Source organism: Vibrio sp. 10N.247.311.51, from assembly GCF_041467855.1.
GTDB classification, from domain to species: Bacteria; Pseudomonadota; Gammaproteobacteria; order Enterobacterales; family Vibrionaceae; genus Vibrio; species Vibrio coralliirubri.
Genome location: NZ_JBFSVK010000016.1, coordinates 1 through 56,715, shown reverse-complemented (window position 1 = coordinate 56,715; position 56,715 = coordinate 1). Strand labels below are relative to the sequence as shown.

Annotated in this window: 58 protein-coding genes and 1 riboswitch (1 of these 59 only partly in view); of the genes, 25 read left to right on the top strand and 33 right to left on the bottom strand. The window is 45.0% G+C overall.

Translation table 11 applies throughout. From position 1 onward, the window contains the following. From cysN to cysC, 3 genes are all read left to right on the top strand, one after another. Positions 1–701 carry the final stretch of a sulfate adenylyltransferase subunit CysN gene (cysN, locus tag AB6E85_RS15200; RefSeq protein ID WP_017058887.1) on the top strand. 730 nt of this gene lie to the left of the window's left edge, so only the last 701 of its 1,431 coding nucleotides appear in the window; its start codon lies off the left edge, out of view; its stop codon occupies positions 699–701. Between the two features lie 65 nt (positions 702–766). Continuing rightward, positions 767–2,491 (top strand): SLC13 family permease, encoded by a 1,725-nt coding sequence (locus AB6E85_RS15195; RefSeq protein WP_017067554.1) that lies wholly within the window; start codon positions 767–769, stop codon positions 2,489–2,491. 24 nt (positions 2,492–2,515) lie between these two features. Then, positions 2,516–3,136: an adenylyl-sulfate kinase gene (gene cysC, locus AB6E85_RS15190; protein ID WP_017067555.1), complete on the top strand. Its 621-nt coding sequence runs from the start codon at positions 2,516–2,518 to the stop codon at positions 3,134–3,136. Between the two features lie 164 nt (positions 3,137–3,300). Here cysC and AB6E85_RS15185 read toward each other — a convergent pair whose 3' ends face one another. The 7 genes from AB6E85_RS15185 to AB6E85_RS15155 all read right to left on the bottom strand — a co-directional run bounded on the left by AB6E85_RS15185 (position 3,301) and on the right by AB6E85_RS15155 (position 9,025). Further along, positions 3,301–4,209 carry a TIGR03899 family protein gene (locus AB6E85_RS15185; protein WP_372080581.1) on the bottom strand — a complete coding sequence of 303 codons (909 nt, stop codon included), beginning with the start codon at positions 4,207–4,209 and terminating at the stop codon, positions 3,301–3,303. Between the two features lie 514 nt (positions 4,210–4,723). After that, positions 4,724–5,239 (bottom strand): DUF3299 domain-containing protein, encoded by a 516-nt coding sequence (locus tag AB6E85_RS15180; protein WP_017058892.1) that lies wholly within the window; start codon positions 5,237–5,239, stop codon positions 4,724–4,726. 14 nt (positions 5,240–5,253) lie between these two features. Then, positions 5,254–6,513: an ABC transporter permease gene (locus AB6E85_RS15175; protein ID WP_048605937.1), complete on the bottom strand. Its 1,260-nt coding sequence runs from the start codon at positions 6,511–6,513 to the stop codon at positions 5,254–5,256. Continuing rightward, entirely contained in the window at positions 6,510–7,226 is a 717-nt protein-coding gene (locus tag AB6E85_RS15170) for an ABC transporter ATP-binding protein (protein ID WP_017097559.1), read from the bottom strand. The genes AB6E85_RS15175 and AB6E85_RS15170 overlap by 4 nt, the downstream gene beginning before the upstream one ends. Positions 7,227–7,367: 141 nt before the next feature. Continuing rightward, positions 7,368–8,051 (bottom strand): DUF2796 domain-containing protein, encoded by a 684-nt coding sequence (locus AB6E85_RS15165; RefSeq protein WP_372143150.1) that lies wholly within the window; start codon positions 8,049–8,051, stop codon positions 7,368–7,370. 41 nt (positions 8,052–8,092) lie between these two features. Further along, a complete protein-coding gene (locus AB6E85_RS15160; RefSeq protein WP_372143149.1) occupies positions 8,093–8,383 on the bottom strand; it encodes a DUF2607 family protein in 291 nt (96 codons plus the stop codon). Between the two features lie 90 nt (positions 8,384–8,473). Then, a complete protein-coding gene (locus tag AB6E85_RS15155) occupies positions 8,474–9,025 on the bottom strand; it encodes a YtfJ family protein (protein WP_048605931.1) in 552 nt (183 codons plus the stop codon). Positions 9,026–9,278: 253 nt separating this feature from the next. Here AB6E85_RS15155 and AB6E85_RS15150 point away from each other — a divergent pair, with 253 nt between their 5' ends. After that, complete coding sequence (locus tag AB6E85_RS15150) at positions 9,279–9,479, top strand: DUF1107 family protein (RefSeq protein WP_048612597.1); 201 nt, start codon at positions 9,279–9,281, stop codon at positions 9,477–9,479. A 110-nt stretch (positions 9,480–9,589) separates the two neighbouring features. Here AB6E85_RS15150 and msrA read toward each other — a convergent pair whose 3' ends face one another. Continuing rightward, positions 9,590–10,219, bottom strand: coding sequence for a peptide-methionine (S)-S-oxide reductase MsrA (gene msrA, locus AB6E85_RS15145; protein ID WP_372143148.1), 630 nt, complete (start codon positions 10,217–10,219; stop codon positions 9,590–9,592). A gap of 195 nt (positions 10,220–10,414) precedes the next feature. Between msrA and AB6E85_RS15140 the strand changes: the two genes are divergently transcribed. Genes AB6E85_RS15140 through AB6E85_RS15130 form a run of 3 tightly spaced genes read left to right on the top strand, consistent with a single transcriptional unit; the run spans position 10,415 to position 16,253 of the window. Then, complete coding sequence (locus AB6E85_RS15140) at positions 10,415–12,127, top strand: autotransporter assembly complex family protein (RefSeq protein ID WP_372143147.1); 1,713 nt, start codon at positions 10,415–10,417, stop codon at positions 12,125–12,127. Continuing rightward, positions 12,124–15,882 carry a translocation/assembly module TamB domain-containing protein gene (locus tag AB6E85_RS15135; RefSeq protein ID WP_372143146.1) on the top strand — a complete coding sequence of 1,253 codons (3,759 nt, stop codon included), beginning with the start codon at positions 12,124–12,126 and terminating at the stop codon, positions 15,880–15,882. Before AB6E85_RS15140 ends, AB6E85_RS15135 begins: the two co-directional genes overlap by 4 nt. Before the next feature lie 17 nt (positions 15,883–15,899). Beyond that, positions 15,900–16,253, top strand: a complete 354-nt coding sequence (locus AB6E85_RS15130) for a gamma-glutamylcyclotransferase (protein ID WP_048605922.1) — start codon at positions 15,900–15,902, stop codon at positions 16,251–16,253. A gap of 88 nt (positions 16,254–16,341) precedes the next feature. Here AB6E85_RS15130 and fbp read toward each other — a convergent pair whose 3' ends face one another. Further along, positions 16,342–17,352, bottom strand: coding sequence for a class 1 fructose-bisphosphatase (gene fbp / locus AB6E85_RS15125; protein ID WP_017097551.1), 1,011 nt, complete (start codon positions 17,350–17,352; stop codon positions 16,342–16,344). Positions 17,353–17,622: 270 nt separating this feature from the next. On the opposite strand from fbp, the gene mpl reads away from it, so the two are divergent. The 5 genes from mpl to thiQ all read left to right on the top strand — a co-directional run bounded on the left by mpl (position 17,623) and on the right by thiQ (position 23,253). Then, the gene (mpl, locus tag AB6E85_RS15120; RefSeq protein ID WP_372143145.1) at positions 17,623–18,981 is read left to right on the top strand and encodes a UDP-N-acetylmuramate:L-alanyl-gamma-D-glutamyl-meso-diaminopimelate ligase; all 1,359 of its coding nucleotides are present in this window, start codon (positions 17,623–17,625) and stop codon (positions 18,979–18,981) included. Between the two features lie 38 nt (positions 18,982–19,019). Further along, positions 19,020–19,643: a flavin prenyltransferase UbiX gene (locus AB6E85_RS15115; protein ID WP_016787846.1), complete on the top strand. Its 624-nt coding sequence runs from the start codon at positions 19,020–19,022 to the stop codon at positions 19,641–19,643. Positions 19,644–19,686: 43 nt separating this feature from the next. Further along, a riboswitch (TPP riboswitch) is annotated at positions 19,687–19,806 on the top strand. A gap of 53 nt (positions 19,807–19,859) precedes the next feature. After that, the gene (gene thiB / locus AB6E85_RS15110) at positions 19,860–20,852 is read left to right on the top strand and encodes a thiamine ABC transporter substrate binding subunit (protein WP_048618648.1); all 993 of its coding nucleotides are present in this window, start codon (positions 19,860–19,862) and stop codon (positions 20,850–20,852) included. Between the two features lie 83 nt (positions 20,853–20,935). Then, complete coding sequence (gene thiP, locus AB6E85_RS15105) at positions 20,936–22,549, top strand: thiamine/thiamine pyrophosphate ABC transporter permease ThiP (protein WP_372143144.1); 1,614 nt, start codon at positions 20,936–20,938, stop codon at positions 22,547–22,549. After that, complete coding sequence (thiQ, locus tag AB6E85_RS15100) at positions 22,549–23,253, top strand: thiamine ABC transporter ATP-binding protein (RefSeq protein ID WP_372143143.1); 705 nt, start codon at positions 22,549–22,551, stop codon at positions 23,251–23,253. The genes thiP and thiQ overlap by 1 nt, the downstream gene beginning before the upstream one ends. A gap of 108 nt (positions 23,254–23,361) precedes the next feature. Here the strand turns inward: thiQ and yjgA are convergent, their stop codons facing one another. Further along, complete coding sequence (yjgA, locus tag AB6E85_RS15095; protein WP_017058909.1) at positions 23,362–23,886, bottom strand: ribosome biogenesis factor YjgA; 525 nt, start codon at positions 23,884–23,886, stop codon at positions 23,362–23,364. Positions 23,887–24,004: 118 nt separating this feature from the next. Here yjgA and pmbA point away from each other — a divergent pair, with 118 nt between their 5' ends. Beyond that, a complete protein-coding gene (gene pmbA / locus AB6E85_RS15090; protein WP_372143142.1) occupies positions 24,005–25,348 on the top strand; it encodes a metalloprotease PmbA in 1,344 nt (447 codons plus the stop codon). 97 nt (positions 25,349–25,445) lie between these two features. On the opposite strand, the gene mgtE is transcribed toward pmbA, so the two are convergent. From mgtE to AB6E85_RS15030, 12 genes are all read right to left on the bottom strand, one after another. Beyond that, positions 25,446–26,801, bottom strand: a complete 1,356-nt coding sequence (gene mgtE, locus AB6E85_RS15085) for a magnesium transporter (protein ID WP_017632278.1) — start codon at positions 26,799–26,801, stop codon at positions 25,446–25,448. Between the two features lie 148 nt (positions 26,802–26,949). Beyond that, positions 26,950–27,225, bottom strand: coding sequence for an HPr family phosphocarrier protein (locus AB6E85_RS15080; RefSeq protein ID WP_017066670.1), 276 nt, complete (start codon positions 27,223–27,225; stop codon positions 26,950–26,952). A 2-nt stretch (positions 27,226–27,227) separates the two neighbouring features. After that, positions 27,228–28,097 (bottom strand): RNase adapter RapZ, encoded by an 870-nt coding sequence (gene rapZ / locus AB6E85_RS15075; protein WP_048612605.1) that lies wholly within the window; start codon positions 28,095–28,097, stop codon positions 27,228–27,230. 4 nt (positions 28,098–28,101) lie between these two features. Then, entirely contained in the window at positions 28,102–28,560 is a 459-nt protein-coding gene (ptsN, locus tag AB6E85_RS15070; protein WP_048605899.1) for a PTS IIA-like nitrogen regulatory protein PtsN, read from the bottom strand. Between the two features lies 1 nt (position 28,561). After that, positions 28,562–28,849 (bottom strand): ribosome hibernation promoting factor, encoded by a 288-nt coding sequence (gene hpf / locus AB6E85_RS15065; protein ID WP_009847742.1) that lies wholly within the window; start codon positions 28,847–28,849, stop codon positions 28,562–28,564. A gap of 62 nt (positions 28,850–28,911) precedes the next feature. Continuing rightward, positions 28,912–30,372, bottom strand: a complete 1,461-nt coding sequence (locus tag AB6E85_RS15060; protein WP_017058913.1) for an RNA polymerase factor sigma-54 — start codon at positions 30,370–30,372, stop codon at positions 28,912–28,914. 52 nt (positions 30,373–30,424) lie between these two features. Beyond that, positions 30,425–31,150: an LPS export ABC transporter ATP-binding protein gene (gene lptB, locus AB6E85_RS15055; RefSeq protein WP_004735304.1), complete on the bottom strand. Its 726-nt coding sequence runs from the start codon at positions 31,148–31,150 to the stop codon at positions 30,425–30,427. A gap of 2 nt (positions 31,151–31,152) precedes the next feature. Continuing rightward, positions 31,153–31,647 (bottom strand): lipopolysaccharide transport periplasmic protein LptA, encoded by a 495-nt coding sequence (lptA, locus tag AB6E85_RS15050; RefSeq protein ID WP_248639023.1) that lies wholly within the window; start codon positions 31,645–31,647, stop codon positions 31,153–31,155. Continuing rightward, positions 31,628–32,191 (bottom strand): LPS export ABC transporter periplasmic protein LptC, encoded by a 564-nt coding sequence (gene lptC, locus AB6E85_RS15045; RefSeq protein ID WP_248639025.1) that lies wholly within the window; start codon positions 32,189–32,191, stop codon positions 31,628–31,630. The genes lptA and lptC overlap by 20 nt, the downstream gene beginning before the upstream one ends. Next, entirely contained in the window at positions 32,188–32,745 is a 558-nt protein-coding gene (gene kdsC / locus AB6E85_RS15040; protein WP_017058916.1) for a 3-deoxy-manno-octulosonate-8-phosphatase KdsC, read from the bottom strand. The genes lptC and kdsC overlap by 4 nt, the downstream gene beginning before the upstream one ends. Then, positions 32,745–33,716, bottom strand: coding sequence for an arabinose-5-phosphate isomerase KdsD (gene kdsD / locus AB6E85_RS15035; protein ID WP_017632284.1), 972 nt, complete (start codon positions 33,714–33,716; stop codon positions 32,745–32,747). The genes kdsC and kdsD overlap by 1 nt, the downstream gene beginning before the upstream one ends. Positions 33,717–33,750: 34 nt before the next feature. Next, complete coding sequence (locus tag AB6E85_RS15030; protein WP_050622165.1) at positions 33,751–34,716, bottom strand: calcium/sodium antiporter; 966 nt, start codon at positions 34,714–34,716, stop codon at positions 33,751–33,753. A 265-nt stretch (positions 34,717–34,981) separates the two neighbouring features. Here AB6E85_RS15030 and mlaF point away from each other — a divergent pair, with 265 nt between their 5' ends. The 8 genes from mlaF to AB6E85_RS14990 all read left to right on the top strand — a co-directional run bounded on the left by mlaF (position 34,982) and on the right by AB6E85_RS14990 (position 40,461). Then, positions 34,982–35,776, top strand: a complete 795-nt coding sequence (gene mlaF / locus AB6E85_RS15025) for a phospholipid ABC transporter ATP-binding protein MlaF (protein WP_019821464.1) — start codon at positions 34,982–34,984, stop codon at positions 35,774–35,776. 1 nt (position 35,777) lies between these two features. Beyond that, on the top strand, positions 35,778–36,557 hold the full coding sequence (gene mlaE / locus AB6E85_RS15020) for a lipid asymmetry maintenance ABC transporter permease subunit MlaE (RefSeq protein WP_008220420.1): 780 nt from the start codon (positions 35,778–35,780) through the stop codon (positions 36,555–36,557). A 2-nt stretch (positions 36,558–36,559) separates the two neighbouring features. Continuing rightward, positions 36,560–37,051, top strand: coding sequence for an outer membrane lipid asymmetry maintenance protein MlaD (gene mlaD / locus AB6E85_RS15015; RefSeq protein WP_372143141.1), 492 nt, complete (start codon positions 36,560–36,562; stop codon positions 37,049–37,051). Between the two features lie 52 nt (positions 37,052–37,103). Beyond that, positions 37,104–37,733: a phospholipid-binding protein MlaC gene (locus AB6E85_RS15010; RefSeq protein WP_120459707.1), complete on the top strand. Its 630-nt coding sequence runs from the start codon at positions 37,104–37,106 to the stop codon at positions 37,731–37,733. Then, complete coding sequence (locus AB6E85_RS15005) at positions 37,733–38,041, top strand: lipid asymmetry maintenance protein MlaB (protein ID WP_372143140.1); 309 nt, start codon at positions 37,733–37,735, stop codon at positions 38,039–38,041. Before AB6E85_RS15010 ends, AB6E85_RS15005 begins: the two co-directional genes overlap by 1 nt. A gap of 13 nt (positions 38,042–38,054) precedes the next feature. Next, on the top strand, positions 38,055–38,309 hold the full coding sequence (ibaG, locus tag AB6E85_RS15000) for a BolA family iron metabolism protein IbaG (RefSeq protein WP_017058924.1): 255 nt from the start codon (positions 38,055–38,057) through the stop codon (positions 38,307–38,309). An 8-nt stretch (positions 38,310–38,317) separates the two neighbouring features. Further along, positions 38,318–39,583, top strand: a complete 1,266-nt coding sequence (murA, locus tag AB6E85_RS14995) for a UDP-N-acetylglucosamine 1-carboxyvinyltransferase (protein ID WP_048605883.1) — start codon at positions 38,318–38,320, stop codon at positions 39,581–39,583. 152 nt (positions 39,584–39,735) lie between these two features. Next, positions 39,736–40,461 (top strand): 1-acylglycerol-3-phosphate O-acyltransferase, encoded by a 726-nt coding sequence (locus AB6E85_RS14990; protein WP_017058926.1) that lies wholly within the window; start codon positions 39,736–39,738, stop codon positions 40,459–40,461. Between the two features lie 125 nt (positions 40,462–40,586). Here AB6E85_RS14990 and AB6E85_RS14985 read toward each other — a convergent pair whose 3' ends face one another. The 5 genes from AB6E85_RS14985 to arcA form a co-directional block, all read right to left on the bottom strand. After that, a complete protein-coding gene (locus AB6E85_RS14985) occupies positions 40,587–40,976 on the bottom strand; it encodes a RidA family protein (protein WP_004735319.1) in 390 nt (129 codons plus the stop codon). A gap of 136 nt (positions 40,977–41,112) precedes the next feature. After that, positions 41,113–41,574 (bottom strand): aspartate carbamoyltransferase regulatory subunit, encoded by a 462-nt coding sequence (gene pyrI / locus AB6E85_RS14980; RefSeq protein WP_017058927.1) that lies wholly within the window; start codon positions 41,572–41,574, stop codon positions 41,113–41,115. A gap of 12 nt (positions 41,575–41,586) precedes the next feature. Further along, positions 41,587–42,516 (bottom strand): aspartate carbamoyltransferase, encoded by a 930-nt coding sequence (gene pyrB / locus AB6E85_RS14975; protein ID WP_012604860.1) that lies wholly within the window; start codon positions 42,514–42,516, stop codon positions 41,587–41,589. A 266-nt stretch (positions 42,517–42,782) separates the two neighbouring features. Then, positions 42,783–43,787, bottom strand: coding sequence for an ornithine carbamoyltransferase (locus tag AB6E85_RS14970; protein WP_372143139.1), 1,005 nt, complete (start codon positions 43,785–43,787; stop codon positions 42,783–42,785). Between the two features lie 157 nt (positions 43,788–43,944). Further along, complete coding sequence (gene arcA / locus AB6E85_RS14965) at positions 43,945–45,165, bottom strand: arginine deiminase (RefSeq protein ID WP_048605878.1); 1,221 nt, start codon at positions 45,163–45,165, stop codon at positions 43,945–43,947. Positions 45,166–45,741: 576 nt separating this feature from the next. Between arcA and rraB the strand changes: the two genes are divergently transcribed. Both rraB and AB6E85_RS14955 read left to right on the top strand, forming a co-directional pair. Continuing rightward, positions 45,742–46,158, top strand: coding sequence for a ribonuclease E inhibitor RraB (gene rraB, locus AB6E85_RS14960; RefSeq protein ID WP_017058930.1), 417 nt, complete (start codon positions 45,742–45,744; stop codon positions 46,156–46,158). Positions 46,159–46,283: 125 nt separating this feature from the next. After that, positions 46,284–47,078: a glycosyl hydrolase 2 galactose-binding domain-containing protein gene (locus AB6E85_RS14955; protein WP_086971490.1), complete on the top strand. Its 795-nt coding sequence runs from the start codon at positions 46,284–46,286 to the stop codon at positions 47,076–47,078. A 49-nt stretch (positions 47,079–47,127) separates the two neighbouring features. On the opposite strand, the gene AB6E85_RS14950 is transcribed toward AB6E85_RS14955, so the two are convergent. The 5 genes from AB6E85_RS14950 to pepA form a co-directional block, all read right to left on the bottom strand. Next, the gene (locus AB6E85_RS14950; protein ID WP_082242284.1) at positions 47,128–48,033 is read right to left on the bottom strand and encodes a bifunctional helix-turn-helix transcriptional regulator/GNAT family N-acetyltransferase; all 906 of its coding nucleotides are present in this window, start codon (positions 48,031–48,033) and stop codon (positions 47,128–47,130) included. A 133-nt stretch (positions 48,034–48,166) separates the two neighbouring features. Continuing rightward, positions 48,167–48,571, bottom strand: coding sequence for a DUF2061 domain-containing protein (locus AB6E85_RS14945; RefSeq protein ID WP_050634890.1), 405 nt, complete (start codon positions 48,569–48,571; stop codon positions 48,167–48,169). A 228-nt stretch (positions 48,572–48,799) separates the two neighbouring features. Next, on the bottom strand, positions 48,800–51,673 hold the full coding sequence (locus AB6E85_RS14940) for a valine--tRNA ligase (protein ID WP_372143138.1): 2,874 nt from the start codon (positions 51,671–51,673) through the stop codon (positions 48,800–48,802). Positions 51,674–51,775: 102 nt separating this feature from the next. After that, positions 51,776–52,225 (bottom strand): DNA polymerase III subunit chi, encoded by a 450-nt coding sequence (locus AB6E85_RS14935; protein WP_017071288.1) that lies wholly within the window; start codon positions 52,223–52,225, stop codon positions 51,776–51,778. A gap of 99 nt (positions 52,226–52,324) precedes the next feature. Further along, the gene (gene pepA / locus AB6E85_RS14930; protein ID WP_017058936.1) at positions 52,325–53,845 is read right to left on the bottom strand and encodes a leucyl aminopeptidase; all 1,521 of its coding nucleotides are present in this window, start codon (positions 53,843–53,845) and stop codon (positions 52,325–52,327) included. A gap of 192 nt (positions 53,846–54,037) precedes the next feature. Here pepA and lptF point away from each other — a divergent pair, with 192 nt between their 5' ends. Together lptF and lptG are read left to right on the top strand one after the other, a co-directional pair. Further along, complete coding sequence (lptF, locus tag AB6E85_RS14925) at positions 54,038–55,138, top strand: LPS export ABC transporter permease LptF (RefSeq protein ID WP_052880357.1); 1,101 nt, start codon at positions 54,038–54,040, stop codon at positions 55,136–55,138. A 3-nt stretch (positions 55,139–55,141) separates the two neighbouring features. Next, the gene (gene lptG, locus AB6E85_RS14920) at positions 55,142–56,212 is read left to right on the top strand and encodes an LPS export ABC transporter permease LptG (RefSeq protein WP_017058938.1); all 1,071 of its coding nucleotides are present in this window, start codon (positions 55,142–55,144) and stop codon (positions 56,210–56,212) included. Positions 56,213–56,276: 64 nt separating this feature from the next. Here the strand turns inward: lptG and AB6E85_RS14915 are convergent. Then, on the bottom strand, positions 56,277–56,715 hold a 439-nt coding region (locus AB6E85_RS14915; protein WP_372143137.1), incomplete at its 5' end, for an RDD family protein.

Sequence of the window (56,715 nt, the reverse complement as noted above, 5' to 3'; positions counted from 1 at the left end):
AATTCCGTTTCCCAGTGCAGTATGTGAATCGTCCGAACTTAGATTTCCGTGGCTTTGCTGGCACCGTTGCCTCTGGCCGAGTCAGTGTTGGTGATGAAATCAAGGCGCTGCCGTCGGGTAAAACCTCTAAAGTTGCACGTATTGTGACTTTTGATGGTGATTTGGAATCTGCACAAGCGGGCTTGGCGGTAACACTGACCCTTGAAGATGAGATTGATATTAGCCGTGGTGATTTGATTGTGCTAGAGAACGCGCAGATTGAATCCACTAACCACGTATTGGCTGACATCGTGTGGATGACTGAACAACCACTGCAACCGGGCAAAGCTTACGACATCAAGATCGCAGGCAAGAAAACCGTTGGTCAGGTTGAAACAGTTCGTCACCAATACGACATCAACAACCTATCGACTCACGCTGTCGATGAGTTGCCATTGAATGGCATTGGCTTGTGTGAATGGTCACTGAACGAGACTGTCGCGCTAGATAAATACCGTGAGAGTGCCGATACCGGTGGCTTCATCGTTATCGACCGACTAACCAACGTGACGGTTGGCGCGGGTTTGATTCGAGACCGTTTGGACTCAGTTGAGCAGCAAGTCGGTAATTTCTCTGCATTTGAACTTGAGTTCAACGCATTGGTTCGCAAACATTTCCCTCATTGGGATGCCAAAGATCTAAGCCAACTACTGAAGTCATAAACGACCAAGTAACAGCTTATTGAATCAGGCGGAAACCGATCGTTTCCGCCATAAAGGACGGGTATATGTGGCAACAAGGATTTGTATTAGCGATTTTGCTCGGCATCATTACTTGCCTGCTCGTTACCCGTATTAAGCCAAGCTTTATCTTTGCTGGCGCGGCGTTTATTGCTTTTATGGCTGGCATGATCGACTTGTCGAGCCTAGCCAATAATTTCACTAACTCCTCGTTACTGACTTTAATTCTTCTGATCCTCGCATCAAGTGCGTTGGAGAAAACTCGCTTAATCAGCTGGGTTAGCCGCAATATCTCTGAAGGTAGGTTAGGTACCGTGGTTGCGAAGTTGGGTATTTCCACAGCGTTACTTTCTTCTTTTACTAATAACACGGCGGTAGTTGTTTCTTTGATCGGGGCGATCAAACGTAATCAACAGCACGCGCCGTCTAAGTTACTTATCCCTTTGTCATACGCTGCCATCTTAGGTGGCACCCTGACACTGATCGGCACCTCAACCAATTTGATCATTAATAGCTTTGTTGAAGACGCAGGATTGCCGAGCTTAAACTTTTTCACACCAACCTTGATCGGTTTAGCGGTCTTGGTCGGTGGTGTGTTGATCCTTATCCCTCTGAGTTACTTCTTACCAAGCTACGATGATGGCTCCCAAGATGATTTGCCTTACTTTCTAGAAGCAAGAGTGGAACCTGGCTCACCGTTGGTTGGTCGTAGCGTCAGTGAAAACAACCTCAGAGCATTGAGAAAACTGTTCTTAGCGGAAGTGATTCGCGACGGTAAAACCACGGCTTCGATAGACCCTGACTTCATACTTCAAGCTCGTGACCGATTGCTGTTTTGTGGCGATGTCGAGAGCGTGGCGACACTGCAAGAAATCCAAGGCCTGACTCTGTTTGGTCAGCACCACTTGAACGGCCAGAGCTTCGTTGAAGTGGTGGTGAGTTCGTCAGCAAGCTTTTGTAACAAAACCCTGAAAACCAGCCAATTTAGAGACCGTTTCGATGCGGTTGTGGTTGCTATTCGTCGTGGTCATGAACGCCTTGAAGGTGGCCTTGGAAACATCACATTGACCGCTGGTGATACTTTGATTTTGGTTCCAGGTAAACGCTTTGAAGAACAGCGCCAACAACACAATAAAGAGTTTGTGTTGATGAATGACTTAGATTCGAGTGCCAAGCTTGATGCCGATAAATCGACGTTCGTGTTGCTCGGCTTTGCCAGCGTGATTGGTTTAGCCCTTATCGATGCAGTGCCAATTATCAAAGGCTTAGCTGGTTTTCTACTGTTGCTGGTGGCATTTGGCGTGGTACAGCTGGGTGAGCTCCGTCGCCGTTTTCCGGTTGATATTGTGGTGATCGTGGGCTCTGCACTTTCTATTGCTCAACTGATGATTTCATCGGGTTTGTCTGAGCGCATGGGGCTGATGTTCATGGAGGCGTTTAATGGTTGGGGCGTATTCGGAGCGTTAGTTGCTACCTACTTTATGACCTTGGTTCTGACGGAGCTGGTGACCAATAATGCGGCCGCAGCACTCTCATTTCCGATTGGCTACAGTATGGCAGTAGGTTATGGCGTTGACCCTATGCCGTTCATCATGGCGGTACTGTTTGGTGCCAGTGCCAGTTTTATCTCTCCATACGGCTACCAAACCAACTTGCTTGTTTATAGCGTAGGTAATTACCATTTAACGGATTATCTACGTATCGGCATTCCAATCTCGATTGTTTATTCGGGCTTGGTGCTGACCCTAATTCCTTACTTTTTCCCATTTTAATGCTGTTTATTTAAAGGACTAATTATGACCGCAGTACTCAAACCCAAAGATGAGAATGTTGTGTGGCATCAACACTCGATTGATAAAACATTTCGCGCGGATCTGAAATCACAAAAGCCAGCAGTGCTCTGGTTCACGGGGCTGTCTGGTTCTGGTAAATCGACAGTCGCAGGTGCATTAGAAAATCGCTTGGCACAGCTTGGTTACCATACTTATTTATTGGATGGCGACAATGTGCGTCATGGCTTATGTAGTGATCTTGGCTTCTCTGAGCAAGATCGTCGAGAGAACATCCGTCGTATTGGTGAGCTTGCTAAATTGATGGCAGATGCAGGCTTGATCGTGTTGTCTGCTTTTATTTCTCCACATCAAGCGGAGAGGCAGTTGGTGCGAGACTTATTGCCGGAAGGTGAGTTTCTTGAGGTGTTCGTCAATACGCCATTAGAGGTTTGCGAACAGCGTGATCCTAAAGGTCTGTATAAGAAAGCACGTGCCGGAGAAATCCCGAACTTCACAGGTATTAGTTCAGTGTACGAAGCACCTCAGAACCCTGAGATTGATCTACCCGCAGGTGAGAAGACTCTCGATGAATTGGTTGAACTGTGTATTGATGCGTTGGAGAAGCGAAATATTTTAGCCAATTGAGAGCGTTGGTATGACTAAGGCTGTCCACTTACTTATCGACTTATTCATGACTGATAAGTAATACAGCCTTGGTTTACCGAGACAAGAAACCTATCCTCTAGATTCTCTTTATTCCTCTCAATACTTCACTTTTTACACCGTCTATTCTTTGCACCGTCAAGTGTCTAGACGGTGTAATTCACGCTGCTTTTCACTTCTGTCTGAACCGTGAATTTCTGGCTCAGTAGAGCAATCAGTTGGTCGTAGTACTGCGAGTTTGGCTTGTTGCCAAGCAAGGTACAAAGCTCATTACCGGTTGGGCTGAATCGATAGTAAACCAGCTTTACCCCTTTTGATAACGGTGCCAGCGACATGCTCTTACCTTGATAGGTTAGGTGCAGTGCTGGGTCGAAATCAATCTCACCAGACTCTAACTCTGTACCCAGAATAATCCCGAGCTCTATCAAGTGGAGTAGGCTGGAGTAGGGCAGGTTGTGTCCACCAAGGTTGATGGTGTTGGTGGTGTCCCTTTTGCCAAAGCTGAATAACCCAGCATGAGATTTAAAACCGAGTAAGAGCTTTCTGCTGTTATCGCTACCAAAGCTACAACCCAGTGATGCCGCTCTTTGTAGGGTTAACGCTTCTTTTGGTGTCATGTCTTTTAAGATTTGCAGTGCCTTCATCGACGTCGAGCCTGGGTTGGTGACTTCTCGTTTCAGTACTTGAGCCCATAGCCTCTGCATCGATGTATTGTGGATCTCTTGTGCCATATCGAAGAAACGGTATAGCCAGTCCTGATCTGGGTCTCCAGCCGCTTCATCCTTACACGAAGAGTGTGCCAACTTTAGAATCTGTTCTAGGTTCTTTTGGCGAAGCTCTCTACGTTTCTTCTCTCGCAATAGTGCCCGTTCGATAAGCGTACTCTCAGCTTTATCGTTTGGCTTTGCACTATGACTAATTAAGGAATCGAGGCCGAAGCTTTGTGCGATGTGCAGCATTCTGCTGGCACTGTCGGCAATATGAGGCTTTTTCTCATGCTTATGCTGTGTGTCGCTAGCATGCTCAATGATCACTGGCTGTTTGGTTTCTGACATAAGAGTACCGTTAGGAGACGACTCAAAACCAATCGTAGTAAATAATTGCTCGCTCTAGCTTGTTAAAACGCTCGATAAATCCGTTAGAATTTTTGATTGTAGAATAACTACTTATCAAAAAGATCCGCCTTGTTCTCAAGCCTTTTTTCTACGCTATTTCTGAACACTTACTTATTGTGATTGGTATAACTGTCTAAAATGTAACTCTTTATCTTATTGGTGGCTAGATTTTGCGTGCAGAGTTGAAGGTTTCAACAAAATTTTACTTTTGCTAATGATAATAAAATGTTAAATTTGTTGTAATTCTCAAGGAGGAGTTATGAATCAAGCCAATGATAACAAGCTGAAGAAACAGCTTAGTATAGGGTTATTACTCGCGACTTATGTCGCTGTTCTAGCTTACTTATCTAATTACATCGCGTAATTCAGAAGAAAATTATCGTTATTAAACTGTTATTGAATGATCACACTCGTTCAGTGACGGCAGCTCATCCTTGAGCCACCCTTCTAATGACTACATGTCGTCATATTCTTCAATCGCAGTACCTTCAATAAGATAACCGGTTTGCGCTAAGTCATGGCTGATTGACTCAGTTTTCAGCGTTCCGACCAAATAGATTACATCCCATAACTGCTGTATTGGTGCACCTTTCGGGAACTTCACGTAGATGATTTGGTTCGGTGGCGGCGGTGGCACGTGGATACATGCGCCAAAGTACGGTACCAGCAGAAACTCAGTGATCATATTCTCATCACCTTCCAATGGAATCACAAAGCCAGGAATCTTCACTGTGCTGCCATTCAATTCTGGGCGAACAGCACCAAGTGTCGATTGTTGAGGTTTATCCATACTATTGTGGTCAACCATCGGCATACCAAATGAATCTAGCTGAGCGCGCTCTGATTCCGGAATCAAATCAATCCATTCAAGTGTTAATACCGATTCGTCATTCTGAGTGGTTTCAGCGTGAGCTGTACTGATAAATGGGAACAGAAGTAGCCCAAGTATCAGTAGGAATTTGCGTTGCATCGTAGGTTCCTATTTTAGATTCGAATCGTCATGCCATCAGACAATGACTGGCGGTAAGCCCTGAAAGCGGGAATAAAGCCGATAATGATTCCAGCAACTTGTACCAGCATAAGCAGTTTCCACTCATGCGGTGTGATTGCGGATATCGATATGTTGATACCATAGCTTTGTTGCACAATAGGAGCAACCACTGCGATCAGCGCAAACAATACTGCAACACCTAATGTAATGCCAAGGAAGGTTAGCGCACTGGCTTCACTGATCAGTAAACCAAACACATGACGAGGTCTTGCGCCCATCGCACGTAGGATGGCCATCTCTCGGCGCCTTTCTTGCAAGCTAGTGAGTAGGCTACTGAGCATGCCCAATAAACCGGCGACGACAACAAACCCTGAAACAATCAGTAGTGCTTGTTCTGCTACAGCCATCATTCCCCACAATTCGTGAAGCGCAATGCCCGGCATAATGGCGCTTAAAGGTTCTTGGCGGTAGTTATTGATTTCTCGTTGCAGTGCGAAGGTTTGAATCTTCGAATTCAGCCCGAGCATCATCGCGGTAATCTGCTTCGGTTGGAAATCAAAAGTCTTTAAGGTTTCGGCATCCGGCGTGTGTCCTAGGTTAGCACCTGATTCCCAGCCAACATGAATTGCTTCGATTGCCTCTAGCGATACGTGTACGGTTTTGTCTACTGGTGTTCCTGTTGGCGCGAGTATTCCCACAATCTTGAAGGGCAGATTATCGTGACGGCTAAACGCAACATCACTGATACCGTGCGCAAGAATGATTTGATCACCTATTTTGTAATCTAGCTTCTTCGCTACATCGGCACCAATCACTACGTCAAATAGTTGATTAAACTCTTTACCTTGCTGAAAAGTAAGTGGTTGCTTACTTCCATAGCGATAGTTTTCAAAGTAACTATGATTTGTACCCATCACACGGAAGCCTTTGTGTGAATCGCCCAATGAGATTGGTATCGCCCACTTTACTGCGTTGTGCTGGCTAAATTCTTCATAGCTTTTCCAGTCGATGTTGTTGGTCGCATTACCGATTCTGAATACTGAGTAAAGCAGCAGGTTGACCTGACCAGAACGGCCACCAACGATAAGGTCAGTACCTGAAATCGTATTGGCGAAGCTGCTTTTTGCTTCGGTTCTAACGCGTTCTACGCCGAGCAAGAGAATGACAGATACCGCCACCGTGAGAATAGTGAGAATAGCCGTGGCTTTACGGTTGAGTACGCTTTTTAAGGCTAAGTGAGTAATTACTTTCATACGACAACCTTAGCTTGGTTAACGGTTTTTAAATCTATGGTTCGAGTGAATAATTTTTCTAGTGTTGGATCATGGCTAACAAAGATAAGAGTAGAACCTGCCTGGTTGGCTTGTTCTAACAACAGTTCGATAAAAGCTTCTCGGTTGTCATGATCCAAAGCCGAGGTTGGCTCGTCGGCAATAATGATTTTGGGTTGGCCGATCAAAGCACGAGCGGCAGCAACACGTTGTTGTTGACCTATGCTCAACTCGGTAACGGGCTTGTCCATTAAAGCTTGAGGTAGCTTTAATCGGAGTAACAACTCTCGAGCCGTCTCTTGTAAGCTTTTCTGGCTTTCAGCGACTTGCTGTTTACGAATCTGTGAAAACTGGCAAGGAAGCGTCACGTTATCGATAACTGATAGATAAGGAAGCAGGTTAAATTGTTGGAAAATATAACCAATATGATCGGCTCTGAATTTATCTCTTTGACGAGGTGTAAGCTGAGTGAGGTCTTGATCAAGGATAGAGACTTCTCCTTGCTCAGCTTGGTTGATTCCGGTCAGTAGCCCTAACAAAGTTGATTTTCCACAACCACTTGGCCCTTTAATAAAAAGGTGCTCTTGGGCTTGGATGTACAGAGAGGGGATCTCTAGCGTTGGTGGTAATTCAGGCTTCCAACGAAAGCTGATATTTTCGAGTTTGACCACAAATGATGAACTGTCAGAAGACATGCTAGCTCCAATAATTAAAGCGGTGTATCTACTGGACAGTAATTTGAAACATAAATTCCCCAGAACACACCGATTTGAACAGCCAAGTAAGCGATGACTTACCTGGCTGTTTATTTTACGTTTAATCCGATCTAGGAGTGATTAGAATCGGAAACTAATACGCTCTGCGTTAAGCACTTCTTGTACTTGAGCTGTGTCTGTTAGTAAGTTCACAGTCATTTTTTCTGTATTACCGAACTTAGAGAACCATTGAGTGCTAACTGTGTCTAGCTTAGCAACGTCTGAACATTGGTAATGGTACTCAACGGTGAACTCACCGTGGCCACCTTCTGAGTGATTATGACCTTCATGGTCGTGGTGATCGTGACCTTCGTGGTCATCATGATCGTGCTCAGCGTGGTCATGGCCTTTGTGGTCGTCATGATCGTGCTCAGCATGGTCATGGTCTTTGTGGTCGTCATGATCGTGTTCCGCATGGTCATGGCCTTCATGGTCGTCATGATTGCCTTCTAAGGTGTTTGCCACTGACTTGAACTTCAGAGTACAACTCGCATTGTTAAAACTAAACAGCTCTTCTGGCTTGTTTAATTGTGCGATAGCCTGCTCAAACACTTTCTTCTGTTCTGCAGTTTCTGGAGCATGTTCAAACCCAACCACATCCGCGCCTGGAGCTGTTACTTCAACAAGCAGTTCTTGCCCATCTTGCGCGATGTTTACTTCAACTTGACCATGTACGTGTGCATCATGAGAGCGGAATTCTTCGTTAGCTAGAACATTTGTAGAGACAGTCATGCCGATAACAACGGCTAAAATAGTAGGTTTCATGTTTTTTTCCTGAATAAAGGTTAATTAAAAAGTAGTGGTAATTAAGCGATATTTACAGGAGGTGAGCGTGCCAAATAAGCGAAATATAACCGCTGTAGTGAAGTTACTGACTCTGTGATAGCGACAGTAAATTCTGAATGGAACTCTGGAATCTGTGGTAGTGAGTGCGCTGTGATGAACTGATTAAGCGAAAACAGCTCACAATGGTGTGAGGTGTGGTGCTCTGGTGCGATATCCACGATGTGTGTTGCGGCTAACACGCTTAACATGAGCATAAGCCCAAGCAAGAAGCCTGTTTTGCGTTTCACATTGTTGGGTCTGTTTTGCCACATCAGGATGATTAACCACAGAATTAAAAAAGGATACTGTTATAATATAACAATATCCTTTGGTTAGGTCTCGAAAAAGACGCGAATATCTTATTAAAGACTCGCTTTAATCAACTCAATGACTTGAGTGACTTCTGATTCGTTTAATGCCCCTTCTTTTACAAACAAGATTTTACCTTGCTTGTCTTGAACGATAATCGCTGAGCTTTCTTCTTTTAGAGCCCATGATGACGCAACGGCGCCGTCTTCATCTAGGACCATAGAAGACCATGGAAATTCTTCTTTGCTGCTTTCGGCAGACGACTTAACAAAAGACCCTGTACCCCAAATCGCATCATCTTGGTTGATGATGGTAGTGGTTTGGTAGCTGTCTTCTGAGAACTTCGATGCGGTAATGGCTGCCATCAGTGGTGCGTTGAGCTCTTTAGAGCTGCTGCGGCCAGCGATAGCTTGAACGACGCGAACTTTACCTAGAAGATCATTGGTTGCCCAAGCTTGATATCCAGTATTTCCGTCGTTTAGAACAATCTCACCATAGTTACTAACATCGACGGCAGGCAGGGTAGCGCCTACTGATAGGTTGTGAGCATTGGCGAAGAGTGGAGAGGCTGCGGCTAAAAAAGCCAGTAGAGTTTTGTTTTTCATTATATTTTTGTTCCGCTTATTGGTTTGCACTGGAAGTATAATATGAAATTTGAAAAATGCCTCTTTAACTTTTTTATCGTACGACGTAGAAAGAAGTTGCAGGCTTGTTACCAAAAGGTATAATGCATCAATATCGAGATGAACAATAGATTATCTTGCTGTTTGCTAAAGGAATTAGCGATTAAATGTGCTTTGAACAGCGACGCTGTTCAGGTATGTGACTGTAGTACTCAAATGGAATTGAGGTTGTATTATGTTAAGAAAATTTTCTACTTACCGTCCACATCAGGTGGCGCGTTTCGTTAAAGTCCTGTTCAAAGGCCAATTTGCTATTGAAGGTGTTGGAGAGTTTCGCTTCGACCAAGGCAAGGTGCTTCTTCCTGAAGTTTCAGACAAACAAAAGCTCATTATTTTTAAAGAAGTTAACGGCACGATTGCTGCGTTGCCGGTGTAACTGCGCTTTATCGATTTGTTTGCACCGAATAGATTAACAATGAAAAGGGCTTCCTAATGGAAGCCCTTTTTTAATGCGTGTACTTTCTCGCTGGTATGTCGAACGGCACTTTATTGTGGAGGGAAGCAGACACCTGTTCCACCCAACCCGCAATAACCATTTGGATTTTTAGCTAGGTATTGCTGGTGGTAGGTTTCTGCGAAAAAATATTTTCCAGCAGGCAGAACTTCCGTCGTGATCTCGTTGCCTAAAGATTCAGTCATTGCTCGTTGATATTCACGTTTAGAGTGCTCAGCGATAGATTGTTGTTCTTCACTGAAGGTGTAAATCGCAGAACGGTACTGAGTCCCTAAATCGTTGCCTTGGCGCATTCCTTGAGTTGGGTCATGACGCTCCCAAAAGGTCTCAAGTATTCGAGCTAGAGAGGTTTGTTCACTATCAAATATGACACGAACGACTTCAGTATGGCCGGTTTGCCCAGTACATACTTGTTCATAAGTGGGATTAACCGTGTAACCGCCAGCGTAACCAACGGATGTTGAAATAACGCCATCCAATTGCCAAAACAAACGCTCAGCTCCCCAGAAGCATCCCATACCAAACAGGACTTCTTGTTGAGAGTCCGTAGGCGCATCGAGCAGGTCGGTTTGATTGACGAAATGGCGCTCAGTGATTCGAATTGGGTCAGCATTTCCCTGTAGTGCGGTTGCTGCAGAAACCAGTTGTTGTTTGTTTAGCATGTTATATTCCTTTTCGCATACGTTTACCGCGCTGGCTTTTATTTAACGTGGGTTCATATTAACTGTTGGTCAATATTGAATAAGTCTTTAAATTAGACCGTGTTATTCCAGGATTTATTACAGACTCAATGCCTATTTAGCGGTATTATTTCTTTTCACTTATTAACGTATTGATAACTTCTTCACCAATTAAACATGATAAGAAAAACTTTACCAGTTCTGATTGGCACTCTATTGTCATCGACGCTCGCTTTCGCTGACGTTTCCCTTGAAATTAAAGGGCTAGATGGAGCGCTTGAGGATAATGTTGATGCTTATCTGAGTGCGATCCCTGAAGAAGAGTATTCGGTTTCACTAAGATTCCAATCCCGCTTGGAATCTATGATTAAAGAAGCCCTGAATGCGTTAGGCTACTACCACCCTAAAATCACATTTACTCACTTCGAAGATGATACCGAAATGACCGTTACGGTTGAGCCGGGAGAGCCTGTTGTTATTTATACTTCAGATATCGTTCTGACGGGTGAAGCCAAAGATGACCCAGACTTTTTAGCCTTGATAGCGAAGAGTAGCTTGTCTAAAGGTTCGACTCTGAATCATGGTAATTATGACTCTTTGAAATCGTCGATCCGCAACCTTGGCTTAGCGAAAGGCTACTTCGATGGGGCTTATGACCTTAGTAAGCTAGAAGTGGCTCCTGAATTGAATCGCGCTTATGTTCGTCTTCATTACAACAGTGGTATCCGCTATCACTTTGGTACTACTCAGGTTACTGGTAGCCAGATAGAAGAAGATAAGGTGCAGTCACTTAAACCATTTGAGGATGGCGAGCCTTACTCAATCACCAAAGTCGGTGAGTACAACCAAAACCTGTCTAATACGGATTGGTTCTCTTCGGTATTTGTTGAACCAGATTTAAGCCAGTTAGGCGAAGGCCGAGAAATCCCGATGAAGGTTAGCCTTGCTCCGCAAGCTCGTAACCAAATCGAAACGGGTATCGGTGTCTCAACCGACCTTGGTGTGAAAGGCACTCTCAAATGGAAAAAACCTTGGGTTAATGATCGAGGCCATAGCTTTAATAGTAGCTTGTCGATCTCGAAGCCTGAGCAGACGATCACGGCTGCTTATAAAATCCCATTGGATGACGTACTTAATGACTACTACCAAGTTAAGTACGGTATGAAGAATTTGGATAATCGTGATACCAAGAGTTTGGAATCAAACTTAGCGCTAGAAAGATATTGGCGCCTGGATAACGGCTGGCAACGCACGGTGTTCATTCGATACTTGGTCGAAAACTATGAGCAAGGTTTGCAGGATGACTTGGCGCAATTTGTGCTGCCGGGTATTGCTTTCTCACGCACTCGAACACGAGGTGGTTCGATGCCGATGTGGGGCGACAAACAAACCATTATGTTTGAAGCTGCTGATGATACCTTGTTATCTGCAACTAAGGTTGTCCGTTTTCAAGGTCAAACCGCTTGGATTCGAAGCATTGGCGACAATCACCGAGGCTTAACTCGACTTCAATTTGGCGGCAACTTTGCTGACGAGTTTGATAAGCTATCTCCTTCCCTAAGATTCTTTGCTGGTGGTGACAATAGCATTCGTGGTTATGGTTATGAGTCGATCTCTCCTCGAGATGAAAGTGGTGCACTAACGGGTGCAAAATTCATGGCAACCAGTTCGTTTGAATACCAATACCGCTTGGTTGGAAACTGGTGGGGCGCAGCATTCTACGACATTGGTGATGCATTTAATGATAAACCTGAATGGAAACACGGCACTGGTGTCGGTGTTCGTTGGGCGTCACCTGTTGGTCCAGTGAGTTTAGATTTTGCTTGGGGTCTAGATGCAGCAAAAGGTGATGAGTTCCAGTTACACTTTAGTTTAGGGCCAGAATTATGATCAAAGTGATGGGCAAATTCATTAAGTGGACGTCGATCTCATTGACGTCTATTTTGCTGTTTTTGGTAGCCCTGCTAGGTTTTGTTTTGTTCACCAACCCAGGGTTGAACACTGTACTGTGGGGTGCTGAAAAAGCATTGCCACAACTTAAAGTGGAAAGCACCAAAGGGGCACTTTTTCCAAGTTTTACGCTTAATAATGTCCAGTTCAAAGATGATAGCCTTCATATCGACACCAAGGTTAAAAAGCTGAACTTGGCTATTAATCCTCGCTGTCTGCTCGACCCTAAGCTGTGTGTCGATCGTTTAGCGATTCAAGGGGTGGACTTCGCATTTACTGAGCTGCCTCCTGCCTCTACAGAAGAAACAGAACCGACTCCACCCGTAACATCGGTAAAAACACCGCTGCCAATCGTAATCAACCGTATCGCTTTGTCTGATATCAAGTTGAATATCTTAGGGCATGAAATTGAATGGAGCCTGTTCTCTACGGCTTTGAGCATGCAGGGCGAGAAGCTAACGGTATCGCCAACCTTATTCAATGATCTTAAGGTTAAACTCGCGGAGTCGACAGAAGAACCGCAAGCAGAAAAGGTTGAGCCAGAAGCTGCCGAGAAAACGGCTATCGAATTGCCGGAAGTCTGGATTCCTTTACAGGTTGTGTTGGAGCGTTTTGATCTCAACCGTTTCACCTTTGAACAAGAAACACCAATCGTTGTGAACCACCTTGGGCTAGAAGCTCGCGCGGGCAAACACATGGTTGATGTTTCAACTCTCGAACTCGATATGCCACAAGCCAGCGCAAACCTAACGACTAAGGTTGAGCTCAAGGGCGGTTATCCGTTAGAGCTTTCTTTGGATGCGTTAGTGAAAGAAACCGACCTTGCTGGGCAGAAGTTGTCTCTGAAAGCACAAGGCAGCGTGGCTAAGCTAAACCTAGACTCCCAATTTTCTGAGCTGATTGAGGCGAAGTTGTCAGGGGATATTCAACCCTTAGAACCGACTCTGCCATTTGACCTTCTTTTAGAGGGAGGACAAGCACAGTGGCCCCTTACCGGAAAAAGCGATTACCATGCGACAATTGAGCAATTCAAAGCTGATGGCTCACTAGATGGTTTCAATGTTCTTCTTAAAGGTGAAGCCGATGGTAAGGAAATCCCTGAATTAGCCATCGATCTACAGGGTAAAGGCACGACGGAACAAATTGAGCTCGAGCGTCTAAAGCTCAATACGCTAGGCGGTGAGCTTAACGGCGTCGTTAAAGCGAATTGGAAGAGTTTCGTTAACTGGCAAGCTGACGTGACACTCAAAGACATTCAGCCGGGCCTGCAATGGCCAGAAGCCGAGGGTAACATTAGTGGAAGCATAGTCACCTCTGGTGAGTTGACGGAAGCGGGCGGCTGGGCGATTGAACTGCCTAAATTGGATATTGAAGGGATCTTGCGAGAATACCCTCTGGATATCGAAGGTCAGTTGTCAGCGTCGGATCGCAGCGCGAGCGGTGAACCAAAACTGAAAACCAGTGGTTTGAGCTTAGCTCACGGTGTTAACTCGATTAAGGCTCAGGGTGAGCTTGATAAGAAATGGGATATGGGCGTTGAGATTAATTTCCCTGAGCTTGTAAAAAGCGTCCCTGATTTGAAAGGTAAAGTGATTGGTAACATCCAGCTAAGCGGTCCAACGAAAGAGCCTGAAGTCGATCTCGCTCTAAATGTGGATAAGGTAGATTGGAATAACGACGCAACACTAGAATCCTTGTCGCTTAATGGTTCTGTGGTTCCTCTGCCATTGCCTGAAGCTCAAGCTGATCTTGAATTAAAAGCTAACAACCTAACCTATCAAGATCAGAGCGTAGAAAGCATTGATCTCACGGTGAGTGGTGGTGAGAAGAAACACACAGTGACACTTGATGTGATATCCGACATCGTGTCTACAAGCTTAGCTATTTCCGGAGAGTTGATTCAAAAGCCTTCTCTTATTTGGGATGGGTCGTTAGATAGAGTCAAAATCACCACTCAGCAAGGCCCTTGGTTATTAGACCAACCTGTCGCGATAAAGGCGGATGTTGATAAACAGTTTGCCGATGTTCAAGCGCACTGTTGGAAACAATCGGGTTCGAGCGTGTGTTTGGATGAAGACGTTCGTGTCGGAAAATCGGGTGAGGCCAAGGTAGCCATCAATCAATTCGATTTCGATCAGATTAAAGCCTTTGTGCCTAAAGAGACGCAATTACAGGGCTTAGTCAATGCGACCGCTCATGCTAAGTGGTCTGAACAAGGTGAGCCTGAGGTTACGGTAAGCGTTGATATGCCGAAAGGTCAGGTTGTTCAACAAGTGGGTGAGCCAATTACACTGGGTTGGGAAAGCGTTGCATTGAATGCCCAACTGAAAGACAACAAACTGGATGCCGACTTTAAGTTGGATGTTTCCGACAATGGTGACCTGTCTGGCACGGTGTCGTTACCGAATATTCTTGCCGAAGACAAAATGGTCGATGCAGCAATTAAGTTGACCACGTTCCATCTTGATTTCTTACAACCCATTCTAGGTGAATACAGCCTATTGAAAGCCGACCTGGAGAGTGATCTTCAAGTTAAAGGCTCTTTGATGCACCCTCAAGTCTTTGGTCAGTTCTCGGTTGATGGTATTCAAGTGAAAGGCGATGTTACGCCTGTTGATGTGAAAGATGGCCGCATTGACCTCGACTTTGATGGTTATAGTGCAAAACTGGATGCGAATGTCGAAACGCCTGATGGTCACCTTGATATTGAGGGAACCGGAGATTGGCAAGATCTTACAGCATGGCACTCTAACGTTAGAGTTTTCGCTGATGAGTTGATGGTTGATATCCCACCTATGGTTAAGGTGAAAGTCGTGCCTGATATGACTATTGATGTCACACCAGAACTGGCGAAAATTACCGGTGATATTGCCTTACCATGGGGACGCATTGTTGTTGAAGACTTACCACCGTCAGCGGTTGGCGTCTCTTCTGATCAGGTTATTTTGAATAAAGATCTAGAGCCAGAAAACGAAGATACGATCCCATTCAATGTGATGACCAACATTAATATCTCCATTGGTGATGATTTTAAATTGTCTGCCTTCGGCCTTGAAGGTGATTTGGTCGGTAAGCTCAACGTGGCTCAAAAAGACCAAGGTCCATTTATTACAGGTGAAGTGAACATCGTCGATGGTACTTACCAATCATTCGGGCAAGACCTCTTAATCGAAGAAGGTAAGATTCTAATGAATGGTCCACCGGATCAGCCATACGTAGCCATCAATGCGATTCGTAATCCTGATAATACTCAGGATGACGTGACCGCAGGTATTCGAGTGACAGGCCCTGCGACAGAGCCGACCATCGAGATTTACTCTGATCCAGCGATGCCACAAGCGAACGCGCTGTCTTATATTTTGCGTGGCCAAGATATCGACGGTGAGTCGAGCGGTTCGATGACAACGACCTTAATCGGTTTGAGTTTAGCGAAGAGTGGTAAGGTTGTTGGCGAAATCGGTGAAGCCTTTGGTGTACAGGACTTGCAACTGGATACCGCAGGCTCTGGTGATGACTCTCAAGTGACGGTAAGTGGTTACATCCTGCCTGGCTTACAGGTGAAGTATGGTGTGGGTATCTTCAACTCGCTCGGTGAGTTTACCGTTCGTTATCGATTGATGCAGGATCTCTATGTTGAAGCTGTGTCAGGTCTCGACAGTGCTGTAGACCTTCTCTATCAGTTTGAGTTCGAGTAGAGCCGCATGGAGGGCGTATGCAGCATCTTGTTTTTGTCTATGGAACCTTGAGGCAAGGTCAGTCCAATCACCATTATTTGAAGGGCTGCGATTTATTAGGGCAGTTTGATACACCTAAGGAATACGCGCTTTTTGATTTAGGTACCTATCCGGCGATGATTGTTGGAAAGAAAAGTGTCGCTGGTGAGGTCTATATCATTAACGACGAAATTTTAGAGTCACTCGATCGGCTAGAAGATGTTCCTGTTGAGTATCGTCGCGAGCAAATAGAGACTATATTTGGATTAGCATGGGTATATTTGTATCAGCTTGATCTAACAGCTAATAAAGAAATACTTTCGGGTAACTGGTGTAAGCGGAACAACGCTTAGTCGCTATATATTCTGAGTTATCAAACAAAAAGCCAGCATTGAATGCTGGCTTTTTTAATGACGCTATTTTGAGAAATAGACGAGAGGTTTAGTCTCGGTTCAGCTCAAGAAACTCTTCTACTTTGCGAACCATGTCTGTTGAGCCAACAAAGAAAGGTACACGTTGGTGCAGCTCAGTTGGTTTGATATCCATGATACGTTGAGCACCATCTGAAGCGATGCCGCCCGCTTGCTCCATAAGGAAAGCAATTGGGTTGCACTCGTAAAGCAGGCGCAGTTTACCTTGAGGGTGACTTTGCGTGCTTGGGTACAAGTAGATGCCGCCTTTGAGCAGGTTACGGTGGAAATCTGATACTAGAGAACCGATGTAACGTGATGTGTAAGGGCGGTTGTCGCTTGGCTCATTCTCTTGGCAGTACTTGATGTACTTTTTAACACCCGTAGGGAATCGGATGTAGTTACCTTCGTTGATTGAGTAAATCTTACCTTCGTCTGGAATCATCATGTTTTCATGAGATAGGCAGAAGGTACCCAGTGATGGGTCGTAGGTGAAGCCATTTACGCCAGCACCTGTTGTGTATACAAGCATGGTTGAAGAACCGTAAATCACGTAACCCGCGGCTACTTGCTTGTGTCCTGGCTGTAGGAAATCTTCTTGTGTTGGTGGAGTACCGATCGGTGATACTCGACGGTAGATAGAGAAAATTGTACCAACCGATACATTCACATCGATGTTTGAAGAGCCATCAAGTGGATCCATCAGTACAACGTATTTTGCGTTTTTGTTGAGCTCTTTATTGAAGGCGACAGCTTCGTCTTCTTCTTCACTTGCAACACCACAAACTTGGTCACGGGCTTCTAGAGCCGCTTTAAATTTGTCGTTCGCGTAAAGGTCTAGCTTTTGTTGCTCTTCACCTTGCACGTTGTCTGTACCAACAGCGCCAGTGATGTCGACTAGGCCAGCCTTGTTGATCTCACGGTTAACAATTTTTGCAGCAAGTCGAATAGACGACAAAAGGGATGATAGATCACCGCTTGCATGGGGGAAGTCACTCTGTTTCTCAACAATGAACTCACCAAGGGTGCGCATCTCAGACATGTTATTTCCTTAAACTTCTCTCAATATTAGGGGGGATTTGAGCACTGTAGATTCGGCCTCTTGAGTGGGCTTTATTCATCTAGACGCTTACCTAAATTCTAAAGGTTAGATCTTTTTAATGGTAATGAACTAAGCGACACAGATCTCACTTACTATGTCGACTCAATTTGTTTTGCATTGCCGCTCGCTTTTAATCGCCATTTAATGATAATGAGTGCAAGCCGTTTTAATTAGGCATCGTTTATTTAGCCAAGCGTTTGGAAGCAATTTATGCATATTCATATCTTAGGAATTTGTGGCACCTTCATGGGTGGTGCTGCGGTATTGGCTCGTCAATTAGGTCACAAGGTTACGGGTAGTGATGCGAATGTTTACCCACCAATGAGTACCTTGCTGGAATCTCAAGGGATTGAAATTATTGAAGGGTTCGACCCTAGCCAATTAGAGCCAAGGCCAGATCTCGTGGTTATCGGTAACGCAATGAGCCGCGGCAACCCGTGTGTTGAGTATGTGTTGGATAACAATCTTAGATACACCTCTGGCCCCCAGTGGTTGCAAGAGTTCCTGCTGCATGACCGTTGGGTATTAGCGGTATCGGGAACGCACGGTAAGACCACGACATCAAGCATGTTGGCTTGGATCTTGGAAGACTGTGGCTATGCACCGGGCTTCTTAGTTGGCGGTGTGTTGGGTAACTTTGGTATCTCTGCTCGCCTTGGTGAAAGTATGTTCTTCGTGGTAGAAGCCGACGAATACGACAGTGCTTTTTTCGATAAACGATCTAAGTTCGTTCATTACCACCCAAGAACCTTGGTGATGAATAACCTAGAGTTCGATCATGCGGACATCTTTGACGATCTTGAAGCGATTAAGCGTCAATTCCATCATTTGGTGCGTACTGTGCCGAGCAATGGCCGTATATTCTCACCTAAGCAAGACACTGCTATTGAAGATGTTCTAGCTCGCGGTTGTTGGAGTGAAACTGAATCGAGTGGCGAGCAAGGCGACTGGGATGCCAAGAAACTGGTCAAAGATGGCTCTCAATTTGAGGTTTACTTCCAAAATGAATGTGTTGGAACGGTAGATTGGGACTTGGTTGGCGACCACAACGTAAATAATGCTTTGATGGCGATAGCAGCTGCACGTCATGTGGGCGTGACACCTGACCTTGCTTGTGAATCACTAGCTACCTTTATTAATACTAAGCGCCGCTTGGAGTTTAAAGGCGAGGTGGCAGGTGTGTCTGTTTATGACGATTTTGCTCATCATCCAACGGCGATTGAACTTACGCTCGGCGGATTACGTAATAAGGTCGACACTAAGAAAATCATTGCCGTTTTAGAGCCTCGTTCTGCCACCATGAAACGTGGTGTGCACAAAGAAATACTGGCTGATTCGTTGAAGCAGGCGGATTCTACCTACTTATTCCAACCGGATAACATTGATTGGTCAGTTCAAGATGTTGCAGACGCTTGTCACCAACCGGCACACGTGAGTGATGACATGGATGCATTCGTTGCTAAAATTGTCTCAGAGGCACAAGCTGGCGACCAAATCTTGGTAATGAGTAATGGTGGCTTTGGTGGCATTCACCAAAAACTGTTGGATGGATTGGCACTCAAAGGCTAACGGCATCCACGACCTTATAATTTGAAGTAATTGAGAACATGACAAAACACGATAAAGCGATAACTCTTGCTTTCACTGGCGCATCCGGTGCGCCTTATGGCCTACGTTTACTTGAATGCCTTTTGGCAGCCGATTATCAGGTTTACTTGCTGATTTCATCGGCAGCGCGAGTGGTATTGGCGACCGAGCATGAACTTAAGTTACCTGCTGGGCCAGATGCGGCGAAACAAGCTTTAGTTAAACATCTTGGCTGCGACCCTGAAAAGCTGGTGGTGTGTGGCAAAGATGATTGGTTCTCGCCGGTTGCCTCTGGTTCAGCAGCGCCGAAGCAGATGGTAGTGTGTCCATGTTCAGCGGGAAGCTTGGCTTCGATTGCACATGGCTTGTCGGATAACCTGATTGAGCGAGCAGCAGATGTAGTCATGAAAGAGCGAGGCCAATTGTTGTTGGTGGTTCGTGAGACGCCATTTTCGACGCTTCATCTAGAGAACATGCACAAGCTTTCGACCATGGGTGTGACGATCATGCCTGCAGCCCCGGGCTTTTATCATCAACCTAAGTCAATTGAAGATCTGGTCGACTTTATGGTGGCGCGCATTCTGGATCATCTTGGTATCGAGCAAGGTTTAGTGCCACGTTGGGGCTACGATCAACGTAATTGATCCAAACTTGATAGCTTATTGTTAAAAATCAAATTACAATTCTGAACACTCATCGGGGAGCGAACCATTCAAATAATGAATGCGAGCTGAGATCAAGCAGATGCTTGGGACCCGTAAACCTGAACCAGATAATGCTGGCGTAGGAATTGAGTTAGGAACAACCTCTACCGTTCTCCTCCCTCAAACCTGTGCCGCTCAGACCATGGAGAGCGTCCAGTGAAATTCACATTAACTACCCTTGCTGTTACTACAGCTATCTCTTTTTCTGCCTTTGCTGCAGACAACACTTTGACTGTATACACCTATGACTCTTTTGCTGCGGATTGGGGCCCTCGTCCTGCCGTTGAAAAAGCATTCGAAGAGAAGTGTGGTTGTGATGTGAATTTTGTCGCTTTAGAAGATGGCGTGTCTATTCTGAACCGTTTACGTCTTGAGGGCGGCAACAGCAAAGCCGATATCTTGCTAGGTCTCGACAACAACCTGATGGCTGAAGCGAAAGCGACGGGCTTATTGGCTGAGCATAATGTTGATACTTCATCAGTAACACTGCCTAATGGTTGGAACGACAGCACTTTTGTACCCTATGACTTTGGCTACTTTGCTTTTGTTTACAACAAAGAGAAGTTGGCAAACCCACCGAAGAGCCTTAAAGAGTTGGTTGAGCAGCGTGATGATCTCAAGGTTATCTACCAAGACCCACGTACATCAACACCAGGCCAAGGCATGATGCTTTGGATGAAATCAGTATACGGTGATGAAGCGACAGCAGCATGGAAGAAGCTTGCTCAGAAAACAGTGACTGTAACCAAAGGCTGGTCTGAAGCTTACTCAATGTTCCTAGAAGGCGAGTCGGATTTAGTGTTGTCTTACACAACGTCGCCGGCTTACCACATTATTGCTGAGAGCGATTCTAAGTACGCAGCAGCAAGCTTTGAAGAAGGGCATTACACTCAAGTGGAAGTGGCCGCTAAGGTTAAAGGCAGCAAGAACGAAAAGCTTGCTGATGAGTTTATGGCGTTTATCCTAAGTGATGAATTCCAATCGGCGATGCCAACAGGTAACTGGATGTACCCAGTGACGGATGTTGAGTTACCAAAAGGGTTTGAGCAACTTACGGTTCCTCAGAAAGCGCTGAGCTTTAGCTCAGAAGAGATCGCCGAGAAGCGTAAGCCTTGGATTCGTGAATGGCAGAGTGCACTTACTTTCTAACTTACTTTAAAAAATAGGCTTTCTGTATTTAAAAGTTCGTTCGATATACTTTGAGTGAACTGTTTACGGTAAAAAATCAATTTATGATAAAGAAAACACCTAAGGTAGGTATCTGGGTTGCGATACTCATTACCGCCTTCGTGGTTTCAGCAGTTGGGGCATTGCTTAGCAATGCCCCTTCTCTTGATATCAGCCAAGTATGGTCAGATCCCTACTATTGGCATGTAACGAAATTCAGTTTTTATCAGGCGACACTCTCAACGGTGCTGAGTGTTGGCTTTGCTATACCTATTGCTCATGCGCTGTGTCGTAGGCAATTTTTTGGACGCGCTTTGTTGTTAAGGCTGTTCGCGTCGACCTTAGTCCTGCCGGTGTTAGTCGGTGTATTTGGCTTACTTGCGATCTATGGTAATAGCGGTTGGTTAGCTAAGTTTTTGGCGAACTTCGATATTGAATTACCATTTTCCATATACGGATTGAATGGTATTTTGCTGGCGCACGTTTTCTTTAACTTGCCTTATGCCAGTCGCTTACTTTTACAAGCCTTAGATACCGTGCCTGCCGAGCAACACAAGCTTTGTGCTCACTTGGGTATGAGTCATTGGAACAAATTCAGATGGGTTGAATGGCCTCGCTTAAGACAGCAATTACCACATGTGTGTGGCTTAGTCTTCATGTTGTGTTTTACCAGCTTTGCTACCGTGATGGCGCTAGGCGGTGGACCTAAATCAACCACTATCGAGCTCGCTATTTATCAGGCGATTAAATTCGACTTTGACCTTCAAGCTGGTGCCTTGCTCGCGATATGGCAAATGCTGCTGTGTGGTGTGCTAGCGGTGAGCATTCAACGGCTATCGAAACCTATTTCAGTGACGGCCAGTCAGCTGTCGGAAGAGAAATATTTGGTTAAGGACAGCTGGTGGTCAAAAGCTTGGGATAGCTTTTGGATCATCATAGTATCAATGCTGGTATTGCCGCCATTAGCTTTGGTTATCGTCAGTGGAATTAACTCGCAGGCATTAACCGTACTCAGCAACGAACCGTTTTGGGCGGCGTTAATGACCTCGGTTAAAGTCGCGTCATTAGCAAGTGTTATCGCTGTTGGTATTGGTATCGCCATACTGCTGACTAGCCGAGCATGGCGTTTACAGAACAAGAATTTTCGAGCCGATAAAATCGAGCTGATTGGCACTATTATCTTAGTGACTCCGGGGCTTGTGATCAGCACGGGGATCTTCTTATTACTGCGTTCATTCACCGATGTCTTTAGTTTAGCTTTCTTTATCGTGATTGCCGTCAACAGCTTAATGGCGCTGCCTTACGTAATTAAAACCTTGGCTCAACCTATGCTGCATTTGTCTCAGCAGTATCAGTATGTGTGTGCAAGCTTAGGAATGACAGGGTTCACTCGCTTTAGGTTGGTGGAGTGGCGCGCACTACGTAAACCAATGGCGCAAGCCTTCTCAATCAGCTTTATGCTGGCGATGGGCGACTTAAGTGCGATTGCCTTGTTTGGTAGCCAAGACTTTAGAACTCTGCCTTTGTACCTATTCCAATTGTTAGGCAGCTATCAAATGGAAGCGGCGGCGGTAGTTTCTGTGAGCTTACTGTTACTGAGTGTCGGCAGTTTTAGCTTAATAGAATTTTTATTTACTCGAAGATCTAAGCTCGATGCTAAAGAGTTGAGGAACCGATGATGTTAGTGATGAAAGATGTGGACTACCACTATCACAGAGAGTTGTTTAGCTTTGATTTTCAAGCTGAGCAGGGCGATATTGTTGCGCTTATGGGGCCGAGTGGTGCGGGTAAATCTACACTGTTGGCGCTAGTTGCTGGTTTCATCGAGCCTACATCGGGTGAGATCTCAGTGGCTGGGCAATCGCTTATTGGTAAAGAGGCACACCAACGCCCGTTGGCGATGTTGTTTCAAGAGCACAACCTGTTTGCTCACCTTACGGTGCGAGAGAATATTGGCTTAGGTCTGCACCCGGGTTTAAAGCTTACCGCAACCCAAAAGCAAGCTGTGGAGCAAGCCGCAGCACAAGTTGGTGTTGCTGAGTATTTGGATAGATTGCCTGAGCACTTATCCGGTGGCCAACGCCAGCGTGTCGCACTAGCGCGTTGTTTTGTTCAGCCACATGACATTTGGCTACTTGATGAACCTTTCTCTGCGCTTGACCCTTTGCTTCGCGAAGAGATGCTTAGCTTAGTGAAGCGATTAGCGGCAGAGCGAAATATTACGGTCTTGATGGTGACTCACCATTTAGGTGACGCACGCAGTATCGCGAATAGGTTTGTGTTTGTGGCGCTAGGCAAGGTGTTGGTTGAAGACTCGATAGAGGCACTGACGGCGGATCATCCACAGGCAGAATTAAGCTCATTTGTTAAAGCGGGTGAATGACGAATCATCACTCCTGTGAGTACTTATTGATATCGAGTACGTCAAAAACAAAAAGACCTAGCATGTGCTAGGTCTTTTATTCACTCTATGAGTAAAGCGAGATAACGATTAGTCTTCTAGCTTTAGCTCTTTTAAGATTTGGAAGATCTCACGAGAAGACTTTGCAGGCTTGTTCGCTGATTTCTCTTTGTTAGCTTGGCGAGCTAGCTGACGAAGACGCTGACGGTCTGCTTCAGGGTACATTTCCATTACTTCTGAAATAGCCGCATCACCTTCAGCAACAACACGATCACGCAGTTGCTCAAGCTTATGTAGCTCAGCTGTTGCTTGTGAGTGTTTGTTACGTACTTTATCCAAAGCCGCTTGAATTGGCTCAGGATCGACATTACGCATTACTTTACCAATGTATTGAAGTTGACGACGCTTCGCTTCATTTTTAAAGCGTTGTGCATCTTTAATCGCTTGTGCCAAATCTTCAGACAGCGGAAATTTGTCTAATACAGAAGGCTTTAGACCAACAAGCTCTTCTCCCAGCTTTTGCAGGGCATCCATGTCCGTTTTCATTTCTGTCTTACTTACCCAGATGATTTCTTCTTCTGGTTCCCATGGGGCTTTTTGGTTTTTGCGAGCCATCTTTTCTGCCTATGTCACTATCTCAAACGAATATATTGCCTATTTTAGCAAGAATCTTGGGGAGAAAGCGAAATTCTTGTTATCCTACGTAATATTGACCTAAAAAATTAGAATAGATATGGATGTAAAACAGCAAGTCGCCCAGCAAAGAGTTGAGCTAGAAGCCGCAGTAGCTAAAGCGTTGGATATGGCATCAGTGAGTGCAGACGCAGCTGAGGTCGCTATTACTAAGTCAACGGGTTTAAGTGTTTCAACACGTATGTGTGAAGTGGAAAACGTTGAATTTAATAGTGATGGTGCGCTAGGTATTACTGTTTATCGCGGCCAGAAAAAAGGCAGCGCATCTACATCTGATCTGAGTGAAAAGGCTATTGCTCAAACAGTCGCGGCTGCGCTTGATATCGCTCAGTACACGTCTGAAGACCCATTTGCAGGTCCGGCAGCAAAAGAATACATGGTAAAAGAAATTCCAGACTTGGATCTTTTCCACCCTGATGAACCAAACCCTGACTATGCCGCTGAGATTGCGATTGCTGCTGAGAAGCAGGCGTTAGCTTATAGCGACAAGATCAAACAGAGTGATGGCGCAAGCTACGACAGCCACTATGGCGTTAAGGTTTATGGTAATAGCCATGGCCTACTAGCAAGCTACGCTTCAAGCCGCCATAGCACGAGCTGCTGTGTGATTGGACAAGGCGCTAACGGTGAGATGGAGCGTGACTACAGCTACACCGTTGCACGTCACCGTGATGAGCTATGGACGCCTGAGCGCGTAGGTCAAGAAGCAGCAGAAAAGACCATTAGCCGTTTGGATGCGAAAAAGCTACCAACAGGTCAATACCCAATTATGTTCGCTAACGATGTTGCTACTGGCTTGATTGGTCACCTTGTGATGGCAATCAGTGGCGGTAATCTTTACCGTAAATCATCGTTCCTATTGGATCATTTAGGTCAGAAAATCCTACCTGACTGGTTTAACATTTCTGAGCGACCACATATCTTGCGTGGTTTGGCTTCAAGCCCATTTGATAGCGAAGGTGTGTTCACTCAAGATCGTGAAATCATCACTGATGGTGTTCTGGCAACTTATCTACTGACGAGTTACGCAGCACGTAAAATGGACATGACACCAACAGGCCATGCGGGTGGTATTCATAACTGGTTCGTTAAATCGACCGGCCAAAACTTTGAGCAGATGTTAAAAGAGTTGGGTACGGGTTTCCTAGTGACTGAAGTGATGGGGCAAGGCGTAAACACAGTAACAGGCGATTACTCTCGTGGCGCTGCAGGTTTCTGGGTTGAGAGCGGAGAGATCCAATACCCAGTATCGGAAGTGACGATTGCGGGTAACCTAAAAGATATGTTTAATCAGATCGTTGCAGTCGGTAACGATGTTGAAACGCGTTCACAGATTCAAACGGGTTCTATCTTGCTTGAGTCGATGAAAGTCGCGGGCGAGTAATTCAATTAAAGCTAATCTGATGAATTAAAAAAGGGAGCCGATGGCTCCCTTTTTGTTTTCTGTATTTAGCCTAAAATTGGCTAGCTGCTTCTGCTAACTAGATCAGTATGGTCGCTAAGCCTAAGAACACCGATAGGCCAATAACATCAGTAACTGTTGTGAGTGCCATACCACCTGCCAATGCCGGGTCGATATTCATCTTTTTCAGCATCACAGGGATGGTTACACCAGCGATACCAGCGACAATCAAGTTGGTCATCATCGCTGCTGAGATGATGCCTCCCAGTATCCAGTTACCTTTCCAAGCTACAACGATACCACCAATGATAACGGCCCATAGAACGCCGTTGAGGAAGCCGATCGCTGCTTCTTTGAGTAGTAGTTCGCGTTTGTTACTGTCACCGATATGACCGAGAGCTAAACCACGAATCACAAGTGCAACGGTTTGGTTACCCGCAACACCACCCATAGAAGGCACGATAGTCATCAGAACCGCAATCGCTGCCATTTGGTCGAGCGTTGCTTCAAACATATTCGATACAGATGCTGCCGCCAGTGCCGCGAGTACGTTAGCACCAAGCCAGACACTACGACGACGAGCGGATTTTACGACCGGTGCGAAGGTATCTTCGTCATCGTCCATACCCGCCATACTCATCATTGAGTGTTCGGCATCTTCACGGATAACATCAACCACGTCATCGATGGTGATACGACCCACAAGGTGCTGGTTACTATCGACGACAGGTGCTGAAACCCAATTACGACGTTCGAACAGGCTCGCAATATCGGAAGCGCTGGTTTCAACCGCGATTGCTTCGTCGGCATCATCCATTACTTCTGAAACCGGAACATCAGGCTGAGTTGTAACTAGCGTGGTAAGCGATAGGTTACCGATAAGACGCTCTTCTTCATCGATAACATACAGCGCATCGGTTGCATCGGGCAGTTCGCCACGCATTCGCATGTAGCGTAATACAACGTCGACATCGACATCACCACGAATCGTGATTACGTCGGTATTCATGATCGCACCCGCTGAATCTTCAGGGTACGAAAGTGCGGTTTCAACTAGAGCACGATCGACGGAGTCCATTTGAGAAAGGACTTCGCGAGAAACATCGTCGGGTAGGCTTCGAAGTACGTACGCGACGTCATCGGTTTCCATACCTTCGGTTGCTTCTGCTAAGGTCTCTGGTGCCATTTTCGACACAAGAGCATCTTTGACGTCTTCGTTTAGTTCATCAAGAATTTCACCGTAGTCTTCAGGATCGGTGAGTTGCCAGAGTACGTCACGACTTTTGCGAGGGGAGGCTTCTAAAAGGTGTGCAATATCTTCAGGCTCCATGTCCTGAAGTTGTCGGCGTACGTGAACAAATCGGCCGTTTTCTAGGGCTTCGCTGACTTCTTGGAGGGTTTGGTGAGCTTGGTCGAATTCTAATTGCTCTGCCATATTTTCCTCCTATCTCATTATTCTAACAATGGTTGGAATAGTAACTTAATTCTGGGGCTTATTTAAATCATAAACTTAGATAGAACTAAGATTTAATATTGGTTGGTTCGTTGTTTGAGTCTTAGGCGTTGCGAGTGAAGCGTTTTCGCTACTCACCCTCATCAAATTTGTCTTCAATGAGATGACAGACGGCATCCAGTGCTTGCTGTGAATCGGTGCCTGCTGCTTGAATAGTAATATGTTGCCCTTGCGCTGATTCCAGCATAAGTAACCCCATTACGCTGTCTGCTGTCGCTGTTTTATCTTCTTCGCTATGGATCGTGATGGTTGCATCAAAGCTTTGTGCAAGCTCAACCAACTTTACGGCTGCTCTAGCGTGAAGACCCAAGCGGTTTTGGATCAGTACAGTTCGAGTTAATTCCATGGTTAGCCTTGTTGGTGCTTCTCTAGGGAGGCGTGTCTGATTTGAACTTGATGGCCAAGTTGCTCGAAGTACTCACCAATTTTCTGAGTTAGATAAACCGAGCGGTGTTTGCCGCCAGTACAGCCAATCGCGACCGTTAGGTAACTGCGATTGTTCTTCTCTAACATTGGTAACCACTGTTCAACAAAGCCTTGGATCTGTTGCTTGAGTTCCAGAACTTCTGAGTGTTCTTCAAGAAAAGAGTGAATTGGAGCATCTAGACCGGTTAGTGGTCGTAGTGCGGGTTCCCAGTGAGGGTTCGGCAAAAAGCGAACATCAAACACGTAGTCGGCATCACTTGGTAAGCCATACTTAAAACCGAAAGATTGAAAGACGATGATCAGCTCTTGCTTCTCTTTGCCTTCAACTTTAAAACGAACCTTTTCACTCAATTCGTAGAGGTTGCAGTCACTACTGTCAATCACAATGCTGGCGTGCTCAGCGAGAGGTGTCAGGAGTGTCTTCTCTAAATCAATCGCTTGCTCAAGAGAGAGCTTTTCTTGGCCGATCGATAAAGGGTGAATTCTGCGTGTTTCGCTGTAGCGCTTGAGTAACGTCTGCTTGCTCGCATCTAGGAACAAGACGTTTACATCGATATTGGTGGCAGAGTCTAGCTGTTCTAGCATCTCTGTGACTAACTGAGGCTCTTTCGGTAGGTTACGAATATCAATGCTAACGGCGACGTTCTGATTGATTTCGCGTACCGATTCGACGAAGTCGTTGAGCAGGTTTACTGGAAGATTATCGACACAGTAATACCCCAAGTCTTCAAGGACTCGCAGCGCAACACTTTTACCGGCCCCCGATTGGCCACTAACAACGATTAATCGCATGTTATTACTCGCAAGTTGGCACTTGAATCATGATGTCGTAAAGCTCTTGATCGCTTTGAGCATTACGCAACTGTTTAAGAGTCTGCTTGTCGTTGAGTCGCTCTGCCATACAAGAAAGGGTTTTTAGATGCTCTTTGCACTGTTCACTAGGAACAAGCAGCGCAAATAGTAGGTCGACAGGACGATTATCAATCGCATCAAATTCGATGGGATCTTGGCATTGCAGTAATACAGCAATCGCTTTATCACTGACATTCATACGAGCGTGAGGAATAGCAATGCCATTACCAATACCTGTACTGCCCATTTTTTCACGGCTCAACATGCACTCAAACAGTTCTGTTGAATCTTGACCACAGCTTTCTGCTGCGATCTGACTGATGAGCTCAAGGGCTCTTTTTTTGCTTGTGCATTGGACGGCACTTTTGGTGCAGTCCAATGAAAGTACTTCGCTTAATTGCATGTTAGTGACTACTTAGCTTTTCTTTGTGCTTGTTGAGTTGGCGGACGAGTTTATCAACCAATGAATCAATCGCGGCATACATGCTTTCATCTGTTGCTGTCGCATGGATTTCCCCCTGATTTATATGCAGGGTAGCTTCTGCGATTTGATTGATTTTCTCAACTTTTAAAACAACCTGAACGCTATTGATATGATCAAAGAAGCGCTCAAGTTTGTCGAATTTGGTGTGAACATAGTCTTGCATTGAATCGGTAAGATCAACGTGATGGCCTTGAATATTGATTTGCATAGACTTTCCTTTTCAGTTGGTTGCCTGATTATAGTTGCTAAGTAACTAGCGACTAAATGAGCTTATAGCAGGCGTTTACGCTGACTCGATGGGGCAATGCCCAGAGACTCACGGTATTTCGCTATGGTACGTCTAGCTACCTGAATTCCTTGGTCAGCCAGTAAAGCAGCAATCTTACTATCACTTAGAGGCTTCGCGGTATTTTCCGCTGCGACAAGCTTCTTAATGAGTGCGCGAATTGCTGTAGATGAACATTCACCGCCATTGTCAGTGCTGACATGGCTTGAGAAAAAGTATTTGAGTTCGAAGATGCCACGTGGCGTATGCATGAATTTTTGAGTCGTCACACGAGAGATCGTGGATTCGTGCATATCAACAGCTAACGCAACATCATTAAGAACCATTGGCTTCATCGCTTCTTCGCCATGTTCGAAGAAATCACGCTGATGTTCAACAATGCATCGCGCAACTTTGAGTAGCGTCTCATTTCGGCTCTCTAGGCTTTTAATTAACCACTTTGCTTCTTGCAAATTTGAGCGGATGTATTGATTGTCGGCGCTGTTGCCTTTACTACCTAGATCAGCGTACTGCTGATTCACTTTCAGCTTGGGCACGCTATCAGGGTTAATGGTCACTAACCATTTGCCAAGGTCTTTGAAGACAGATACATCCGGAACCACATACTCAGTTTCATCCGGGGTAATCTTACTGCCAGGGCGAGGATCCAGTTGTTGAATAAGCTGCAAAACTTCACGTAGTTCTGCCTCTTTCAACTTGGTTTCTTTGATAACCAGTTTGTAATCGCGGTTGCCGAGTTGGTCGATATGGCTAGTAAGTACTAACTTAGCTTCGTTAAGCCAAGGCGTATCTTGGGGAAAGGTTGCCAGTTGCAGTAACAAGCAATCTTGCAGGTTGACTGAGCCGACACCTAGCGGATCAAACTGCTGAATTCGTTTACGTACGGCTTCAATTTCATCAAGCTCGATCTCTTCATTGTCGAAGTTTTCAAGGATGTCTTCACAAGTTACAGTGAGGTAGCCATAGTCATCGATGGCATCTATTAGTGCAAAAGCGATGCTTCGGTCGGTGTCAGTGAATGGTGTTAAGTCGAGTTGCCAAAGTAGGTAATCGTGCAGGCTTTGAGTGGTTTCGCCTTGATAAACAGGCATGTCGTCATCAATCGCAATACCCGTATTACCGGTGTTTGCGCTGTAGACATCTTCCCACGTTGTGTCGATTTCTAGTTCGTTGCCAATCTCTGATTTTTCGATTAAGTCTGAGCTATCAGGTAAGTCTTGCTCTGTGGCTTCAACTGTTTCTTTTTCGTCACTGCTAGGTTTTTCTTCCGATGTTGGCGTATCTTCATTGCCTTCTTCGACATCGAGTAGTGGGTTAGATTCAAGTGCTTCTTGAATCTCTTGCTGCAAATCTAAAGTAGACAATTGCAACAAACGAATCGCTTGCTGCAATTGAGGAGTCATTGCTAACTGTTGGCCTAGCTTAAGTTGTAATGAGGGTTTCATTCAGTGTGACTTACCTAGTTATTATTCTTAGAACTCTCGATACTCTATATAATCATAGACGGAATTGTTCGCCTAGATAAACTTGTTTAACTTGTTCGTTATTGAGAACATCTTCAGGAGTTCCCTCAGCGATCAGGTGTCCTTGGCTTACGATGTAGGCTTTTTCACACACGTCTAATGTTTCACGAACGTTGTGGTCGGTAATCAAAACGCCCAAGCCGCGATCGCGAAGGTGAACAATGATTTTTTTGATATCGATTACTGAGATCGGGTCAACACCGGCGAATGGTTCATCCAATAAAATGAACTGCGGGTTTGCTGCTAGTGCTCGAGCAATCTCTACACGACGACGCTCACCACCCGACAGAGCCATACCATTGCTGGTGCGGATATGTTGGATGTGGAACTCCTCTAGTAGGTCTTCCAGCTTATCTTGGCGTTGTTCGTTGGTCATCTCATCACGGGTTTGTAAAACCGCCATGATGTTGTTCTCTACAGACAACTTACGGAAAATCGATGCTTCTTGAGGCAGGTAACCGATACCAAGACGAGAACGGCTGTGCATTGGCAAGATACTGATGTCTCGGTCATCAATGCTGATGGTACCTTCATCACGCGCAACCAGACCAACAATCATATAGAAAGAAGTGGTTTTACCCGCACCGTTAGGTCCAAGCAGACCAACGATTTGACCTGACTCTACCTGTAAGCTTACATCGGTAACAACCTTACGCTTACTGTAAGTTTTCGCTAGATTTTTTGCTTTAAGAACAGCCATCGTTACTTATTCACTTCCGTTGGTTGTAAAACCGTTGACACCCGTTCGTTCTCACCACTGTCAGCGACTAATTTCTGAGACCCGATCTGGTAAGTAATCTTAGAACCACGAATGATACTGCCATCTTGAGATAGCATCGCATTTTTGGTCATGATCAGCCTGTCGGCAACAAGCTGGTAATGTAGGTCGTCAGCTTCACCGTAGAGTGTCTTGCCGTCGTCAGTAAGTTGAGAGAAGGTTGCTGGCTTACCGAAACCTTGAACCTCTTCAATCTCGCCACTGGTGGCATTGCGGGTAACAATAACCTTGTCAGAATTAATGTTGATGCTGCCTTGTTTAAGGTTCACATCACCAAGGAAAGTCACTTGGTTACTTTTCATATCCAATTGCTGGCTGTCTGAGTCAATGTAGACTGGCTGCTCGCTATCTGAAGACAGAGCGTAGACATTAGGTGCCGCAAGGGTCAAAGCAAGTAAACTAAGGTGTAAAAGTTTCATATCTACCTTGAACAGAATTAAAGAGGGTTGCATTGTTGGTACCGAAGTTACCTTTCATTGCTTGTCCCTCAGTTTCAAAAAATGTACCGATCATATGGACCGAAGTCTCGGAATGAAAATCTCGACTAGTCAATTCAACAACCATTTTATCTGTGGTCATTGTATCGAAACTGGCTTCTGGCAAAAGGTTCTTTGCCACAACATTGCCATAAAAAGTGATAATTTGATTCTCATTTATAACCGCGCGATCAGCAATGACTTGCCATTCAATCGTATGCCCTTCTCGAAATACCGAAAGAATTGGGTTTTGAAAGTGTGTATCACCACCTACTGAGTAGTACTCTAAATATGTTGATTCAACCTGGTAGCTACGAATACCAGTTTGGTCATAACTAATGTTGCTTAGACTTTTGCCACTAAACGCGGGCAGCTCCAAATTTGGAGCCACTTGTATCGTTGATGTTTGCTCTTTGTCGTACAAGTAATAGGTCGACCAAGAGGCAATAAATATGAGTATTAAATAGATAATACGAGTAAAACTCATATGCTTAAACCTTTATGCACGTCGAGTTCATTTCTTGCTTGTAAAATCAGGTCGCAGACTTCGCGTACTGCGCCATGACCACCGTTAATGGTTGTCACGTAGTTTGCACGCTTCGCAAGTAGCGGGTGACCATCTGCCACACAGACCTTCAAGCCAACTTTTTCCATTACAGGCCAGTCAATCAGATCGTCTCCGATGTAACCTGTATTTTCAGGGTTTACAGAAAGCTTATCGCAAATATCTTGGTATGCCTTAACTTTATCGTCTTGACCTTGATAAATCAGCTTAATGCCTAGAGCGGTCATACGATTCTCAACAATTTGAGATTTGCGACCCGTGATGATCGCGATTTCAATACCAGCGTTCATCAGTGACTTTATGCCGTAACCGTCACGAGTGTGGAAGGTTTTCAGCTCTTCACCGTTGTTGCCCATGTAGATGCGACCATCAGAGAAGACACCATCGACATCGCAAATTAGCAGTTTGATCTCTTTTGCGATGGCAAATACATCTGAGTTAACAGTGCCGTATAGAGTTTCGACTGTCTGTGTCATTACATTACTCCTGCTTTCAGTAAGTCATGCATGTTTAACGCTCCGACTAATTTACCTTCTTGGCATAACATCAGGCCATTGATGCTCTTCGCTTGCATCAAGTTTAAGCCCTCAACCGCGAGCATGTTTGGCTCGGCTACCGTCGGGTTTAGCGTCATCACATCACCGATCTGCGTGTTATGGATATCAACGCGTTTGTCTAAGATACGGCGTAAATCACCATCGGTAAAAATACCGGCCATTTGGCCATCTTCACCAACGATTGCTGTCATGCCTAAGCCTTTCTGAGAGATCTCTAACAGAGCATCTCGAACGAGCGCATCCGGTGCCACAACAGGCAGTGCGTCACCTGTGTGCATGATGTCGTCCAGTTTTAACAGCAGTTGGCGACCTAAAGCGCCACCTGGATGAGACAGTGCAAAGTCTTGAGCGGTAAAGCCTCGAGCCTGCAAAAGTGCAACGGCTAATGCATCACCCATGACCAAAGTTGCCGTGGTGCTGGTTGTTGGTGCTAAGCCCAGTGGACAAGCTTCTTCTGGTACTGAAATTTGTAAATGGATATCAGACAAGGTAGCCATGTTTGATGCTGGCTTGCCTGTCATGCTGATGATCTTGATGTTCAGACGCTTTAATACTGGGAATAGGCTGAGGATTTCTCCAGATTCGCCTGAGTTGGATATTGCAATCACAATATCGCCAGGTTCGATCATGCCTAGATCGCCATGCGCTGCTTCACCTGGGTGTACAAAGAAAGCCGATGTGCCGGTACTTGCCAATGTGGCTGCGATTTTGTTGCCAATGTGGCCTGATTTACCCATGCCCATCACAACGACTTTGCCTTTGTTGTTCAGGATAAGGTCGCAAGCTTTACAAAAATCATCATTAAAATATTGGTCTAATTGAGTGAGACCTGCAACTTCGGTTTCCAAAACTTGTTTTGCAACGCTGCGGTAATCAAATGGCTGAGACATCAAATACTCCAAGTACGGGAAGTTAAATCAACAATTAAGCCGACATGTTCATTAGTAGGTAAGCTTGGTAGGCCACGAACGTCACAATTAACACGCCGCCTTCAATGCGATTCACACTACGAGATTTTCCTAGTGCCATCACAACAAGCAGTAGCGATACGCCTAGCATTACCCAGAAGTCACGACCCATAGCGAATTCGCTCAAGATAGAAGGGTTGAGAATGCCCGGGATACCCATAACAGCAAGGATGTTGAATACGTTTGAACCAATGATATTACCTACAGCCATATCATCTTCACCCTTCATAACGCCGGCTAGTGATGCTGCAAGCTCAGGCAAGCTAGTGCCTACAGCTATGATAGTTAGACCAATGACAAGGTCGCTCATGCCGAAGTATTTCGCGATGATTACGGCATTATCAACCAACATATCAGCAGCCAAAGGCAGGATGATCAGACCAATCACGACCCACATTGCGGCTTTAGGGTTGCTAACACCCTCTGGGATTTCTGACTCTTGTTCGTCAAGGAAGGCATCACCGTTCTTCTTCTCACTGCGGCTGATTTGCAGCATGGCAAATAAGAAAGCGGCGAAAAGAACAAACAACAACACGCCTTCATAAAAACCTAAATGGTTATCCCAAAGCAGTGCGCCAGCTAATAAAGTGACACCAATCATTAATGGTAGTTCACGGCGAATCACACCAGAGCTAATCGATAGCGGCTTGATTAGGGCGGTAATACCTAAAATCAACGCAATGTTAGCGATGTTTGAGCCTAATACGTTGCCTACAGCGGTATCTGTTTTGCCATCAAGGGCTGCTGTAGCTGAAACCATCATTTCAGGAGCCGAAGACCCCATTGCTAAGATCGTCATACCGATAACTAGTGGTGAGATACCGAAGTTTCGAGCAAGAGCAGCGGCGCCGTAAACCAGCTTATCTGCACTCCACACCAAAAAACCTAGACCGATAATAAGAAACGCAATCGCTTCAAGCATGATGATTCCTAAAAAATTAATAAAAAACGGAGAATTAACCGCTAATTTTGACCTGTTGCTAGATAAAAGGGAAGTCACTCGGCAAATTAATTACCAGTTAGCAGGCAAGAAAGAGAGCTCAATAGATAATTTTCTAATGCTTTCAAATCCCTGCATAGATTCCTGTTTAATATGAATTAATTGAACAGTGCTTTTAATTCTAAAGTAGACTCATTATTATTGCAGCCATAATTGGCGTTTTTTAAAGCAAGGAAACAACAAAAATATGTTGAACACTGAGCTTGTGAAAGTTAAGAACCTCAGCTTCTCACGCGGTGAGCGCGTTATCTTTGATGACATCAGTTTAGAGGTGCCTCAAGGCAAGATAACCGCAATCATGGGGCCGTCTGGGATTGGCAAAACGACTTTACTGCGTTTGATTGGTGGGCAATTGCCGCCAGATGAAGGTGAAGTTTGGTTTGATGGCGACAATATCCCAGCATTATCACGTCGAAAGCTGTATCAAGCACGCAAGAAAATGAGCATGCTATTCCAATCGGGTGCGCTTTTTACGGATCTCAATGTCTTTGATAATGTGGCGTTTCCGCTGCGAGAGCACACGGAACTTAATGAAAAATTCATTCGTACCATCGTATTACTTAAGCTTGAAGCGGTAGGATTACGAGGGGCAGCGCAATTAATGCCGAGTGAGTTGTCTGGCGGTATGGCGAGACGAGCAGCGTTGGCTCGTGCGATCGCGCTGGATCCAGAACTTATCATGTACGATGAGCCGTTTGTTGGCCAAGACCCAATCACTATGGGCGTATTGGTTGAATTGATACGAAATCTCAATCAAGCCTTGGGCTTAACCTCGATTGTTGTTTCTCACGATGTGCCAGAGGTGATGAGTATTGCTGATTGGGTTTACCTCATGGCGGATAGCAAGATCATTGCAGCTGGAACTCCTGATGAGTTGTACAACAATAGCGATCCGAGAGTGCAGCAATTTTTGCAAGGCGAAGCCGATGGCCCAGTACCATTTAGATTCCCTGCGAAGAGCTTAGAAAAGGATTTGTTTTAATATGATTGCTAAAACTATTGCGGGTGTCGGTAAGCGCACACTTGCGATCTGTGAGTCATTTGGTCGAGCAAGCCTGATGTTATTTGGGGCTTTGTTTGGCATCCCGCGACTAAAAAACTTCCCTTTATTAGTAAAACAACTTTATAGCGTTGGCGTTCAGTCATTGGCTATTATTTTAGTTTCGGGTCTGTTCATTGGCATGGTGCTCAGCCTGCAGGGCTATGTCGTGTTAATAGACTACGGCGCTGAGGGAAACCTTGGCCAAATGGTCGCGCTTTCACTGTTGCGTGAGTTGGGGCCTGTGGTGACTGCGTTATTATTTGCAGGTCGAGCCGGTTCAGCACTTACGGCAGAGATTGGTTTAATGAAGGCAACAGAGCAGATCTCAAGCCTTGAGATGATGGCCGTTGACCCTCTTAAACGCATTATTGCACCACGTCTTTGGGCCGGGCTTATCTCAATGCCATTGCTTGCTATGATCTTTATGGCGGTAGGTATTTGGGGCGGCCAACTGGTTGGTGTTGATTGGAAAGGTATTGATCACGGCAGTTTCTGGTCTGCGATGCAGTCTTCAGTTGAGCTTGGCCGAGATATTGGTAACAGCATGATCAAATGTATGGTCTTCGCTATCACCGTAACTTGGATCGCACTTTTCAATGGTTATGACGCGGTACCGACTTCTGAAGGTATCAGTCAGGCAACCACACGCACTGTAGTGCACTCTTCTCTAGCGGTACTAGGGCTAGATTTTGTTCTTACCGCATTGATGTTTGGGAATTAATCATGCAACAAACTCGAAAATTAGAATTATGGGTCGGCACCTTTGTTATTGCCGGAATTTGCGCAATCTTAATCATGATCTTTCAAGTCGCTGACGTAAAAGGCATAGGTTCGAACCATACTTACAATCTAAAAGCGACCTTTGACAACATTGGCAGCCTAAAAGTTCGTTCTCCAGTGAAAGTGGGTGGCGTCGTTGTTGGTCGAGTTAAAAGTATTGAGCTTGATACCGAGAGCTACCTTCCTGTCGTTGAACTGTCTATTGACGGGAAGTACTCACAATTTCCAGATACCTCTAGCGCTCAAATTTTAACATCTGGCTTAATTGGTGAGCAGTACATTAGTCTGGTTCCAGGCTTCATTTTTGATGATGAAGAGATGCTGGTCGATGGTGATGCAATTGAAGACACTAAGCCAGCATTAGTACTAGAAGATTTGATTGGCCAAGTGCTGTATAGCGTTGGTGGTTCTAATGACAGCGAAGCTAAGGAATAAGATGATGTTGAAAACTATTAGTCATTTAAAAACTATTGGTTACTTGAAATCAATGTTTATGGCGGCAATGGCGTTGCTTATTTCTACCCAAGCATTTGCTGCAGAATCGATTGACCGTACTCAGCCTTACCAGATGATGACTCAAGTTGCCGAAGTGGCATTTGAGCGTTTGAAGAGTGAACAAGACAACATCCACCAAGATCCAGAGTTATTGAAGGTCATCGTGGAAGAAGAGTTGATGCCTTATGTGAATGCACAATATGCAGCTCTTAAGTTACTTGGACCAAACTTGAAAGGCGCAGATAGAAAAGACGTCGGCGTGTTTATCGATTCATTCCGTAAATACCTGGTTTCTTCTTATGCCCAAGTGCTGACTCAATACACGGATCAGACGATTGAATTTGGTCCAGAACCAAAAATCAAAGCGGATAGCCGTATTACGAGCATCAAGGTTGATATCATCGATACGCCGCGACCAAACATCAAGCTTGAATTTAAGCTTCGCAAAGACAAGAAGTCAGGCGAGTGGAAAGCATTTGATATGGTTGCCGAAGGTATTAGCCTGTTGTCGAGCAAACAATCGGAGTGGAATACTAAGATTCGTCAAGAAGGCATCTTACAAGTTGCTGACGAACTAGAGAAATTAGCCGCACAACCGATTCGTTTTGAGAGTAACAAATAATGAGCCATTCTCAATGGCAAGCACTAAGCTCTAAAGAGTATCAACTGTTCGGTGATCTAGACCGAGACAGTGTCCCTGCAATCTGGCGTATATTGGAAAAGTGGCAAATGACGGAATCGAGCGTTGAAATTGACCTTAGCCATATAAATCGCGTCGATTCAGCAGGAATGGTGATGCTAATTCACTTATTAGAGCATGCAAAAAATCAAAACTGTCATATAATGCTCAGTTTCGTGCCAGAACAATTACGAACGTTGTTCCAATTGAGCAATATCCAGCCAATGATGGCAGAACACATAAAAAATTAGGCAGGAGCTATTTGTGGACAGCACAAAAGTACAAGAATTATTAGCAGAAGCACTGAACCTTCAGGAAATTTTCGTGAAAGGGGAAGGCAGTCATTACGAAGTTGTTGCGGTTGATCCATGTTTTGACGGCATGAATCGAGTTAAGAAGCAGCAACTAATCTACGGCCCACTAATGGAATACATTCAACGCAATGACATCCATGCTCTTTCTATTAAGGCTTTCACGCCGGAAGAGTGGGAACGTGATAAGAAACTGATGTCACTTTAAGGTTTATGATGGAAAAGTTTCGAGTTATTGGATCGGATAAGCCGCTAAGCGGTGAAGTGACGATCTCAGGCGCAAAAAATGCAGCGCTACCTATCTTATTTGCTTCAATTCTTGCTGAAGAGCCAGTAGAAGTAAGTAACGTTCCTCACCTACGTGACATCGATACTACGATGGAACTGCTTAAGCGTTTAGGCGCAAAAGTATCACGCAATGGTAGTGTTCATGTTGATGGCAGCGAAATTAATGAATTTTGTGCGCCTTACGATTTAGTGAAAACAATGCGTGCTTCTATTTGGGCTTTAGGTCCTCTAGTCGCTCGTTTTGGTGAAGGTCAAGTTTCACTTCCAGGCGGTTGTGCAATTGGTGCTCGACCTGTTGATCTGCATATCCACGGCCTAGAGCAACTAGGTGCGACCATTAAGTTGGAAGATGGTTATGTGAAAGCAAGTGTTGATGGCCGTCTGAAAGGCGCGCACATCGTGATGGATAAAGTAAGTGTGGGTGCCACCATTACTATCATGTGTGCAGCAACGCTAGCGGAAGGAACTACAGTACTTGATAACTCAGCACGTGAGCCTGAGATTGTTGATACGGCTGACTTCCTAAACAAACTGGGTGCTAAAATTTCTGGTGCAGGTACAGATACGATTACTATCGAAGGCGTTGAACGTCTTGGTGGTGGCCAACATTCTGTGGTTGCTGACCGTATTGAAACAGGTACTTTCCTGGTTGCTGCTGCTGTTTCTGGCGGTAAAGTGGTTTGTCGCAACACCAACGCTCATCTTCTTGAAGCTGCCTTAGCGAAGCTTGAAGAAGCGGGTGCGAAGGTTGAAACGGGCGAAGACTGGATCAGCCTTGATATGACGGGTCGTGAACTGAAAGCGGTGAAAATCGTAACGGCACCTCACCCTGGTTTCCCAACCGACATGCAAGCACAGTTTACTCTGCTTAACATGATGGCGAAGGGCAGTGGTGTTATCACTGAGACTATCTTTGAAAACCGCTTTATGCACATTCCTGAGTTACAGCGAATGGGTGCAAAAGCCGAAATCGAAGGCAACACGGCTATCTGTGGTGAAACGGAAAAACTGAGCGGCGCTCAAGTAATGGCAACGGACCTTCGCGCATCTGCGAGCCTTGTGATTGCTGGCTGTATCGCTCAAGGCGAAACCATCGTTGACCGTATTTATCACATCGATCGTGGCTACGATAAGATTGAAGATAAATTGTCAGCCTTAGGCGCAAACATTACACGATTTCGTGAGTCGAGCTAACCTAGGTTAGTGGGTTCATGAATCAGTAAGATGAAAACATAAAAGTCGGAACCTTGGTTTCGGCTTTTTTATAGTTGTATTTACCGCAAGTAAATCTATTGCTCATTTTTGCGCGAATAGATGAATCAACTTGGCGGTCGGTGAGGAACAAAATGATAGCAATATTACGTATTTTCGCAGTAGCGATATTTGCGATTCTTATGTTTGTATTTGGTTGTGGTTACTGCCTATTAAGTCCACGCAATCCAAAACACGTATTTACCTTTGGCCGTTATTTCGGTCGCATGTCGAAGATCTTCGGCATGAAGTTAGAGCTTCGCATCCCAGAAGATGCTTACTCTCGCGGGCAACATGTTTATGTAGCGAACCACCAAAACAGCTGGGATCTATTCACGATTTCATCTGCGGTAACGCCAAAAGTGGTGACGGTTGGTAAGAAAAGCCTAGTGTGGATGCCTCTATTTGGTCAGCTTTACTGGTTGACGGGTAACATCCTAATTGACCGTGCTAACCGCAGCAAAGCGGTAGGTACGATTGATCAGGTCGTGACGAGTTTAAAAGAGAGCGATGTTTCAGTTTGGATGTTCCCTGAGGGCACTCGTTCTCGTGGCCGTGGTCTGCTGCCATTCAAAACAGGTGCATTCCATGCTGCGATTGGTGCTGGCTTGCCTATCATCCCTATCGTGTGTAGCTCAACAGGTGGCGTGAAGCTAAACCGTTGGAACAATGGTCACGTGATTGTTGAAATGCTGCCACCAATCAGCACCGAAGGCTACGACAAGTCTAATGTTCGTGAACTGGCTAACCTAGCTCGTGAGCAGATGGCTGCTAAGCTTGAAGAGTTAGACAAAGAAGTGGTTGAGCTTAATAAAAAGTAATTATCTAAGCGAAACGATGAACAATAAAAAAGGTTGCCAACTGGGCAACCTTTTTTTGTATCTAATAAACACTCAGCATTACGCTAAGTCGTTTATTAGAAGGTGTTTAATCTAGATATTAAAACCTATTTGCGAACCGCAATAGCTTCGATCTCGATACCTACATCTTTTGGCAGACGTGCTACTTCAACACATGAACGTGCAGGGTAGTTTGCAACGCCGTGCTCATCGAAGAATTTACCGTAAACTTCGTTTACTGTGCCGAAGTCGTTTAGGTCTTTAACGAATACCGTTAGTTTTACGATGTCTTTTACAGTCAGGCCTGAAGCTTCAACAACCGCTTGAACGTTGTCTAGAGATTGGCGAGCTTGCTCTGCGATATCAGCAGATACTTCACCAGTTGCTGGGTTTACTGGGATTTGACCAGAAGTCAGTACCATGTTGCCAAGGTCAACGCCTTGTACGTATGGGCCGATTGCAGCTGGAGCAGATTCTGTGTGAAGTACTTTAGTCATTGGTTTATTCCATCAGTTATTAGATAAAAATCAATTTTCAGTGTGCCTTCAAACTTTGGATAGGTAAAGCGCAAAATACCCCGCACAGGCGAGGTATTTGATAGTTTTTACATTCGGTCTTCTTTGCCGTATGACGTTATCTTTCTGTCACGATCTCGCGAGAGAAGACTTTTTCGCAATACTTACACTTCAATCGAATATCTTCTTTCTTTTCAAAGATCTTAAAGCTGCTTTCAACCGGTTCATTGTGAGTAATACAGTTGGTGTTTGGACACTCGAACACATCGTTGATTTGCTCAGGAAGTTCTAGCGGTAGCTTCTTAACTACTTCGTAATCTTCGATTTGGTTCACTGTTGCGTGAGGCGCGTAAAGAGCCAGTTTGCTCGCCTGTTCTTCTGTGATAAACACATTCTCAATCTTGAGCAGGTCTTTTCCGCCTAGTGCAGAAGACGGCAGGTTTAGGCCAATCGTCACGCGCTGATGAGAGTTGTGCATGTCGAACAGTTTTAGCACCTTGATCCCGATATTGGCTGGGATATGGTCGATAACAGTACCGTTTCTGATTGCTTCAACTTTTAATTGAGTCTCTTTAGACATGATATCTCTCCTCTACAGCGTTTCGTTAAGAACAAGGGCTAGCAATGCTTCACGAGCGTAAACACCATTCTCTGCTTGCTGGAAGTAGTAAGCGTAAGGTGTTTTATCGACATCGACAGTAATTTCATCAACGCGAGGAAGAGGGTGCAGAACCTTCAGGTTATCGCGTGCATTTTCCAGCATCGAAGCGGTCAGGATGTATGCGGATTTTATGTGCGCGTATTCTGACTCATCGAAGCGCTCTTTTTGAACTCGAGTCATGTACAAGACATCTAGCTCAGGAATCACATCTTCCATGTCCGTCAATAGTTGGTACTTGATGCCCGCTTCATCAAGCTCTTCGCAAATGTAGTCTGGCATCGCTAGAGCTTCTGGAGCAACGAAGTAGAAACAGATGTTGTCGAACTTCGCTAGTGCTTGAGTCAACGAGTGAACCGTGCGGCCGTACTTAAGGTCACCAACGAATGCAACGTTTAAGTTGTCTAGGCGGCCTTGTGTCTCAGCGATAGAGAATAGGTCTAATAACGTTTGTGTCGGGTGTTGGTTTGCGCCGTCACCTGCGTTAATAACAGGTACACCGTTTGAGAACTCAGAAGCCAGACGTGCTGCGCCTTCTTGAGGGTGACGCATCACGTAAGCGTCAACGTATGAAGAGATAACCTGTACCGAGTCCGCTAGCGTTTCGCCTTTCTTCGCCAGTGAAGTGTTACCACCACTGTCGAAACCAATCACATCACCACCGATGCGTTGAATCGCAGTTTCAAAAGAGAGACGAGTTCGCGTAGAAGGTTCGAAGAAGCAGCTGGCAACAACTTTGTTCTTGATGAGTTCTGGGTTTGGTTCAGCCTTTAGCTGACCTGCCGTTTGAACAATTAATTCTAGCTCTTCACGAGAAAGCTCTGGAATTGAGATGATGTGCTTTTGATAGAGCGAATTCGCCATGATCTTCTTCCCCACAATAATGTATTGGCCATAAAAAAGCCCCCCATAATGGGAGGCTTTAAAAAAGTGCTGAAAAGCAGAATAGACGGCCTGGTAAGCATCTTAGCTTACGAGCAATATTTGGTGTTTTCACAATATTACTATGTGTTATCACAATATTGGTTGGCGTCATTTTCACTACTCTCAGACAAATTGCCGAGAATTATACGCTTTCAATTTGTGAGCGCAAGCGATTACATCAAGCTTTTGTTTACTTTCAGTATTCGCTATTGACCCAGTGTCGCAACCATTACCGCTTTGATGGTATGCATGCGATTCTCAGCTTCATCAAACACAATTGAGTAATCCGATTCAAAGACTTCATCAGTAACTTCTAAACCGTTCATTCCATACTTATCTGCGACTTGCTGGCCGATCACGGTTTCATTGTTATGGAAAGCGGGTAGGCAGTGCATGAATTTCACTTGAGGGTTGCCAGTGAGCTTAATGACATCCATATTCACTTGGTATGGTTTCATTACCGCTACACGTTCGTCCCAAGCTTCAGGGGCTTCACCCATTGAAACCCAAACATCGGTGTATAGGAAATCACAACCTTTCACGCCTTCAGCAACGTCTTCCGTTAGAGTGATTTTGGCACCTGTGCTTTGCGCGATAGCTTGGCACTTTTCAACAAGCTGCTCTTCTGGCCAAAAGGCTTTTGGCGCGACAAGGCGAATATCCATGCCCATTTTCGCAGCACCGACTAACAGTGAGTTACCCATGTTGTTACGTGCATCGCCTAGGTAAGCAAAGCTGATCTGGTGTAGGTGTTTACCGCGACCATGTTCGATCATTGTAAGGAAGTCAGCCAAGATCTGAGTTGGATGGAATTCATCGGTTAGGCCGTTCCAAACTGGCACGCCCGCATAAGCGCCTAAGTCTTCAACGATACTTTGGCCAAAGCCACGATATTCGATGCCATCGTACATACGCCCCAATACACGCGCCGTATCTTTCATTGATTCTTTTTGACCAATCTGAGAACCAGAAGGGCCAAGGTAAGAGACTTGAGCACCTTGATCAAAGGCGGCCACTTCAAACGCACATCGTGTTCGAGTTGATGCTTTCTCGAAGATCAAAGCAATGTTTTTGCCGTTGAGTTTCTTCTGCTCAGTGCCTGCATACTTAGCTTTTTTTAGGTCAGTAGACAGGTCGAGTAAAAACTGAATCTCTTTAGGAGTAAAGTCGAGAAGTTTTAGAAAGTTACGATTGCGAAGATTAAAGGCCATCTCTCGCTCCTTGCGTATATAGAATCAATGAAGAACTTAGTTAAACATAAAAATGCCATATTTGTGAATATTTATTTTATTAATTTGATAAAAAAGGCCAGTAAATGAATACTGGCCTAGATAAGATTATTGAGTCTGTTTAACTGAGCTCTTTGACTTAGATACCATCTCTTTCGATAGGGCAACTCATACAACGCGCGCCGCCACGACCACGGCCTAGCTCGTTGCCAGGAATCGTTAGAACTTCGATACCCGCTTTGTCGTATTTCTCATTGGTGTAAACATTACGCTCATAACCAATCACGGTACCTGGTTTCACTGTCAGTACGTTGTTAGCGTCATTCCACTGTTCACGCTCAGCTTCGTAGTTATCACCGCCGGTAGTGATGATCTTCAGTTGATCAAGGCCTAGTGCGCCTTCAATCGCTGACAGGTAGTTTTCCGATTTCTCGACACGCATTTCGCCATTTTCTTTTGGCGTTAAGCGCCAAGTGTCTAGGTCTTTACGCACGATCTCTGGGTAGACAGAGAACGTGTCGATATCCATGTGTGTCATCACCGTATCAAGGTGCATACAAGAGCGGTGTTTTGGTAGATCGATCGCAATCACTTCGGTCGCTTGGCCTGATCTAAATAGGCTAGCCGCTAGGTTTTCGACACCTTGTGGTTTAGTACGCTCTGAAATACCAACCAGTACCGCACCTTTACCGATAACCAGTACGTCACCGCCTTCAATGTTAGCGTTGTCGTAGTGAAGGTCTTCATCACCAAAGTACTTAATGAAATCTTGGCCTGCGAACACTGGGTGCCAGCGGTAGATAGCACGTAGGTGATTCGTTTCACGTTGACGTGCAGGTTTCATCATCGGGTTAAGCGATACACCGCCGTAAACCCAGCAAGAAGTATCTCGCGTAAATAGGTGGTTAGGCAGTGGCTCGATAACGAAATCGAGTGGTCGATGCATTTTAGGCAGCATCGATGATGACTTGATAGGAAGCTCAGAGTAGGCCAAGCCACCGAGTAATATAGTTGCTAGATGCTCATTATCCATTTGAGCAAGGTAGTTTCTTAGGTCACGGGCGAAAGTCGGCCCATAACGGAAATCTGAGATTTGAGTATTCAGTAACCACTCACGAGCCTGAGATACGGCAAGCGTTTCTACTAGCAGGTCATGCAGCAATAGCACTTCTACGTCTTGGCTGCGCAGCGTTTCTGCAAAGGCATCATGTTCTTCACCAGCGGCTTCAACGGCAAGTACATCATCAAATAGAAGATCATGACAGTTTGAAGGGGTGAGGTGGGTGAGTGCTCTTTCTGGTCTATTTAGGAGAACTCGTCTCAATTGACCGACTTCGGAGCCAACGTACAGCTTACTCATTTTGCATCCTTACTATTAATCCAGCGTCTATTTATGACAAGCTTGTCCGTAATATGCAAGTTTTGCAGATTGAGTTAATACAAGGTATTTGGCTAATAATTGGTCATAAAACCTGTGATTTTTAAGTTTATACAGATTAAATTCCAACTAACTGGCTATCGAACGGAACAACGTTTTTGAAGATCTATGCTCAATTCGTGGCTTGTTAGAATTGAATTTTGCTTATTAATCATGATTTTTTATTCACTATTATGCACTTTTTGATAACAAGCTGAGGATTTATGCACCCCAAAAGCGGTTGAGTGTATGCACCTAACGTGACTAATCACGCAAGTTTTATTCAGTAAGCCCTAAAGTGGCCACAAAAACGAAATGCTAAAATACGGCGCAGTTAATAAAATGTTGAAAATTTGTTTCTGTGATTTTGATTTCACTTTTGAATTGATATTGGCTCTGCGATCTCGCGATAAACTTACCTTTCTAGGCCTGATCTGGGTGGCTTTTCTGGACGATCCGTGCCATATTTCGTGGCAATCAAATTTGATCTTTTCATAGTCAACACTCTGGAGCAGACACATGTCTCACGAAGATGAATATCTATCAGTAGCGGAATTAATTGAATTTCAAAAGGAAGAGACTCGCGACATCATTACAGCATTAATTGAAGATGGTAGCGATCCTGAAGCTCTATACGATATCGAGCATCACCTATTTGCTGAAGATTTCGATGTGCTTGAGAAAGCGGTTGTTGAAGCATTCAAAATGGGCTTTGAAGTGCTTGAAGCTGAAGAGACAGAAGACGAAGATGGCAATAAGCTACTTTGTTGTGATGCAACGATGCAATGTACTCTGAATGCAGAAGCGATTGATGAGCAAGTTGAAAAGCTTGTAAACCTTGCAGAGAAGTTTGACATTATCTACGACGGTTGGGGCACTTACTACGAAGGTGAAGATGCTATCTACCCAGACGAAGATGATGAAGGCGAAGAGTAATTCTTTCCCAGTTTTAAAAGATGCCAGCCTCGAGCTGGCATTTTTTTACCCTCAGAAAAATAAATGTCTTTATATGCATTCATTCATTATAATGCGGTCAAAATTGATCTAGCTCAAGGAATGATATGCGGTTGCTTCTCGATGGTCTTTGGCAAATTTCGCCACTGACGGATCTCTCTATCCCACAAGATGACATCACTTTTCCGGCTCCGTTAAGCTCAAAGCTACCTGATAACTTGAGTGAAAATGAAATTGCAGAGCAAGAGTGGCACCTGATGCACGACATCGAAGTGGATGACGCTATGTTGGCGTGTCCATTTGTTGAGTTGGTGATGGCTGGAGTCGATTACTTTGCTGAAGTTCGGCTTAATGGTGTGGCTGTGTTTGATTGTGATGGTAGCCAAGCTGAATACCGTAAAGATATCCGTCCTTATATGCAGTCCGGCCGAAACCGTTTCGAGATCCTTTTCCTTGAAGAAGAGGAGAGCCTATTGCTTGAAGAGGATATGGATGACTCTGTATCTTCACAGGCTATCGCTAAATCTGATTCACGCATCGGGATTTGGCAAGCGCCATATCTGCAGTTTGTTCGAAACGTCAAGCTAGAACAAGTTGTCACAGAGCAGATCTGGCATCATGGTGGTGGCTGTGAGTTTAAAGTGGATGTTATCTATCAAACGCTAAAGGCGGGGTTAGTATCGGCATCCATCAAGTTTAATGGTATGACACTCGTGATGCCGATTGATGTACGAGCTGAACATACTGGCGTTGTGTTCCAGGTTGAGGCGCCTATCATTTTTGATATTGAGAATCCTAACCCCAAGCATCTATACCCATTAGAAGTGGTACTTGATGGGCAAGAAGAGAGTTCTTTTGTTGCCTTGAACCCAACCTCTTGCGTCAGTAACTTTCTACGTTAACTCCGTATATTTTAGCGCTATCTTCTTTCGCTATAGCGGCGCATTCTGCTTATAACGACTTGGCCATGACAACCTCACAAGCGTCGTGGCCTGTTTCTCCCCAAGCTGACTCAAGATGCTCAAACCCAAGCTTCTCATAGAGTTTGACCGCAGCACCCAAGCACTCCGTCGTTTCTAAATACATGTGTTGATACCCAAGTTGTTTGGCTTGCTTTAAGCTCAAAGCGACAATTCGCTTGGCTAGACCATGCCCTCGAGTTTGCGGTAAGAAATACATCTTTTGTAGCTCACACACATTGGGTTTACCTGCTAGAGGGGCAAAGCCACCGCCTCCGACGATCTTTCCGTTATGTTCGATAACCCAGTACATTGCATTCGCTTGGCTATAGACAGAGTACATATCATCGAGTGTTGGGTCGGCCACGCCATAGCCTTTATCTTCTGTGAGCCCATGCTCAGCCGAAACTTGGCGAATGACTTCGGCTAATTGTTGGTTGTCTGACTCTGTGAGTGGGCGTAATACAAACTCATCCGCTTGGCATACTTTCGTTAACCCTTTTAAGTAGCTCTCAAGCCCTTGCTTAAGCAGTTGTTGTTCGTTGTCATTGAGTGTCGAGAGTACTTTTTCAAAGAAGATGCTTTGCTGCTGGTCGAGTTGAGATAACGCATCAACACCTTGAGCGGTTAGGGCGACTAATTGGCTACGCTTGTCTGTTGGGTTCTCTAGGCTCTCAACTAAACCAAGCTTGATCAGGCCCGTGACAGTGCGGCTAGCATTCGATTTATCTACGTTGAGTTGCTGCGCCAATTGGTTGATGGTGATTGGCTGCAACTGGATTTCACCAAGAGTATGAGCCTGGACTGGAGTGAGGTCGACATCGCCGCACTGCTTATCAAGCATGCCAAGTAAACGAACCGTTTGACGAGAATAGTCTCTTAACTGTTGAGAATTCATAACTACCTACCTTTGAATTAAGAAATAAAGTTGCGCACCGCAATTAATTTAATTGCGGTGCGCAACTTTGTCAATGGTAAGCTGAATTTTGTTATTCGAAACTGGTTGCTTCAATCGTTCAGTGAGCTTTAAATTAAGCGTGTTGATGTAAGCAAAACGGAGCTTGTAGTGTTTGGCTTTCAGCTTTTCGTAACCAGACTTTCTCGTGGAAGTAGTAAGCAACGGTATTTAAAGTTGGCTCTAGCAAGGCCATCAAACCGCCGATGAAAGCATCTCCAGTCAACAAGTAGACAACGGTAAAGGCAACACTAAAGTGGATGGTAGCAAAGCTTGCTGTTTTTAATTTGGTCATCCACTGACGAGCTTTAAGCGCTGGAACTTGAGCCCACGCCTTTTCATGAAAATAGAAGGCAACAGTATTCACAGAGGGCTCAATCATAGCGATTAAGCTACCAATTAAGATGTCGCCTGTTAGTACATAAGCGACACTAAATGCGATAGTAAAATGTAATGCAGCAAAGGTTAGTGTCTTTTTCATGATAATTACTCAATCGTTGTGTTGTTTCGATAGGTCTATTATTGAGAATTATTATCATTAAGTATAATGGGAAGTGGAGATTAATTTGATAGATGAAACCTATCAATCAGTGAGGCTAAAGTGAAAAGCATTGGAATATTAGAATCAGGGACATAAAAAAAGGCTGGCCACCAAGACCAACCTTTCTATTTAGAGCGAGAAGTTCGAAGCCTTCTCGTTCACTCGGTTTTAAAGCGCAGCGATTGTCGCTTTTTGCTCTTCAAGCTTAACAAGAGTTTCCTTGTAGCCTTCAAGCTTTTCACGCTCTTTCGCGATAACGGCTTCTGGTGCTTTAGCAACGAAACCTTCGTTACCTAGCTTACCTTCGATACGCTTAATCTCGCCGTGAGTCTTAGCTACTTCTTTATCTAGACGAGCAAGCTCAGCATCTTTGTCGATAAGACCCGCCATTGGGATCATCAACTCAGATTTGCCAACCAGTTTAGTTGCACAAGCAGGAGTCTCTTCACCATCAGCTAGAACTTTAATATCGTCTAACTTAGCTAGAGAAGTCAGAACGATCTTGTTCGCTTCGATACGAGCTGCATCTTTCTCATCCGCTATTTTAATCATTACTTCTAAGCCTTGGCTTGGTGCAATGTCGTATTCCGCACGTAGGTTACGGATAGCAGTGATGAAAGTCTTAACCCATTCGATGTCGTCAACGATCTCAGCATTGAAGTTAGCTTCATTAAACTGAGGAAGCGCTTGAGTCATGATTGTCTCGCCTTCAACGCCATCTACTAGCGGCTTAACGCTCTGCCAGATAGATTCAGTGATGTAAGGAAGAACAGGGTGAGCAAGACGCAGAGTCTTCTCAAGAACCGTGATAAGCGTGTAACGAGTCGCTTGTTGTTGAGCTTCAGTACCTTTCCAAAGAACAGGTTTAGTTAGCTCTAAGTACCAGTCACAGAATTGGTTCCAGATGAATTCGTAAAGCGTGTTTGCTGCCATGTCTAGACGGTAGTTGTCTAGGTGAGCATTAAACTCTTTCGCTGCAACTTCAAACTGAGATTCAATCCACTTATCTGCTAGAGAGAATTCCATGTTGGCACGGTCTTCTACAGACAGTGACATGCCACAGTCGTGCTCTTCTGTGTTCATCAGTACGTAACGGCTTGCGTTCCATAGCTTGTTACAGAAGTTACGGTAACCTTCAAGACGCTTCATGTCCCAGTTGATGTCACGACCAGTTGAAGCCATAGCAGCAAGAGTGAAACGTAGCGCATCAGTACCGTATGGTTCGATACCATTTTCGAAAGTCTTACGTGTTGCTTTTTCGATCTTAGCAGCCAGTTTAGGTTGCATCATGTTGCCACAACGCTTCTCTACTAGCTCTTCAAGGCCGATGCCGTCAATCATGTCGATTGGGTCAAGTACGTTACCCTTCGACTTAGACATCTTGTCGCCGTTTTCATCACGGATAAGACCCGTCATGTAAACCGTCTTGAAAGGTACTTGAGCCTTGCCATCTTCGTCTTTCACGAAGTGCATGGTCATCATGATCATACGAGCAACCCAGAAGAAGATAATATCAAAACCAGATACTAGTACTTCAGATGGGTGGAATGTTTTCAGTGCTTCAGTATCTTCAGGCCAGCCTTGCGTGCCGAACGTCCAAAGTGCAGAAGAGAACCAAGTGTCTAGTACGTCGTCGTCTTGCTTAAGTACAACAACAGGCGCTAGGTTGTTCTTTTCACGAACTTCTTCTTCAGTGCGACCTACGTAAACTTTACCATCGTTGTCGTACCATGCTGGGATACGGTGGCCCCACCAAAGCTGACGAGAGATACACCAGTCTTGCACGTCACGCATCCACGCGAAGTACATGTTTTCGTACTGCTTAGGCACGAACTGGATTTGACCATCTTCAACGGCTTTAACTGCAGGCTCAGCAAGAGGTGCTGTGCGTACGTACCATTGGTCAGTCAGCATTGGTTCGATAACTACACCACCACGGTCGCCGTAAGGTACAGTTAGGTCGTGATCTTTGATCTCTTCAAGAAGACCAAGTTCTTCGAATTCAGCAACAATAGCTTTACGAGCAGCAAAGCGCTCCATGCCTTGGTATTTAGCAGGGATGTCTGTTGAGTAAACATCGCTTTCTTCGCCGTTGGTTGTGAATACTTCAGCAGCATCACGGATATCAGCATTGAACGTTAGGATGTTGATCATTGGTAGGTTGTTGCGCTTACCCACTTCGTAATCGTTAAAGTCGTGAGCTGGAGTGATCTTCACACAACCCGTGCCTTTTTCCATGTCTGCGTGCTCATCGCCTACGATAGGGATAAGACGGTTAACAACAGGAAGTAGGATTTCTTTACCGATAAGATCTTTGTAACGAGGATCTTCTGGGTTAACAGCAACACCAGTATCGCCAAGCATGGTTTCTGGACGAGTAGTCGCAACAACGATGTAGTCTTTACCATCAGCCGTTTTAACACCGTTCGCTAACGGGTAGCGGAAGTGCCACATGAAACCTTTTTTGTCTTTGTTTTCAACTTCAAGATCAGAGATTGCAGTGTGCAGTTTAGGATCCCAGTTTACTAGACGCTTACCACGGTAGATTAGGTCTTCTTCGTATAGACGAACAAACACTTCTTGAGTCGCAGCCGATAGGCCGTCATCCATAGTGAATCGTTCACGATCCCAATCTACAGATGCACCAAGACGACGAAGCTGTTGAGTGATCGTGCCACCTGATTCGCCTTTCCATTCCCAGATCTTGTCGATGAAAGCTTCACGGCCGTAGTCGTGTTTTGTTTTACCTTCTTCAGCAGCAATCTTACGCTCAACAACCATTTGAGTTGCGATACCAGCGTGGTCAGTACCCACTTGCCAAAGCGTGTTTTTGCCTTTCATACGTTGAGCACGGATAAGCGTATCCATGATCGTATCTTGGAACGCGTGACCCATGTGTAGGCTGCCAGTGACGTTCGGTGGCGGGATCATGATGCTGTAAGCTTCTTTTGATGTGTCACCGTGTGGCTTAAAGTAGCCTTTCTCTTCCCAAGTCTTATACAGAGCTTGTTCGATTGATGTTGGGTTGTATGTCTTTTCCATAGTGCTCTTAAACGGATACTGTGAATGGTTAATCGTGGTCAAACTTCATAAGTGAAGCTTCTTGAATCTAAATCCAAAGATAGCTTTAACTATGAGGTTTGACTATGGATGTTGAATCTCGATAGTTTGTAGCTGATATCCAGCCTGACGGTAAATTTTATACCTTTCTCGAGCGAGTTGCTTAGCTTTTTCTTCGCAAGGGACGAAGTCTATCACCTGAGCAAAGGCGTTCGCAAAGGTTGTATGATTATCGGCCAGATTAATTACTAGCTGACGATTCCAATTATGTTTTACGCCTTGATAGCCAATTTCGATGTTGGTTGAATACTTCGGGCCTTCGCCAACCAAGTTGTGCGCAATAAACTCACTGGGTTCGACTTGCCAGAAAACTTCAGCAATACGCTCGGCATGCTCTTTGTCATTACAGTTGAGATAAAGTTTAGCGCCTTGTTTTGCAAAGTGCTGAGCAAGAAACAGCACATAGTGAGCAAAACCATCTTCGCTGGCTTGCGGGCTGTCTGAAGGCACAATGTAAAATGTAGCAGTCTGCATACTTAATACTCGAACTGAAAATCGTGGATATCAATGTTACTTGGTTAACAGGGTCTAACAAATAGCGCTTATTAAAAAAGGGCCCGTAGGCCCTTTTTATTATTTTGAAGATTGCTCTTCAGTCTCTTGGCCGCTGCGGTTCAATAAGAATTGGACTAGCATTGAGACAGGACGACCTGTCGAGCCTTTCGCTGCACCTGACTTCCAAGCAGTACCAGCACTGTCGATATGTGCCCAGTGGTACTTCTTAGTGAATTTAGACAGGAAGCAACCAGCAGTAATTGTGCCGCCAGGACGGCCACCGATGTTCGCCATATCAGCGAATGGGCTGTTTAGCTGCTCATGGTACTCGTCTGCCATAGGTAGACGCCATGCACGGTCACTTGCTTGCTCTGAAGCATTAACAAGTTCGTGAGAAAGTGGGTTGTGGTTCGATAGAACGCCACTGATGTGGTGACCTAGAGCGATAACACATGCGCCAGTTAGCGTAGCAACATCGACAACACAGTCAGGTTCAAAACGCTCAACGTAAGTTAGAGCATCACATAGAACCAAGCGACCTTCAGCATCAGTGTTGAGTACTTCAACCGTTTGGCCTGACATTGTCGTTAGGATATCACCTGGACGGTAAGCATTGCTGCCCGGCATGTTTTCACAACCTGCTAGGATACCAACCACGTTAATAGGCAGGTTAAGCTTAGCCAGTGCTTTCATTGTACCGAATACAGATGCCGCACCACACATGTCGTACTTCATCTCATCCATGCCTTCACCCGGCTTAAGCGAGATACCGCCTGAATCGAAAGTTAGACCTTTACCAACTAATACAATCGGCTTCGCATCTGGATCCGGAGCGCCTTTGTATTCCATGATAGACATCATAGATTCATTTTTAGAGCCACGGCCAACTGCTAGGTATGATGTCATACCCAGTTTTTCCATCTCTTCTTCGCCAATAATCTTAGTCTTCACTGTCTCGTAATCGTCTGCTAAACGACGAGCTTGAGAAGCTAGGTAAGCTGGATTTGCGATGTTTGGTGGCATGTTGCCGAGATCTTTAGACGCTTTTACACCTGAAGCAATAGCAAGGCCGTGAGAGATTGCTTTCTCACCCAGGCTCAATTCGCGACGGGTTGGTACGTTGAATACCAATTTACGTAGTGGGCGACGAGTCTCTGGTTTGTTGCTCTTGAATTGGTCAAATGTGTAAAGACCATCTTTAGTCGCTTCTACTGCTTGGCGAACTTTCCAATAAGTGTCGCGACCTTTAACGTGAAGTTCTGTAAGGAAACATACTGCTTCCATAGAACCTGTTTCGTTTAGTGTGCTGATGGTTTTTTGGATAATTTCTTTGTATTGACGTTCGCCTAGCTCACGTTCTTTACCACAGCCTACCAGTAGAACACGTTCTGAAAGTACACCAGGTACTTGATGCAGTAGTAGCATCTGGCCAGGTTTACCCTCTAGATCACCGCGACGAAGCAGTGAACTAATGTAACCATCGCTAATCTTATCTAATTGCTCGGCTACTGGAGAAAGGCGGCGCGGTTCGAATACACCGACAACGATACATGCGCTGCGCTGTTTCTCTGGGCTGCCACTTTTTACACTGAACTCCATGCGTACTCCTACATCCTGAAGACAAATCGAACTAAATGTTAGATAATGGGTTCTTACTTGTTGGATCCTATAATGGAACTAACCTTAAAGAAGAACGCTAACACTTAGCTAAAAATTTAAAAAAATAAAAGGTTCAACGGGAAATTATAGTGATTCAATCAAAAAAACAAGTTTTGTATAGGTAATTTGAGCGTGATTATTGTTAGATATTTGATCCGCGAGACAATCAAGAGCCAATTTGCGATCTTTTTTGTTCTCTTTCTCGTGTTTCTCAGCCAAAAATTCATCAGTGTTTTAGCGGACGCCTCTGATGGTGATATCCCTGCGAGTCTTATATTGTCGATTGTTGGCTTAAATATGCCAGCGATGGGCCTATTGATGCTTCCACTCAGTATCTATATTGGTATTTTGCTTACTTTTGGCCGCCTTTACGCTGAAAGTGAAATAGTGGTCATGAACGCCACCGGTATCGGTAATAAATTCCTGATCCAATCTGCGCTTTACCTCGCTTTGATTACGGCATCTGTTGCAGCCTTTAACTCATTTTGGTTATCTCCTTGGTCACAAGATAAAGTTGAACAAATGTATGAAGAAGTGGCCGCAGAAAACAGCGTTGATTTGCTACCAAAAGGTAAGTTTGAAGGTACGCCGGATGGCTCTTCTGTCGTGTTTATCGATGATATCGACGGTAATAAGTTAGAAAATGTGTTCGTTGCTCAAATGCGTCCGCGTGATTCTGTACTACCAAGTGTGATGTTCTCGAAGTCAGGCGATGTTAAAGAGCTCAGTGATGGTCGCCAAGTGATCGTAATGTACGATGGAACTCGTCATGAAGGCATTCCGACTCGTCTTGACTATAGGGTGACGCACTTTGAAGAATACGAAGGCCTGATTGGTCAGCGTGAAGTAAAGAAGAAAGGTCGAGACTGGGAAGCGATCCCCACGCTTGAGCTGATTGGTAACTCAAACAATAGTGCGAAAGCAGAGTTGCAGTGGCGTATTTCTTTGGTACTTTGTATTCCATTGTTGACCATGCTTGTCGTGCCACTGTCTGCGGTTAACCCTCGACAAGGTCGCTTTGCGAAAATCGGCCCAGCAATACTGATTTATCTCACCTATTTCTTAGCAATCAGTGCAACCAAGTCTTCAATCGAAGAGGGGAGCATTCCTGCGGTAATCGGCATGTGGCCAATCAATGCGTTATTGTTATTTGTCGCGATTGGTGCAAACTTTATGGATAGCGTGCCAGTAAGGCGTTTGAAAGAAAAATTCAAGAATAAGAGGTTGGCTTAAGCCGTGTTTAAGATTCTCGATTTATATATAGGCAGAACCATCATCGCAACGACGTCACTGGTATTGGTGACGTTTGTTGGTCTCTCTGGGATCATTAAATATGTAGAGCAGCTGAGAAAAGTTGGCCGTGGTACATACGATCTATTACAAGCGCTGTACTTTGTTTTACTGAGTATCCCTCGTGATATCGAAATGTTTTTTCCAATGGCTGCATTGCTTGGTGCGTTGATTGGGCTTGGTATGCTTGCTGCAAGTTCTGAGCTTGTCGTTATGCAGGCAGCTGGTTTCTCTAAGTTGGATATCGGTCTATCGGTACTTAAAACCGCTATTCCACTGATGATCGTGGTGACACTGCTTGGTCAGTGGGGTGCACCGCAAGCGCAGAAAATGGCTCGTGATTTAAGAACCATCTCGATTGCTGGTGGTAATATTATTTCGACGCAAAGTGGTGTTTGGGCTCGTGATGCCAATGACTTTATTTTTATTGTCAAAATCGATGACCAGAAGCTATATGGCATGAACATGTGGCGCTTTGACGAAAACAAGGCACTTAAGACCGCTATTTATTCTGACGAAGTTGATTACGTTGGAGACAACGTGTGGACGATGAAGGATGTAGAGATCACGTCTTTTGAAAATGAGCTTCAAATTACCAAAGAAAGCCTACCGACTTACTCTTGGGAAACTTCATTAGCTCCAGACAAGTTGGCGATAGTAACGGTTAAACCAGAAGAGCTATCGTTAAGTGGGTTGTATGATTATGTTTCTTATCTGAAGGCGTCAGAGCAAGATGCATCACGTTATGAATTGGCGCTGTGGAGAAAGATAACCCAGCCAATTTCTATCGCAGTTATGATGTTGATGGCACTGTCGTTTATCTTTGGTCCTTTACGTAGTGTAACCATGGGCGCGAGGATTCTGTCAGGTGTTATTGCTGGCTTTACCTTCTATATATCCAGTGAGTTCTTTGGCCCGGTGAGTTTGGTTTATCAAATACCGCCCGCCTTTGGCGCAATAGCCCCGAGCGTGGTGTTCCTTGGAATTGCCATCATGCTCTTGAGGCGGAAATTGTAAATATAAAAAAGGAAGGCATAACGCCTTCCTTTTTTGATCTTGATTGGATCTAACTTAAATAACATTATCGTGCTTGTGGTAACACAACGACTTCAGTCTTTGCCCAGATATCGTGAAAGCCACGTTTTTCAGGATCGAATGGAACACATAGGTTTGCCAGTCCAAAACCTGAAGTACCTAAACGAATCAGCGCCTGAGTTGTTGTGATAGCCGAGCCATCTTTGTTTTGAACGCGCAGCTTCCAAGCTCTCATGCCGAGAGTCTGACCAGCTCTAGTCCAGAAGAAGACGAAGAAATATACCCAAACGGCCACTAAGTAAAAGGTGTATGTAGGGCTCCAAATCGGATGGTTGGTTAAGAAGTCACTAACATCGGCATATCCGCTGTGGTTAAAAATGCCGAGAGCCATGAGCGCATGCAGCAGAGCGACAATGACGCCAGCCGCCAACATTTCAATAGCGATTACGATCAGAGCGTCGTAGAACAAGGCACCAAATCGGCGC

What these genes read in the sequence shown, in the direction of transcription:
- murA (WP_048605883.1), top strand. Translation starts at nt 38,318, where the DNA reads ATGGAAAAGTTTCGAGTTATTGGATCGGATAAGCCGCTAAGCGGTGAA.
- AB6E85_RS14945 (WP_050634890.1), bottom strand. Translation starts at nt 48,571, where the DNA reads ATGAAAAAGACACTAACCTTTGCTGCATTACATTTTACTATCGCATTT.
- AB6E85_RS15150 (WP_048612597.1), top strand. Translation starts at nt 9,279, where the DNA reads ATGTTAAGAAAATTTTCTACTTACCGTCCACATCAGGTGGCGCGTTTC.
- AB6E85_RS15010 (WP_120459707.1), top strand. Translation starts at nt 37,104, where the DNA reads ATGTTTATGGCGGCAATGGCGTTGCTTATTTCTACCCAAGCATTTGCT.
- AB6E85_RS14985 (WP_004735319.1), bottom strand. Translation starts at nt 40,976, where the DNA reads ATGACTAAAGTACTTCACACAGAATCTGCTCCAGCTGCAATCGGCCCA.
- thiP (WP_372143144.1), top strand. Translation starts at nt 20,936, where the DNA reads ATGATAAAGAAAACACCTAAGGTAGGTATCTGGGTTGCGATACTCATT.
- arcA (WP_048605878.1), bottom strand. Translation starts at nt 45,165, where the DNA reads ATGAGTAAGCTGTACGTTGGCTCCGAAGTCGGTCAATTGAGACGAGTT.
- thiQ (WP_372143143.1), top strand. Translation starts at nt 22,549, where the DNA reads ATGTTAGTGATGAAAGATGTGGACTACCACTATCACAGAGAGTTGTTT.
- AB6E85_RS15135 (WP_372143146.1), top strand. Translation starts at nt 12,124, where the DNA reads ATGATCAAAGTGATGGGCAAATTCATTAAGTGGACGTCGATCTCATTG.
- kdsD (WP_017632284.1), bottom strand. Translation starts at nt 33,716, where the DNA reads ATGTCTCAGCCATTTGATTACCGCAGCGTTGCAAAACAAGTTTTGGAA.
- AB6E85_RS15180 (WP_017058892.1), bottom strand. Translation starts at nt 5,239, where the DNA reads ATGCAACGCAAATTCCTACTGATACTTGGGCTACTTCTGTTCCCATTT.
- AB6E85_RS15030 (WP_050622165.1), bottom strand. Translation starts at nt 34,716, where the DNA reads ATGCTTGAAGCGATTGCGTTTCTTATTATCGGTCTAGGTTTTTTGGTG.
- AB6E85_RS15160 (WP_372143149.1), bottom strand. Translation starts at nt 8,383, where the DNA reads ATGTGGCAAAACAGACCCAACAATGTGAAACGCAAAACAGGCTTCTTG.
- pmbA (WP_372143142.1), top strand. Translation starts at nt 24,005, where the DNA reads ATGGATGTAAAACAGCAAGTCGCCCAGCAAAGAGTTGAGCTAGAAGCC.
- lptA (WP_248639023.1), bottom strand. Translation starts at nt 31,647, where the DNA reads ATGAAACTTTTACACCTTAGTTTACTTGCTTTGACCCTTGCGGCACCT.
- AB6E85_RS15115 (WP_016787846.1), top strand. Translation starts at nt 19,020, where the DNA reads ATGACAAAACACGATAAAGCGATAACTCTTGCTTTCACTGGCGCATCC.
- AB6E85_RS15060 (WP_017058913.1), bottom strand. Translation starts at nt 30,372, where the DNA reads ATGAAACCCTCATTACAACTTAAGCTAGGCCAACAGTTAGCAATGACT.
- AB6E85_RS15080 (WP_017066670.1), bottom strand. Translation starts at nt 27,225, where the DNA reads ATGGAATTAACTCGAACTGTACTGATCCAAAACCGCTTGGGTCTTCAC.
- mlaD (WP_372143141.1), top strand. Translation starts at nt 36,560, where the DNA reads ATGCAACAAACTCGAAAATTAGAATTATGGGTCGGCACCTTTGTTATT.
- lptB (WP_004735304.1), bottom strand. Translation starts at nt 31,150, where the DNA reads ATGGCTGTTCTTAAAGCAAAAAATCTAGCGAAAACTTACAGTAAGCGT.
- rraB (WP_017058930.1), top strand. Translation starts at nt 45,742, where the DNA reads ATGTCTCACGAAGATGAATATCTATCAGTAGCGGAATTAATTGAATTT.
- mgtE (WP_017632278.1), bottom strand. Translation starts at nt 26,801, where the DNA reads ATGGCAGAGCAATTAGAATTCGACCAAGCTCACCAAACCCTCCAAGAA.
- AB6E85_RS14970 (WP_372143139.1), bottom strand. Translation starts at nt 43,787, where the DNA reads ATGGCCTTTAATCTTCGCAATCGTAACTTTCTAAAACTTCTCGACTTT.
- AB6E85_RS15195 (WP_017067554.1), top strand. Translation starts at nt 767, where the DNA reads ATGTGGCAACAAGGATTTGTATTAGCGATTTTGCTCGGCATCATTACT.
- AB6E85_RS14955 (WP_086971490.1), top strand. Translation starts at nt 46,284, where the DNA reads ATGCGGTTGCTTCTCGATGGTCTTTGGCAAATTTCGCCACTGACGGAT.
- AB6E85_RS14990 (WP_017058926.1), top strand. Translation starts at nt 39,736, where the DNA reads ATGATAGCAATATTACGTATTTTCGCAGTAGCGATATTTGCGATTCTT.
- pyrB (WP_012604860.1), bottom strand. Translation starts at nt 42,516, where the DNA reads ATGGCGAATTCGCTCTATCAAAAGCACATCATCTCAATTCCAGAGCTT.
- AB6E85_RS15140 (WP_372143147.1), top strand. Translation starts at nt 10,415, where the DNA reads ATGATAAGAAAAACTTTACCAGTTCTGATTGGCACTCTATTGTCATCG.
- pepA (WP_017058936.1), bottom strand. Translation starts at nt 53,845, where the DNA reads ATGGAGTTCAGTGTAAAAAGTGGCAGCCCAGAGAAACAGCGCAGCGCA.
- ptsN (WP_048605899.1), bottom strand. Translation starts at nt 28,560, where the DNA reads ATGCAATTAAGCGAAGTACTTTCATTGGACTGCACCAAAAGTGCCGTC.
- AB6E85_RS14950 (WP_082242284.1), bottom strand. Translation starts at nt 48,033, where the DNA reads ATGAATTCTCAACAGTTAAGAGACTATTCTCGTCAAACGGTTCGTTTA.
- yjgA (WP_017058909.1), bottom strand. Translation starts at nt 23,886, where the DNA reads ATGGCTCGCAAAAACCAAAAAGCCCCATGGGAACCAGAAGAAGAAATC.
- rapZ (WP_048612605.1), bottom strand. Translation starts at nt 28,097, where the DNA reads ATGCGATTAATCGTTGTTAGTGGCCAATCGGGGGCCGGTAAAAGTGTT.
- AB6E85_RS15005 (WP_372143140.1), top strand. Translation starts at nt 37,733, where the DNA reads ATGAGCCATTCTCAATGGCAAGCACTAAGCTCTAAAGAGTATCAACTG.
- pyrI (WP_017058927.1), bottom strand. Translation starts at nt 41,574, where the DNA reads ATGTCTAAAGAGACTCAATTAAAAGTTGAAGCAATCAGAAACGGTACT.
- AB6E85_RS14935 (WP_017071288.1), bottom strand. Translation starts at nt 52,225, where the DNA reads ATGCAGACTGCTACATTTTACATTGTGCCTTCAGACAGCCCGCAAGCC.
- hpf (WP_009847742.1), bottom strand. Translation starts at nt 28,849, where the DNA reads ATGCAAATCAATATTCAAGGCCATCACGTTGATCTTACCGATTCAATG.
- AB6E85_RS15130 (WP_048605922.1), top strand. Translation starts at nt 15,900, where the DNA reads ATGCAGCATCTTGTTTTTGTCTATGGAACCTTGAGGCAAGGTCAGTCC.
- cysC (WP_017067555.1), top strand. Translation starts at nt 2,516, where the DNA reads ATGACCGCAGTACTCAAACCCAAAGATGAGAATGTTGTGTGGCATCAA.
- mpl (WP_372143145.1), top strand. Translation starts at nt 17,623, where the DNA reads ATGCATATTCATATCTTAGGAATTTGTGGCACCTTCATGGGTGGTGCT.
- AB6E85_RS15185 (WP_372080581.1), bottom strand. Translation starts at nt 4,209, where the DNA reads ATGTCAGAAACCAAACAGCCAGTGATCATTGAGCATGCTAGCGACACA.
- fbp (WP_017097551.1), bottom strand. Translation starts at nt 17,352, where the DNA reads ATGTCTGAGATGCGCACCCTTGGTGAGTTCATTGTTGAGAAACAGAGT.
- mlaF (WP_019821464.1), top strand. Translation starts at nt 34,982, where the DNA reads ATGTTGAACACTGAGCTTGTGAAAGTTAAGAACCTCAGCTTCTCACGC.
- AB6E85_RS15175 (WP_048605937.1), bottom strand. Translation starts at nt 6,513, where the DNA reads ATGAAAGTAATTACTCACTTAGCCTTAAAAAGCGTACTCAACCGTAAA.
- AB6E85_RS14940 (WP_372143138.1), bottom strand. Translation starts at nt 51,673, where the DNA reads ATGGAAAAGACATACAACCCAACATCAATCGAACAAGCTCTGTATAAG.
- AB6E85_RS15170 (WP_017097559.1), bottom strand. Translation starts at nt 7,226, where the DNA reads ATGTCTTCTGACAGTTCATCATTTGTGGTCAAACTCGAAAATATCAGC.
- kdsC (WP_017058916.1), bottom strand. Translation starts at nt 32,745, where the DNA reads ATGACACAGACAGTCGAAACTCTATACGGCACTGTTAACTCAGATGTA.
- lptC (WP_248639025.1), bottom strand. Translation starts at nt 32,191, where the DNA reads ATGAGTTTTACTCGTATTATCTATTTAATACTCATATTTATTGCCTCT.
- mlaE (WP_008220420.1), top strand. Translation starts at nt 35,778, where the DNA reads ATGATTGCTAAAACTATTGCGGGTGTCGGTAAGCGCACACTTGCGATC.
- msrA (WP_372143148.1), bottom strand. Translation starts at nt 10,219, where the DNA reads ATGCTAAACAAACAACAACTGGTTTCTGCAGCAACCGCACTACAGGGA.
- AB6E85_RS15155 (WP_048605931.1), bottom strand. Translation starts at nt 9,025, where the DNA reads ATGAAAAACAAAACTCTACTGGCTTTTTTAGCCGCAGCCTCTCCACTC.
- AB6E85_RS15165 (WP_372143150.1), bottom strand. Translation starts at nt 8,051, where the DNA reads ATGAAACCTACTATTTTAGCCGTTGTTATCGGCATGACTGTCTCTACA.